A 52984-nucleotide genomic window follows, 5' to 3' on the forward strand; every position below is an offset into this window, starting at 1 on the left:
AGCCGGCAACGCCGTCACCTTCACCCCGCGCCGGTCGCTGCGCCCCGAACTCGGATCCACGCTCGGACCCGACCGGTTCCGTGCTCCGCCCTTGGTCATCGTGATCACTCCTCAGCAGCGTTGCGCCGCATCGGCGGACGCCGCCTTGCGCGGCACCCAGGTGCTTGGACGGTGACCGCCCGGATGTTCTGAACCCTCCGCGCCTCCGAGACACCTCCCCGGCGGTCCTCTGGGTGATCATGGGAGGGGTCACCCCCCACCCCCATGATCAAGTCAAGGGTTTCGGGGAAGTGTTTTGGAGATCTTTTGTGCCCTGACCAGTGCCTTCGCATCATGCGAAAGGGCATAACGTGCTGTGCGTCAGCGTGCGTTCCATCCGCCTGGCTGATGCTCTGCTGTCTCGGTGCTGTGACAGCTGTGGCACAGGCCGCGGCCATGCTGTGGGTCGTTGGGGTCTTGGCCTCGCAGTACCAACGTGCGTCGGTCTACTGGCCAGTGGTCTGCGTGCTTGGACCAGTCCTTGCTGCACAGTTGGCATACGGGGTGGAGGGCGAGTACACCCTGCCGGAACCGGGTGGTGTGGCCGGTGCCGTAGCCCCGCTGTCGTGCGGTACCCCTGCGTGCCTCTGCCTGCCGGATGCACTCCGGGCATCTGCCCTTGGCTACCAGCTCGGGGCATCCTGAGGTGGAGCAGGGCTTGAGTGCTCTGCGTGCCATGTGCCACCACCGTGCAGCATGTACTCGATTCAGTGCCCGTCGCGTCCTGCCCGTGGTCGGGCCTGGGCCACGGGCTCTACCGGGCTCTGTCCGGCAGCCCCGGGTCTACTGGGTCAGCAGGCGGGGCACTTCTCCTGCTCCTTCGGGTCGGACGGGCAGGTCTGTGTGCCGGTCATGGGGCAGTCGGGTTCGCCGTTGCGCGGGAGCAGCTTCTTGAGCACGCACACCGGCGTGGTGGCGTTGAAGTCGCGGCTGGCTTCGAGCACGGGCGCGGTCAACTGGATCTCCCTGGGGTATGAGAAACGCCCCGGTCGGAGGTGACCGGGGCGTAGGGCCAGCGCGGGCTGGCGAAGAGTGTCTCGGGGCGGGCATAGCTCACGCCCGCCCATAGCGTGACACACGTGTTGATCAGGGGCAATCACAGGTGCCGATCAGGGTTTCGTGTCGCGCTCGGGCCACGCCAGCTCGACGTTGACACCCCAGTTGATGCGCCCGTTCCCGCTCGCCCGGTACATGGCCGCGAGAGCCACCTTGCGTGGCGCTGCGGTCGCTTCGATAAGCACGTCGAGGGACCGTTGTCCTTCCGCGTGGGCGCGGGCGCAGGCGGTCACGACTTGGTCGTCGGTGATGTCGCCGCGCTTCACGGCCGCCACTCCTCGCGGTAGTCGGGGTGGTCGGCGTACGGCAGGGCGAGCTGCTTGAGGATCGAATCGCCGACGCGCGGATCAGGCTGCTCGCCGCGCGCTCGGGCTCGACTCCCGTGGCTCGTCTCGCCTTCGATCGCGTCTTCGAGATCGTTGGCGGCCTGCGCCAGCGTGATGATGCGGCGTTTGGCAGCGACGTCGGCCAACACGAAGTCCGGGTTGCCGAGTTCGATGTGACGGACCACGCCGCCGAGCCATTCGGCGTCCGGGGCCTGGGTCTGGTCGAGCCGGATCACCTCGTGGAAGTTCGGGCCGTCGGCGACGACTCGCGCCATCCAGCCACGGTCTGCGGTCTCCCACGGAGTTGGGTAGACGGCCTTCATGGCCGTGGCCGCTGCTTCCCGCTCATCCTCGCGGGCTCGCAGGAACGCGATCAGAGCATCCATCAGGTCTCCGTTCGTTCAGCAGGGGTCGGCAGTTCCGCGCCAGGCTCAGCGGTGTACCAGCGAAGGAAGGCCAGTACAGCCTTGCTGCGGTCGGTGCCGCTGGCCTCAGCGACGGCGCCGGCGTTCTTCCAGACGTCTTCAGGGAGCCAGACCCGGGCCATGACCAGCCCTTCAGCGCGTTTGTTCGGCATGAGCCAAGTGTAGCACACGGTGTCGCCACACCCAACGATTATTAATTCGGGTTTCCCTATTGCGGTGTGGCTACACCCGTGCTATAGTTCTTATATCAGCAAGAGAGAGGGAGAACAAAATGACCGAGCAGACCAAGACCACCGACACCGACTACCAGACCTACAAGAAGTGGCACACCGACCGGGGGATCGAGGGCCACATGACCGAGGAGCAGTGGACCGCCGCCGGAGAGCAGGACGACTGACCCACACCGCCCCCGGCTCCGGCCGGGGGCGGATCCCCTCCGCTGACTGCGACCTCCGGGTAGGCATCTCAGATAGATGCTGACCCTAACTAAGTTTCTGCTATCCGGACCCCGTTCTCCCTCCCGTCCAGATAGACCAGGATCTCCCGGAGGTCGTAGCCGCCGTCCCCGCGCGTGATGTGTCCACGCTGGACCCACTTCCGCAAGGTGGCGGGCTTCAGGCGGTAGCGGTCGTCGCCGCGCTTGTCGGCCTCCTGGTGGAGCAGGCGGACGACAAGCGCGGCCGGGACACGGTTCACTCCGGCCACGGTCCGGGTCGGTGCGTGTCCAGCGCCGCCACGGCCTCCTCATAGGTACCGGCCTCGCACGTGACCGTGGTGCACGAGCACACCGACCGCCACACCCCCGAACCTTCGGGGATCTCTTCGACGACCGAGGTGGTGGTGAGGGTGTTCGTGTTGTAGCAAGCGGGGTTCGTCATGCTGCTGTCTCCTCTGCGACTCCGAGTCGGACCAAATCCAGGCCGTCGTAGGTCCTCTTGCATTCCCCGCACCGCGCGGGCTTTCCCGGGCCTCCCCACCGGACACGGCCGTCGCAGGCCACGGTCAGACACTCCCCCAACGGCTTCTGCGGCCGGTCGCCGGACAGTTCGCGGGCCTGCCGGTGAAGCTCGGCGACGTCATCGAACAGCTCGGCGAAGTCCTCCCGCCCCGCGCACCACCACAGCAGCTTCCGGATGTAGTCCAGCGCCCCGCCGAACGACTTCGGCGGGAGTTCGCCGCGTTCCTCGGCGATCCACTTCGCGATCGTCACCGGCGCGCTGGGAAGCGAACGCACCCACGTGTCGCCATCGTCCGGGTGGAACGTGGACGCCTCACCGAACGTCGGCCGGGACCGCGGATCCAGCGCGGCGAGGACGTCGTCACGGCCCGGCGACCGGGAGCCGTAGCCCGGGGACATGCGGCCGGTCTGCCCGCGCGCCGGCTGAACCATGAGCGGCAGGAAGTCGACGGTGTACAGCTCCAGCTCACGCAGGAGCAGGGCGAGGCGGTTGCGGCAGTCGTCGCACCCGTACCGGGTGGCCTCACGCTTGCACACCAGGCACTGGATCGGGAAGTCGGTCACGGGGCCTCCTTGAGTCTGATGTGGATGTGGGCGCCGATGGCGTCGCAGTAGCGGCGGACGGTGGACATGCGCGGGTCGGTGAGGTCGCGTTCGAAGTGGGAGACGGCGGAGGGGACGACCTGCATGCGGTGGGCGACCTCCTGTGCGGAGAGTCCGGTGGAGACACGGAGCTTCGCGAGGTACCGGCCGATCCCGGACGGGGCGGTCATCCGAACCTCCGGTGGATAGCGGCGCGCAGCCAGCCGCGGCGGGGTGCTGTCCCGAGCTGGTGGACCAGCTCGACAAGGTCGTCGAGAGTGGCTGGCTCGGTCCGCGGCGGCTGGGACGCGGTCGCTGTGCCGGTGAGCTGCTCGTTGAGGACTTCGGCGATGACGACGTCGCGGTGGACGTCCACGTACGGGCGGGCCGGGAGTGGAGCTGGCGGGTCCTCGTTGAGGTCCATCGGGGCTTCGGTGTTTCCGAGCTGGGGTCCGATGGGGACGGACTCCAGTTGGGGTTTCGGGTGGTGCTCGGCGCGGAGCCGGAGGGTTTCGCGGTCGGGGTGCGGGGTGATGGGGCCGCCGTCGGCTTCGATCTTCGCGACCACATCGGACCAGCAGCCGGGCCGTTCGACGACCGGGTAGGCCGCGGCCGGGATCGGGTCGGAGGCGGGATTGGCGGTCATCTGGCCTCCTCGAGGATCGAACGAGCGAACGATTCAGCCTCGACGTACGGGAAGGGCTCACCGCTCTCCAGCCAGGAGGCTGCGTTTTCCAGCCAGGCAGCAAGTACTTCGGCCTTGTCGGGGCCCATGAGAGCAATCCAGGCAGCACGATCCAGCGCGGCGTCGTCGTCCTTGTCGTCCTGCTCCGAGCAGAGGGCGACCGTTCCGGTGGAGTCGACCACCTCCCACCAGTACCCGTCCTCGATGTACTCGGACTTCAGCTTCAGAAAGAGGCGGTTCGCCTTCCACGTGCTGCCGTCGCTCGCCTTCGCCGCCATCTTGTATCGGGGTTCCGGTGCCCACAGACACCAGAGAGGACGGGATAGGCGCTCCCTGAGGCTGCTGGGGGCCGGGATCCTGCTCGGATTCCGTCGTCGTGCGCAGCGAAGGTGACAGCACCTCGGTTAGCGGCCACGAAATGTCGAACTCCTCGTCGAGGTCCACCCACGGGCAGCCGTCCGCGTCCGATGTTGCGGTGACGCGGCCGCGCACCGTGGCGTAGCGCCACCGCCCCTGGCTGCCACAGATCAGGATGTCGCCGTCGCGGTCGTGCAGTTTCACGTCGGCTGCCGGTTCTTCGTCGCCCTTGTCCCACTTGCGGGGAGTACGAGACACGAGCGGGACCTCAGCGACGCCGATCGCGCCGGTGACGACACCTGTCGTGGCGTCGACGTTCCGGCCGTCGGCCAGATGGTGATAGCCGACCGTGTGGCCTGCTCCGAAGACGCAGTTCTTGCCGTCGTGGATGAACTTGCAGGTGTCGGTCATTGCTGCTTCTCCGTCTCTGTGGTGTCCCCCGACAGGTCGGCGTCGGCGATCGGACAGGGCAACTCGGCGTCGGCTGTCGAGCAGTAGCCGCACACGACCGGCTCCGCTTCGGAGAAGCAGACGTCCGGCTGGCAGGTGCACGACTCAGCATCAGGGGCCTGTGTGGTGGTCTCCGTAACCGGAGACCCAACGGCGAGAAGTTCGTCGACGATCGGCATCACGGCCCTGCTGACCATGAACTTCCAGAACGCTTCTTCGCTGTCCCACTCGTCCGGCATCGGAGCCGCGTCCGCATCGGCCAGGGCGTGCGCCAGCCGAATGCTCAACTCTTCGCGTCCCTGCTCGGTCAGTTGTCGTGCCTGTTCTGCTGCCTGTGTGGCAGCAGACGGAACCAGCGGCGTCCAAGCAGCCACCAGGTAGTCCGGCAGATCCTCCCCGGAACCCACTTTGACCCAGCCGAACTGGTCCGCCATCGCGACTGCCCACACGGCACCCATGAGGCCAATCCGCAACTCGGGGATCTTCTTTTCGGTCACTGCCCTGCCTCCTTGCTGCCCCATGCCTTTTCGATCTGCTCTTTCGTCATCTGCGGACCCCGCCACATCCCGTCCCGGAACTCCATCGCCGCGACGCCCGCCTTGTTCAGGACTTGCGCCGGATCCAGGCACCTCCCGTGCTTCCCCTCCGCCGACCGGTGGAGGTCGAACAGGGCCAGTCCGGAGAACGTGCGATGGCAGTTCGCGGCCGCGCAGTGGCACGCCAACTTGGCCGTCCATGTGGCTTCACAACCCGAGCAGGTGTTCCTGCGGTCCGCGCCCTTGTCGTCGGTCATGCCTGCTCCTGTCGCTTCACTGCTTCGATACGGGACGGGTGATAACCCGCGATCTCCCGGAACTCCCCCTGATGCACACCAGGACGTGTCACCCGCCGACCACACGGCCGCCCCACCCCCGCCTTGCACGGCTCATGCGGACACGCCACCCGACGCTCCCGATCCGACGGCGACGACTTCTGCGTCTCCTCCGCCGGAAGACGGCCGATCTGCGCGATCTGCGCCATGAACTCCGCCCGCCGTTCATCCGACGCCGGCGGCGCGGTCTCGATCTGCCGTTCCGCGGGCAACGGGGCATGACGTCGTTCGTTGCGGATCCGTTCGGTGATGTGCGCGGGCATCAGGAAGTTCGTGGACACCGCGTAGTGCTGGTGCACGGCCTCGACTGCTTCACCCAACGTCCAGCGGCCGATCTCGGAGGCTTCCTGCCAGGCGACGACGTTCAGTTCGCCGGGACGGCGGTTGTCGTAGCCCATGGCCGCGGCGAGGACCGCGCGGATTTCTTCTTCGGTCACGACCGGACACCCCACTCACACTTCGGCGCCAGGAACAGGTACACCTTCTGGCCGCACTGCTCGCAGGGTTCGACGGGGGACGCGACCTTGTAGCCGTTCTGCGCCCAGCAAACCGGGTCGATTTCCCAGCCCTTGGAGGTGGTGTCGAGGACGTGCTCGTCGAGCATGGCAGCGAGGCGATCGTCGGTGTCGGTCATGAGGCACCTCCAGGAAGCGCACGTAGCGGCGGTTGGGTGGGTTGGCGGCCCGCGGCGAGGAACTGCTCCGCGAAGGCGTCAGTCGGGCTCTGAGAGCGCGCCTGGCGGGTCGGGGCGTGGTCGGCGGCGTTGAGCATCCAGTTCCGCCATGTCGCGGGCCAGTCGCGTTTCACGGCCTTCTGCCCGGACGCGGCCTGCCAGTAGTTGATGAACTTCTCCGTCTCCCGACGTCCGTCCACATGCGGCACCTTGGCACGAGCCCACTCGACCATCTCCGGGGAGACGGTGAAGTCGTCGGGGATTCGCTGTCCGCGCTTGGCGCGGCTAGAAGAAGACGTAGTCTTCTTCTCTTCTTTTAAGGGAGTGGAGTGGAGTGGAGTGGAGGGGTGGGACACCCGTGGGACTGACGGTGGGACAGACGGTTGTGTCCCACCGGGACAATCGTCACTGACCTGCGACTGTTGAGATTTCGCAGCGTTGGACTCGCGCCACCTCTGCTTTCGCTCAGCCTCACTTCGACGACGTTTCTCGACCTCTTTTCGGGTCGGATTCCGTCCGTCTTTCTCCCAGTCGTGGAACTGGAAGCCGCCCTCGACCTCCTGCCACAGCCCCGCGGACACCAGCCGGCGCGCCTGCGATGGCGTGCCGTACAAGGTCGCGATCTCCGCGGGCACGAACCCGTCGGTGAGCTGCTTCGCGCACCACGACCCGGCGCGCGTCCACAACCCGACGGCCGCATTCCCTACCCGGATCGTCTTCGGGTGGTCGCTGAAGCCGTCATCGACGTTGAACCAGGGCATCAGGCGGTAACCCTTTCTCGTGCAGGGTGCGCCGCGTGAATCGGTCGTACCTGTGAAGCTAGGACGCCCGCCTCGGCAGCACCGACGCCGGCCTTGCGGAGGCGGCGGTATTCGTGCGGGTTCTGGTGCCAACGAAGGAGGTCTTCCGCCGCGCGGTCGTCGGGAACCATCGCGGCTAGAAGGATCACGAGCGCGCGAGCAGCGTCGAGCGGGTCGCCGTAGACCTGCTCGGCATCCGCGAGCATCGCTTCGATGTGCATCGACTCGTCGTTCCGGACTGCCTGGACGAGTTTTGCGGCGGACGGCACCAGCAGGTCGAGGTACTTGTCTCCGGTGATGCTCATGCCGAGTCCGCGAGTGTCGAGCGGACCGGGTTGTTCACGCCGGCACCGAACTGATTCCGCCACCGCTCCTTCTCGGAGCAGTCCGCCATGTTCCCGGCCTGAGTGGTGGCGAAGAGGTGGTCAGGACGAACGCACGGCGGGTTGTCGCAGTGGTGCGCCACGACCTCGGCAGCCGCGAGCTCGCCATAGACGAGCTCGAACGCAACCCTGTGGGTGTACCGCTTCTCGCCGTCGAAGAAGGTCTCGCCGTAGTCGTGGCGCATGGACCCGCGCCAGGGCCAACAGCCGTCGGGGTCCGAGAAGTCGACCTTCGACCAGAATCGTGTGGCGACGGGGGCGGCTTGGTTCTTGTTGCCGCGGCGGCGCTCGACGGGCGGGCGGTTGCTCGGGTCACCGTGGCGATACCAGTTGTTGTAGTGCTCCTGGCACCAGTCGCGCGCCTTCACGGGTGATCCGCATCCGGAGATCGTGCAGATTCGCTTGACGCTCATCGTGCGTCACCGCCGAGCAGGCCACGCTGGTATCCGATCGCGACAGCGTGCGCACGATCTCCCACTTCCAACTTCGCGAAGAGCCCCCGGGTGTGCGTCTTCACCGTGTTGTAGGTGATGAACAGCTCCGCCGCGATCTCGTTCGCGGATTTCCCCAGGGCGAGACGCTCAAGGATCTGCGTCTCCCGGAGCTTCAAAAACGGCTTCTCCGGTGCTGTCTCTACGGTTTCGGGCATGGACACGTCGTAGCGGCGGGCCCTGCTCGACGCCGGCGGAAGCTCCTCGATTACCGCGCCCGCGGCTTCGAGGGTTTCGCAGACTTGGGTCCAGGATCCTGCGCGGACGAGCATGGCGGCCTGGTAGAGCACGACCGGTGCGGCTTCGATGGGGTTCATGGCTCACCTCCTCGGGGTGTTGGGGGTGGTGCTGCCCGGACACAGGACCAAGCAGGCCCGGACAGCACCGGATCTCAGAAGGTTGGGAAGCCACCGTTGGCGCGGGCGTCGAGACGGCACACCTCGCACTTGCAGCCCTCGACGGTGTACTTCGTCCGGCCGTGCGGCCGCACTTTCACCGCGAGTTCGATGTCTCCGCCGTGGATCGGGCAGTCCTCCCCGGCGTCACACGTCCCGCAGCTCATTTGCCGCCGCCTTTGCCGTGCCTCTTCTCAGCTGGTCCAGGTGGCCGAACTCGATGTAGCCGTGGCGTCCGAACGCGGCCAGCTCGGCGGCCGGGACGTCGCACAGCAGCCAGATCGCCTGACCGCGCATCAACATCCCGAACGCGCCCACCGAGACGCCCTCGTTGATCTGGATCGTCGGGTAGATGAGGTGCCGGGCCCATTCGCGGAAGTCCTCCACCGTGGACAAGGTCAGGACGGGGACCTTCCCGAAGCGGAGGGAGACGGCGTTGTCGTCGATACCCCACGCCCGTGCATGCTCGACGATCGCCTGCATCTGGTCGAAGTGGTTCATGACAGGACTCCGGTGGTTTCGAGGAGGAAGAGGAAGAAGTCGAAGGCGAGCGGCACCAACGCGAGCGCGCCGATGAGCCCCGCGGCCGCGAGAACCAGAAGGTCGTCCATCACGTTGCCTTGAAGGACTTCAGAACCTGGAATCCAGGCGCGGCGAAGTGCTCGATCTCCGGGGCCCCACAGGACGAGCCATCCCAGTACACCTTCGGCGAGAAGATGCGGCGCTTGCAGTAGGTCTCGATGTCGCTGATGCCGTGCGTTTCGAGGGTCACGCGCTTCTTGGTGACGGTGTGCTCGAACTCGAACTTCCAGCGACCGTCCATTTCGGTCTCGTCCCAGGTGGCCAGCACGACGTCGAGGAGGCCGTCCTCGTGCATCTGCTTCAGCCAGCGTTCGGCCTCGGCCTTGGCGCCCTTGAAGGTGTTGGTCCAGCCCTCGCCGGTCTCCCCGATGTGCGAACCGGGGTTGATGAAGACGGTCACGCCGCACCTGCTTTCGGGTAGTCGAAGTCGCCGTCGTCGTCCGGCAACACCCAGCCGTGAAGCCAGTGCTTGAACGGCACCGTCGCCGGGTCCTGCGTGGACTTCACGGACCAGCCGTTCGCGTACGACTCGGCCGGGTTCGCGTGGATCCACCCATGGCATCCCGTGGTCCCAGATCCACAGACATCGATCCCGTGCGACGGCAGGTAAAGCCCACCCTGCGACCGGTTCTTGCGGTGCTGGAAGTTCGTTGCCCGGCCGAGGCACACGTCCTGGATGCGGACCTCGCAGTCACCTTCGCTGCGGAGCCGGACAATCCGGCGTGCCTGCTTCTCGTTCATGGCTTCCGCCCGCGCTGCATCGTCGTCGTCGGACGCAGGAAGGTGGCGAACGCCTTATATGTCTCGACGTCCGTCGCGGTGATGTCCCCGCCGCCGTTCCACTCGGCGAACTCATCCTGCAGCTTGGAGAAGTCGTCGTTTTCGCCGATCCAGCCGCGGTTCTTCGCCTCGGACCAGATCGAGTCCTTCAGCTCCCGCTCCGTGCGCTCCCGAGACTGCGCGGCCCGCTCGACGGTCGCGGCGTCCTGGTCGTCGTTCGCCGGCGCCACACCGGTGACCGCGCACAGCGCGTACCGGCGTGCATAGGTGATCGCCGACCCGATCTCCTGCGGCCGCGACGCGCTCGGTAGCGGGTACGCCCCTTCCAGGACTTCCCCCGACACGTGCCGTAGCTGGTACCGGAGCACGAACTTGCCGTCCTCGACCGTGGGGCGCGTCGTCCAGGCCAGGCCGACCTTCGACAGCAGCGGCAGCACGGCGGCGGAGATGTCCGCGAGGTCCGCGTACTTGTAGGTGTAGCTGCCCTTGTCGGACTTGACCGTGGCCTTCTGGTCCTTGCCGATCGACGGCAGTTCCGCTTGGAGCTGCGTCAGTGCCTTCGTGAGTGGGCTCTCCTCGGTCATGCGGTCACCTCCGGCCGGGCAGTGACCTTCTGGATCCAGGCGCGGTCCGCGTCGGTGACCGACTTCGAGTCGCGGTCGAGGTCGTGGCAGCAACAGCCGCACAGGTAGGTGTCGTAGCCACCGGAGAAGCCGGAGCAGGCGAAGTGGTAGCCGCTACCGCACGCTTGCGGGTTGATGTGGTGGCCGTGCGTGCCTGGGTGCCCGGGTCGAGTCGCCATCACGCCACCTCCCGAACGAGAGGTTCACCGATCAGCTTCTTCAGCTTCCCGGACTGCACGTTCGCGAGGTAGTTCGCTTTCGCGGTCAGGAACTTCTCGAACGTCTCCGGACCGGCCTCCGCCGGGATCAGGTCATAGGTTTCCGGCTGGATGTGCAGAATGAGCACCCGCTCCACCGGCGGCATCGGGATCTCCTCGCCGTCGACCACCATCGTCTCGGCGTACCGGTAGGCCGCGCACTGCAACGCGTGCTCCCCGTAGATCCGGTTCGACGTCTTGTAGTCCACGAGACACACCCCCAGACCAGGGATGTCCTGAATGGAATCGAGCCGCCCGGCGTAGTTGTGCTTCCGGGACGCCACGATCACCTCGTCGTAGATGGCGGTCGGGTTCCAGTCCTCCACATACCGCGCGTAGCCGCGCACGTACGGCTCCAGCTCCGCCGGAACCTCGACCTTCTCTCCCGCCAGGTACGGCTCGGCGAGGTTGTGCACATCCGTCCCCCGGATCGCGGCGGTGTCGCGCTTCTCGTCCGGTACACCGGCAAGCATCCTCAACGCGGGCTCGAACCCGAACGCCTCGACCGAGTCGGCGAGGGTGGAGATGTTGTTGAGCGCATGACTGGCGACGGTCCGCGCCGCCCACCGAGGGAGTGCGTCCTTCGGGATGCCTTTCAACGCGGTGGTGACGGAGGTGGCGTACCGGCCGTCGATCTTGTACCGGTGGTTCGTCTCGAAGAACTGGATCTTGCAGTCGGTCACGACGTCACCGCCGAGTCGTCCGGGATCGGGTTGTCCGAGAAGTACTTCACCTCGGCCAGCAACCGCGCTTCGCGCGCGGCCGCCGACTCCGGGATCTTCGTTCCCGTTGCCGCCTCGTAGTCCTCGGTACGGCACTGAAGACCGAACGTGTGAGCGCCCAGAGTGGCGGCGACAGTGCTGTACCGCACGCCCCTCGTGTCTGCGTCGCGGTGTTCGACCTCAACGCCAAACCTCGCCGCGAACACGTCCAACCGGGCAGCCTTGTCCCCGAATAAGTGCTCACGGAAGTGGTCGAGCCCGGTGAAGAACTCGGGGAATTCGTCCAGCTCGAGGTGCTCGTCGAAGAAGCACGCCAGCCTCATCAGCTTGCGGGAGATCTCGCTCATCGGTTGCCGCCCTTTACTTCCTGGTAGCTCGCGAACAAGCGGTCGGCGTGCGCCACAGTTCGCGGATCGTCGTTGAACCGGCTGTTCCGCCTCGCCCACTGGAAGGCGGCCATGCAGGCACGGCATCCCCCGTTGCGGCTGCAGTCCTCGTGCGGCAGCGCGTTGTAGCCGACGAGTGCGTGCCCACGAGGACACCTGGCGACTCCGCTCATCACTTGCCGTCCTTCGGGGTCGTACGCAGGTCCTCGACGTCCTGCCGGATCGCGGACACACCGGCCGCCACCATCACGACCGCGAGCAACGCGGCCCCCGTCCACAACACGATCTGCCCCATCACTTCCCTTTCCCGTACAGGTCGAGTCGCTCAGCGGCGTCACCGCGGTGGCACCACGTGGCGGGCTCGTCGCACGTGGCCATCGGCTGCTGAGGGGGGCGCCGCCACGGCACCCGGCCGCGCCGAGCAGCGCGGCACCGGCGGTGAACGCGACAATCCCGGCGAACCCGATCCGCTCCCCCAGCCGACGCGCGAACTTCGCGCCCTCCGACTTCGGCTTCTCCTTCGGCGCCGGCTTCGGCCGAGGCGCCTCCTCCTCGACGATGCGGTCCACCTGCTCGGCGGCCGCCCGGAGCTTCTTCACGATCCCCATCACGCCTCTGCTTTCGGATGCCAGACCTCGACGACGATCGGCGCGCGACCGGACGACTCGGACTGGAGTTCGGATAGGACACCGGGCGCGCAGCAGGCGCACGCGTTCGGAACGGTCTGCCGCGCGTTCGGCTGGTGCGGGTCCGGGAGCGGGTACAGGCGCACCGTCGCGTAGTGGCCGCGCATCTGGCAGTGGACACACAGCGACCGCTCGACCTTCGCGAACCGGCAGTCCGCGCCCATCGCGCCGAGCTGCGCGGCCAGCTCGAACGAGCTGTTCGCCATGGACTCCAGCCGCGGCAACGGCATCGTGTCCCCGGGCTCGATCACCCGGTGCATGCCGTGCACCGACGGCGTCGGTAAGCGCATCCCGCCCGGCACGGCCGCCGTTTCGGTGGCCCGCGCGTAGACGCGGTGCACGTTGTGCGGGTGCTCGGCGGGGTAGTCCTCGGACCCGGCGGGCATCGCGTGCCGCGGATCCGTGAGACACTTGCTGCTGATCATGAGAGCCCTTTCTCTCTGGTCATTTGCCCGCCTCGCGTGCCAGCACGAGGCGGGCGTTTCGTTGTCAGGCAGCGAGCAGCAGCGGTCCGCTGCCACCCATCCGCCGATGGAGCTCGTGCACGCCCTTGGCTGTGATCCGCACCTGCGTCGTCACCTGCTGCTCGCCGACGCCGGAGTTGAAGAAGTCCCGCGACCGCACCGCCAACCGGCCGTTGTCGATCTGCGCCTGGTACGGCTGCCCGGTGCGGTCGGTCCAGCCCAAGCCCTTCAAGGTCTTCGCCAACCGGTTCTGCCCGGTCGAGATCGACGGGTCCCGGTTCAAGATCTGCGCCGCTTCACGCAGCGAGTAGTCCCCCGCCGCGTCGGCCAGTTGCTCCCACGACTTCGCGACCGGCTCCAGCGCGCCGATGCGGGCGTCCTTCGCTTCGAGCTCCCGCGCCTGCTTCGCCGCGAGCTCCAGCGCGTCGGCGAACGTCTCCGGCACGGTGAGGTCGAACTTCCCCGTTTTGCGGATCGAGGGCAGCACCTCGTCGGTCACCCAGTCCTGGAACTGGTCCGCCAGGACGGTGCGGGCCCGCATCAGCAGCCGGTACAGCCCGCCCTCGGAGATGACGGTCGCGGCCTGCTCTCCCGAGGGTGTCGCGATTCGCGACACCCTCTTCTGGTGATCGCGGACGTGCTTCGCGACCGCGTCCCGGCTGTTGCTGTAGCCGAGGACGACGCACGCGTCACCGGCCACGAACCACGGTTCGCCGTCGACGATGACCACGCGCACCGCGGTGCCCTTGAAGTCGAACGGGATCAGTTCGGACACCTTGTCCGTCCTCTCGGGATAGAAGTTGGGAACCGGTGGACCGGGGAGTCATGGAGAAGGCACCCGGCCCACCGGCGGTTCAGGAAGCCGCCCGGTTCCGGTGCCGCTTCGCCGACCGCGACGTCGCACCGAACACCGACACATCCGCGCCCTCGGGATCGCTCGCGACGTTCCGGGTCTCGATCGCCTCCGCGATCGCATCCACGTGCTTCTCCGAGAAGCGCCGCTCACGACCGACCTGCAGGAACGGGAACCTGCCCTTCCGCATGCCCTCCCGGAGCCACCAGTCCGACTCGCCGCCGAACATCTCGGCGACCTCCGGAATCGAGTAGGTCTTCACTGCGCCCCCTTCGGCTTCGGCCGGGGAAGGACTCGCTCACCGGGCGGCGGCGGGCTCTTGGGGTTGGGCGGGGGTGTCCGTGGCTCAGGCCGCGGGCGAGGTCTGCTCACGCGGCTTTCGCCGGACGGGTGGGGCGCTCTTCAAACAGGTCTTGGAGCTCTACCTTGAGAACCTGCGCAGCCAGGGCGATTTTTTCGATCTTCATCGGCTGGCCGCCGCGCTCGGCGTTCCGGATCGTCACTGGTGACAGGCCGATCTGGTCTCCGAGCTGGTCTGGGGTGAGTCCCGCCGCCTGCCGCACCGTGCGGAACTTGGGGGTGAGGAAGTGGGCCATGCGGTTCACAGTAGTTCTGACTAGTTCTGACTGCAAGTCTCGAACAGGTCTCAGTGCGACACTAGACCTGGTAGTCGAAAGCAGTTACAGTTCTCAACATGCCCAGGGGAGATCAGGCAGAGGCCTCAACTGTTCCAAGTCAGGCAAGCCTTACCGAACGCGTCTTGCGTAAGCGCTCCGTCACGCGGGAGCATGGCTGCGTGGCAGTCGAAAGCAGGCGCGAGATCGGCGGTCGGATCCGAGAGCGCCGCAGAGATCTTGGTCTAACCCAGCAAGAACTGGGTGAGACCTCCGGCACCAGCGAGAGCAGCGTCAAGCGCCTCGAATGGGGCCAGCGCATCGACCGCACCAAGGAGAAGGACATCGCCCGCGCCCTCGGCTGGATCGACGGCAGCATCGACCTTCTCCACGCCGGCAAGGAGCCCATCCTTCGTTCCGAAGAGGCCGCGGCCGAGCGCGCCTGGGGCGAGTCCTTTGTCGACGACGTTCGGGCAATGTCCTATGAGGAGATGGCGCGCCGGGCGGCGTTCGTGGCGGCCGTGACCGAGGACCCTGCCGAGGGCGACAAGATCATGGAAGCGATGCTACGGATCCGGCGTGCCGCCAACCAGGAAGACCCTGGTCAGGATGCTGTTGGTAGCTGACTGACCACCCCGGGTGGAACGTTCGCAACGAGAGTGTCACATCTCCCGGTAGGTCCGAATAGTCCAGTAACGACGGCTAGATCGCCTACGAACGAATGTGCGATCGGGGTACCGCGCACTACCGCTGGGAGGCCACTTTGTCCGTCAAGCTGGACAACAACCCGACGCGCCGGTGGATCTGGGTCTCGATCGGATCCGCCGGCGCTTTCTCCGTCGCTACCTTGATCATCGTCCTGCGTACCGCCTCGCCTCAGGGCATGCCGTTGATGAACTTCATGCTCGCGACGAGCATCGTGGTGTGGATCGGCGCGATCGCCTACGTCACGGTGTGGTGGATCCGCCGGTACATCGCGAAGGCCGTCAAGCAGATGCGGAAGCAGCTCACCGACGACGTGATCACGGTGATGAACCTGAAGGACGTTGAGCGGTGGTCGAAGGCTGCGGATCAGGCAGTACGGCACCTGCAGGCGGTACCTGGAGATGCGACCGGCAGGAACTGATCGAACGCGAAGAGGCCCTCGGAGCGGACGCCGAGGGCCTCTTCGCTGCCTTCAGCAGGTCGGAACCGTGTCCCCCGTGGGGACGCCAACCACCCTCGTTGAACCAACACGAACCGACGCGAACCGCGCGTGACCTCGGTGAACGCCCTGCGCATAGTCCTCCACCTGGGTGAAAAACGGGTTCGAAACCCGTCGCTCACCCCATCACCCCAGTCTGTTCGGGGCCTTCGGCCCCTCCCAACGGGCTGGGGTTTCGCCTTTTTTCGGGGGCCGAGCCCCCGAACCCCCGCCGGAGGGCTGCGCCCCCGGACCCCCATCAGATCGGTGCCGTGAGGGACGATCGTGCCGGGTGCGGCCAGACCACATCGGCCAAGAAGTCACCGTGGCGCTGCGAGCCCGGCTACCCGAACTGCACCAAGGCCCAGTCTCAGAAGTACCTCGCCGAGCTCGAGTTCCAGAGATGCGTCCGTGATCCGGAGAAGATCTGGGGCACCGGCACGCAGAAGTGCCGCTACAAGACCAGCGGCGAGACGCAGTGGGAGTACCACTACGGCACCCTGCCGCCCGAAACGCCATGAGGGGTCCCGTTAGGACGGAATTCGCCCTAACGGGACCCCTCATGGCAACGGGTCAGTTCCGGTCGCCGCCGGTCTTCCAGTCGTCCCACGACATCTGCCACACCGACCAACCGTCGGTCGGCTCCAGCACCTGCGGGCCCGAGTTGGTGACCGTGATGATGTCACCCTTCTTCGAAGTGTCCATCAGCCACTTCGCGTTCTCGGTCGACAGGTTGATGCAGCCGTGGCTCACGTTGCGCTTGCCCTGTGAACCGACCGACCACGGCGCCGAGTGGTAGAAGATGCCGCTGTTCGACATCCGCACCGCGTACTTCACGAAGGTCCGGTAGCCGGCCTTACTGTCCGTCGGGACGCCGTACGTGCTGGAGTCCATCGTGTACCCGGTGTGCTCGCTCATCACCGTGTAGGTCCCGGCCGGGGTGCTGCTCGACGGCTTGCCCATCGAGATCGGCATCTGCTTGACCTCTTGGTCGTTCACCACGACCTTCATCTGGTGCGTGCCGCCGTCCGCGGTCGCGACCAGCTTGTCGCCGACGACGACCTTGGCGGGCTTGTCCTCGCGGCCGAAGGTGTTGTTGCCGAGGTTCTTGCCGTAGATCGCCGCGTTGACCGAGATCTTCGTCCCCGGCTTGAAGTATTCCTTGGGCCGCCACATCACGGTCTTCTCGCCGAACCAGTGGAACGCGCCCTCGGCCTGCGGCTCGGTGACGATCTTCAGCATCTTCTCGGTCGCCGCCTTGTCCGGCACGTTGCCGGTGAAGGTGAAGATCAACGGCAGGCCGACGCCGACCGTCTCCCCTTCGACCAGGTTGATCGAGACGCCGATCTGTCGGCCGGGCTTGGCCGTGGAGAACGTCGAGGTCGAGGTGACCGGCTTGCCGTCGGTGCCGGTCGCGGCCGCGGTGACGGTGTAGGTCTTGCCGTAGCCGAGCGGCTCCGCAGACTCCCAGCCCGAACCGTCTTCCTTCGGCTTGCCCGCGACGACCTTGCCGTCGGCACCGGTCAGCTTGACCTCGCCCACCTTGCCGTCGGCCACGGCCACCGTGACCGGCTCGCCGGGCGCCACGTTCGCCGCACCCTGCGCCGGGGTCAGCGTCACCACGGCCGGCTTCGGCTCCGGCGCGGGCGCGGCGCTCTGCTGCGAACCCCCAGGAGCACCACCCTGCGACGGCGATTCACCCGACGGTGTACTGCTGCACGCGGCCAGTGTGAACCCGGCCACCAAAGCCGCCACAGCCACCCGCGACCGCCCCGTCGCTCCCCAGACCCTCATGCACACCGCCCGTTTCGCGTGGTACCAACCCCTACGTCTGGCTATAGTCTGCCTGACCGGCCGCAACGCTCGCGGCCGGATGGCCGAATACGTCCCGGCCCGTCGTTAGGGGACCCCCCTGAAACGGGCCCCAGCAACCCTGTGTTAATGTTTTCCACGTCGCCGAGGGGAACACCAAAGCGGCGGAACAAGCAGGCGCCATTAGCTCAATTGGCAGAGCAGCTGGCTCTTAACCAGCGGGTTCGGGGTTCGAGTCCCTGATGGCGCACAGTAGTAAATCAAAGCCCACCAACGGTTTTAGCCCGGATTTCCGGGTGCCGTCGGTGGGCTTTGATCGTATGCGCAGTCGACGTGTCACCCCGGCTCAGCTACTGACCGCCACCAGCCGTGCCTGCGGCGCTGCCGGGGCGCCACCATCTTGTCGATCCTGGCGCCGCGCCCGGGTACCCGCTGTCGCATCCGCCGCCCGCTGAGACAGGGCAGGACACTGGTGTAGGCGTCGGCAGTGAGCACGATGCTGGAATGCCGAGAAGTGCCTGCACCACCCGTAGCGCGTTACCCGCCGCGAGCGGCAGTGGCCGCGCCGTGTCCGAGTTCCAGCTGAAGTACAAAGTCAAAACCGGATTCAACCAGGTCGCAAGCTCTCGCTGGGTGGACGCGCAGATCATAGGTGTGAAGCCCCATGCGCCCTGGCCGACAGATCAGCGGCGACTACGACACGGGCCGCAAACCCCAAGGTGACCAGGGCCTCAGCGATCGATGCGACGAGCAGGTCTGCGCGCACGCCGTCAGTGGTCCAGTAGAGCACGACCGACAACAATGCCGGGACCGCGAACATAAGCAGGTCCACGGCCAGCTGCATGCACTTGTCGAGTCGCCTCAGCGGATCGGAGCGGTGGACAGACTCCCAGGTGAGCGCTTGTTCCACGTGATGGGTAGACGTCACGAGCGAGGGTGCCAGATGCCGCACCAGATACCTGCCGATTGCCGAGATCTTCTGGTCGTTGACGAAGTACGTCCAGCCCAGGACCACGCACACCAGCGGCAGCAGCAGGAGCAGGTATGCACGCCCGGTCGCTTGGACCACCAAGGCCAGCGTCGCCGCCAGCGCGGCTAGTGCGGCATACATCAGCCGATCTCGCAGCACTATCCGCGATGTCTGCTCCGCTTTAAGAGCTTCGTATTCTGCCAACAGGACAGCTCTGGACGAGTCGTCCGGCACGGAATCATCGAGTTGAGTTCCGCTCATCAGCTGGTCGTCACTCCTTCGGTATCGATCCAAGGCATCTGCATGGCCCAAGGCGCATATGCCCCAAGCCCCCGTCACTCCGACCAGTTCCGCGACCACATGGCCCGACGGTCGTTCTCGAACTCGATCCAGTCACGTCCCTTATGAGCCACGGCTTCCAGTATCGGCAGCGCCGCGTCCATCCCGGAGGTCGCCGCGGCGAGTTGGTTCAGCTCTACCTCGTCATCTTCCGTGTCGTTTTCGACGTCGACGCGATCGCTGACTGCGAGGATCTCCCTACCGTCCAGCAGACGCAGCCGGAAGTCCCGGTTGCGCACCTTGTGTTCAGACTCTGCAGGTCGCTTGACCGTCTTCTCCCGGACGGTGAGCGATGCGGACGCGATGCGGTCGTAGCCAAAAACGTTCCAAGCCTCGTTCTTGACCTCTCCGGTGATGAAGTCGAGATATACACGCGAAGCCCGAACCCCATGCCGGGTCAGCAAGATGACCATGACCTGGTACGCGTCGTACCGAGGAGGGCCATGCGGCACTACTCCACGCCGGGAGTAGGGAGCTCGCTCGTTGAGGACTACATGCGAGACGAGGTCCCGTTCGGCGATATCGCCTCTGCGTAACGCCTCTGCCTTGATGTAGGCCTTGTCCAGAGCCAGCCAGCGGGCTATTTCGCTGTCGTCCGGGCGATCGGACAGCTCTGCTCGCCATCGCTCGTACTCGACCATTTCTTGTTCGAACAGCGCATCCGCGTCAGCCGACAGAAACCGAGTCGCGCTGCGGGCAGCGAAGAATTCGATCACTGCGGGCAACACGAACCAGCCCCCCGCCGCGATCGGCACGACCTGCCAACGCTGAGCGACGCCCAGCAGGCCCAACCCCACCACAGTCAACACGACGCCGGCGACCTGCCGGTTACGGGCGCTGCTCGAGGCAGCGGGTTCCGGCTGAAGCTGCGAGTCAAGGCCCGGCCATTGCTGAGCGACTCGGCGCGCATGCCAGTCGAAAAGCCACTTCGACCGTTTGACGGTCTGACCGTAGTCTTGGTCGTACCTGAGCCAGTCGTTGAACCTCCGCCTCAGGTACCAACGGCGTCCGGCCGCGTACTCGGGCCAGTCCGGGGCATCCGGCGGGCACGCGTCGCGGAAACACCGGTCGACGAGCTTGTCGACCTGGCTCGGCTCGGCCGGTTCGTCCGCGGGTCGCGCAGCGTCACGCCGAGAGGTGGCGTGCAGCGTGTGTCCGATGTGCTCAGTGCCGTAACGGATCGTCACGGCACTGCCGGCGACCAGCAGGACCAACCCGCCCCAGAAGAGGAAGCTCACCGGCCCGAAGAACAGTCCGACCAAGGACAGCCCCGCGACCGTGCCTCCGATGAACACCGGTCGGCGATCATCGACGTCCGTTGTGGACGTTCGGATCCGATACTTGACGGGTTTCACCGGATCGGGTTCGAAGAACTTCCAGGCCCTCCCTTCGCGATTTCGGGCGAAGCGCTCTGTACTGACCTGGTGTTTGCGCTCGGCATCGAGCTGCCGGTCCAGGGCACCGGTGAACAACATCGACAGATGCCGGCTGATCTCGTCCTGTCGGTCGGCCGGTAGATCACCAAAAGCTTTCACGGCACTGAAGGACTGGTCGCCGATAGCAGACCTGACCAGTTCGACGAGACCGCGGACAACGCGGTGCGCCCGGGACCATTCGTCTTCCGGTAGTGAGGCACAGAGCTTTCCCACGTCGCGGATTCTTCTGGCGAGGTCCGCGGTGAGATCTCCGAAGCTGCGCTCGCTGAGCACGGCGAGCACGTAATAGTAGATGCGGTCGGTCGACTGACGACCGTTGAAGACGAGCTCTCCGAACAGCTCTTCGGCACGACGCGGCAAACCGCCGGTGAGATACGCGAGTGCGACATCGTGCTTGCGCTCGGCGGAGTCCTCGTCGGAGACAGTGTAGATGGTCGCGTCGTGGAAGACGCTCTCCACGTTCTGCACACCGATCTGCTGGCCAACCTGAGCGTTGCCGGAAGCGACATTCTCGTTCTCGACACTGTCGATGATCGTGTCCCCGCTCATCGGAATCCCCGGACAGAGCCGAGGTTGACGCCTATCTGCTGGCCGACACGGGCGTTGTCTCGTGCCGCGTTCGTGTTGTGGACTGCCGGGAATTCGGGCGATGCCGGCTCGGCGGCTCTGGCGGTGCCCTCGTCAGGTTCGAGGGCAGTGATCAGCGCGATCGCGAACGCCGCCGCGTTGCGAGCCGCGAGCAGCTGTCCACCTTCGCGGTCCGCCGCAGCCTTGCGCCCGTCTGCGAAGTCGCTGATGCCGCGCACCGCTACAGCGCGGACCTGGTCACCGAGGTGAGCCGCGTGCGCGAAGCCGGAGCTCTCCATATCGACGGCTACGGCGTCGTTGTACGACTTGTGCAGCCTCTGGGCCAGTTCGGACCGGCGGGAGTTGAGGACGACGTCGCCCACCGCGATGGCTTCGAAGTGGACCACTGGAGCGCCACCCTCCACCTGGTCAGGCAGGAACGAGTGCCAAGAGTTACTACGCGGCAACCTCCGCGCCTCCTGGTCGAGACGGTGCGAGACAGACCAAGCCGAGGGGCGCACCAAGAACTCGTCATCCTCGCTGCGACCGCCCTGATAGGAGTAGATCTTGGTCGCCACGACCACGTCACCGATCACGAGCCAGTCGCGGAGCCCTCCCGCGACACCGACGAACACCATGGCCGCAGGAGAGAACTCGGCATTGGCACGCTCGGTGAGCGCAGCAGCGGTCGTGGTGCCCGCACCGGTCTCCACCACCGCGATGCGGTGTCCCTGATGACCCGCGACAGTTCCGACATCGAACACGGTCCCTGACCTGTGACGATGCGGGCGTACGTCCACAAGGTGCTCCAACACGGCTGCATGTTCCACGGGCAGCGCAGTCATGATCACATTCACTGGCTCTCACTCCAACACGGTCAGGGTGATTCATGAACGGACTCTCCACGAGGCGTCCGACGAGATCGACGTGGCGTGACAACGGCGCTGGACCGAAGTCTCACCACCACGCTTATTGTCAGAGTGACACGAACTGACGAGTAGAGCAAGCTCTAAACAGAGCCAATGGTCATCATGACAAAAACTACGTCATGCTCCGAAGCGTGACCGCATCATCGGGGGAACCAGTTCGGCCGCCCCGCCCGCGCGATAGAGGGCGGCAGGCCTGCCGGTAAGGGAAGATCGCTTGTCGCCGGTAGGCACGACAAAGCCGTCGGCATCGGTGACTTTGCGATGGAAGTTCGGCTTGTCCAGCACAACGCCCCACACGGCCTCGTAGACCTCGCGTAGGTCGGCGATGGTGAACTCATGACCACAGAAGGCCGTGGCGATGGTGCTGAACTGCAGAAGCGTACGTGCCAACTCCACCGCATCAGCCAGAATACGATCATGGTCGAAGGCCAGACCCACATCAACGGCCTCGGCGACCGGCAGCCACCGGGCGGCTCGTGCGTCTGAACCAGCGACCGGCACCGGCAGGTTCGGGGCGATAGCGAGGTAAGCGCTAGTTACCACCCGCGGACGCCGGGGATCCCGGTCAGGCGCGGAGTACACACCCACCTGCTGCAGCTTCAACGCTTCGGCATCGAGACCCGTCTCCTCGGCCAACTCACGCGCAGCGGTCTGCTCAAGTGACTCGTCACCACGCAGGAATCCGCCCGGCAACGCCATGCTTCCGCGGAACGGCTCATTCTTTCGCTCCACGAGCAAGACGCACAGCACACCGCCTCGAATGGTCAGGATGACCAGGTCGGCGGTAAGCGTTACTGTCTGCCGGGCGCGGCTCATGGGCGAAGACTACCCACCTGCCTCCCATCCCTTTCCCGGTCTCCGCAGTCGGACCAGCACCGCCGGCTCGACCGAAGGAACGGCGATGGCGGTGCGCCCACTGCGGCGTCGCCAACAGCGTGGTGACGGCCGAGAACGGAGTGGTCCGGGTCGACGCCTCCCTCGCCGGGCATGGCGCCGAGCAGGCAACTGCCCGCTGGAGGCGATTCATCGCCGTGACCAACCTGATGGGCTGGGCCATGGCTGCGAGTTACTCCCCTGACGGATGCCGCCGACGACCTGGTTCATCCGCTGCAGGACCGCGAACCTTGAGCCTCGACTACGCCAGTTTCCTCCGCCACACCGAAGCGGCCGCAGTGCACTACGGCCTCGCCCCCGATCCTCGCCGAAACCCGATCACGCGGTCATCTATTCCAACGCAAGAAGAACTCGGGTGAATTCGATTATTCAGCAGGAATAAGAATATTCACGTCCGCACTAAACCTCGCTCGATCAATCCAATCTGACTGACGTTCCGGGCCGCTCGCGACCGCCGCATACGGCCCGATCTTACTTAAATACCTTGGACACACAGGGATCTCCGCAGGCCATGGCCGCATGCAGCTGGTCTGAACGGACGCCGCCGAGATGCTACCCACAGCCAGCATGCCGCGATATCATCGGACATTCGGCTGGGCATTTACACCGAAGCCCAAGACCCGATCAGCACTTGACACTCACAGGCAGAACATGGACAAAACCTGGCCAAAAGTATGACAACCGACGACACGGGCAGGCCAGTCAGCGATCCTGAGTATCGCGATCTGTCTATCGACCTAGGCGCGTCGCCGAAGGGGCCCCGGTTGCAGCCGGCGGCCCCTTCAGTTTGTCACCCCCGTTTGACTCTACGTAGTCAGCCTTCCGATCATGAGCACTCTGCGCAAGACTCAAGCCGTCCACGTGGTTAGGGCTGCAACTCTCACCACATGTCGGTGGATGAACGCCTAGGTCGATGCAGAGAGGATTTCGCAGCTCAATGTCACCAGCACACAAGGATCGCCCCTGCACGCCCGATCCATTTCCCAGAGTTCCGGTACGTCGCCCCCGCGACGCGGTCGTCATCGTGATCTTGATTCAGGCCTTCACAGGGTTCTTGGTCACCCGTGGATACACACTCGAAATGGCTATCGCCGCTTCGGGCGCGACGTGCCTGGTCGCGGGGCAGCTCGGGAGAAGCTTCGGCAGGCACCAACACAGGCGGGCAGCTTGAGCGCGGCCGCGCGGGGGCCGCTCTTGGCGGTCTCTGAGTACAGCACAATGGGGACCAGTTCCCGCGCGGCCGCCCTCAGGTCAGACACTTTCGCCTACATGCAGAATCCGAAATGAACGTCACCGCGGCCGATCTGAGCGTCGAGCTCAAATTACTTCGCCGGGGCAGAGGCGTCGCCGCACCCCAGCTACGCGAACGCGCCGGGCCTGCCTTGCAAACCACCTTCCAGATCTCACAAGACGACAACACAGCGGAGGTCAGACGTAAAATCACAGAAGGATTGCTAACACTGAGCAGGACGTTGCCAAATGACCTACGTCTCGCGGTGTTGGCTGCCCTCGCAATGCACGAAGAGGCACGGCTCCCCTTTTACCAGGACCGTGTGAGATGGGTTGCCCGTGCCTTGGACCGCGACGACCGCACCGCCCGTCGCCGCATCGACGAGGGGATGGATCAACTTGCGGCGCTGGCGATGGGCGGCGTGCAGGCTCCAGAACCTGCACAACCAGGAAGACTTTGGCACACCGAGGAACTGCGAGTGACAGTCGCACTCGACCAACGGACACCCGAGGTATTCGAGTTCCGCCGGATCGTTGCCGACGCCGACAACACATCTGAGCTAGACCTGGCCTTGACGTTGGCCACACACAAGCGCGACAACTCCGCTGCGGACGATCTGAGGGTCGACGTGTTCTACGGCGGCGTGTTGACCGCCCATGCCATGGAATCGAGTGAACGGGTCGGACTCGGCCTACGACTCCCTAGACAACTCTCTCGCGGTGACCGGCATGAGTTTGCGCTACGATTCCGAACTCCTTTCAGGTACACACATTTCGTGTGCGTACCCCGGCATCCAGTCGATCTGTTCGACCTTCACATCCGTTTCGCCACTCCTGCGCCCGACCAGGTTCTACGACTTGAGCGAGTGTTCCAAGACGACGCCAGAGACACAGGAGTGACAGGGGTGCGACTGACGCCGGACGCCTCGGGTGAAGTGCACGTCGAGTTCCGCCACCTCACGCCGGGATTCGCCTACGGGGTCCGGTGGAGCACCACGAACTCCACCGGTGCCCAGACTCACTAGCAAATTTCGGGCGACCGGCAAGCCCCAGACCCGGCCGGGACCTCAGCGCCGGGCGAGGACGCGCTTTCCCAGCCAGCCGGCGTAGACGGCCAGTCCCGCGAAGCCGGCCTTCCGCGTGGGGCCGGCGGCGATCGCCAGGCCGATGGCGAGTTCGGTGGCGCCGTTGCGGTAGGTCCAGGTGCGGATGTCGTCGGCGAAGGCCATCTTCGTCACGGGTTCGAAGGCCGCCGGGGCGGCGAAGTGGGCGAGGCCGGTCGCGGCGATGCCGAGGCCGAGGAGCTTGGACATGGAGTGCCTTCCTTGTTCAGTCGAGGACGCCGGCGCGGCGCCAGAGCCGGCGGCTCGGGCCGCCGATGAGGCCGATCTCGGTGAAGTGTTCGACGGCCTTGGCGGCCCAGGCCGCCTTGGTCCGGCGCCAGTGCGGGTTCGCGGTGGCGACCTGGCGGGCTTCGCGGGGGTCGAGGCCGACGGAGGTGTATGCCTTGGGGTGCAACAACTCCGAAGTCGCGACGTAGGCCATCCCGGCGATCGCCCAGCGGATCAGTTCGCGGCCGATGCGGCCGTGGCGCGCCCAGGCCCGGCCCAGTTCGTCCTTGGCGAAGCTGATGTGACGGGCCTCTTCGATGACGTGGATACGCGAGATCATCCGGATCATCGGCTGCAGGCTGTCGTCGCGCATCATCTCGCGTTGCATGCCGTCGGCGAGTTCTTCGACGTAGATGGCGCCGGCGAACAGCAGCGCCGGGCCGCAGATCGCGCCGAACAGCTTGCCCGCGCGGTGCGCCGAGCGGCTCGGGCGCCGGACGACACCTCCGCTCTTCTCGATCGAGCGGGCGAACATGGTGCTGTGACGGCATTCGTCCGCGATCTCGGTGAGCGCGTACTGGGCGTTGTGGGTCGTCGGGTCGCTGTTGTAGACGTGGCGCACGAGGCCCTGCATGAGGATCAGCTCGAACCAGATACCCGACGCCGCCGCGGCCGCCGCTTCTTGACGGCTCAGCTCGGCTCGCTGGGTTTCGTCGAGACGTTCCCAGAGTTCCGTGCCGTACAGGGAACATCGCTCCGGTGCCTTGCCGAACGCCCCGTCGACCAGCGGTGCCTGCCAGTCGACGTCGACGTCCGGGTCGTAGGAGAGCCGCGCGGAGGAGCGCTGCAGGCGTTCGGCGACGCGTTCGCTTTCGGTGTTCGCGGTCATGACGACCTCCTCGGATCCGTGTGCTCGGGCAGGGGGCCGCCGCCGTCCGGGATGACCTGCCCGGAATCGCGGTAGGCCACCGCCTCGTGGAAACCATCGCGTTCGGCGAACTCGCGGAACCAGCGACCTTCGGGCGTGTGCCGGGTGATGCCGTCGAAGAGCGTCGCGAGGGTCTGGGTGCCGGAAAGGCCCATGTTGTCGTAGGCCTGGTTGATCATCAGTTTCTGCATCACCAGCTGGTTCGTCGGCACGCCCGCCATCCGGTCGGCCAGTTCCTCGACGGCCGCTTCGAGCCGTCCGGGTTCCACCGCCTCGAGCGCGAGTCCCCATTCGGCCGCGGTGGCGCCGTCGATGGTGTCGCCGGTGAGCAGCATCCGCTTCGCCCGCTGAGCGCCGACGCGGTAGACCCACATCGCGGTCGTCGGGCAGCCCCACACCCGTGCGGGTGGATAGCCGATGCGCGCGTCGGTCGCCATGATCAGCACGTCGCACGACAGCGCGATGTCGCTGCCGCCGGCGATCGCGTGGCCCTGCACCTGGCAGACGGTGGGTTTCAGCGATCGCCACAGGCTGAAGAAGTCGTCGGTGTTGCGCTTCATCACCCGGTAGTCCTTGACCGGATCCCAGACCGGGCCCTGGTTCCAGCGGCCTTCGGCGTCTTCCTCGGCGAACTGCTTGAGGTCGTATCCGGCGCAGAACGACCGGCCTTCGCCGCGCACCACGATCACCCGGACCGCGTCGTCCTCGTTCGCCAGCTCCACGGCCTGCCGGATCTCGCGTGGCATGACGTCGTTGATCGCGTTGAGCCGCTCGGGGCGGTTCAGGGTCAGGTAGGCCTTCCGGTCTTCGACGCGGTACGTGAGCGTCTCAAACGCCATCGGAACCGCCCAACGCACGGAGCGTGAAGGTCACCAGCTGCGGGATCGTGTCCGGCCCGCTTTCGCCCGCCAAGGGGCCGACCAGCATTTCCGCGCCCGCGCCGACCAGCGCGGCGGCCGTCGCTTCCGCGTCCTGTGGAGGCAGCAGCCCCCTCGTCACGCCGTCGGCGATGTTCCTGGCGATGACCTCGCGGAACGCGCGGCGGAACACCAGGCGCTCGGCCTCCACCACGGCGTCGACCGGTTCGGCCAGCAGCGCGTACGCCAGCCTCGGCGCCTTCAACGCCCGTCCGGCGAAGGTCTCGATCACGGCGACCACGCGCTCGCGGACGTCGCCTTGGGACGCGGCGGCCTCGACGGCGTCGACCTCCCGGGAGACCACCTCTCGGAAGACCTCGACGACCAGGTCGGCCTTGGACGGGAACTGCCGGTACACGCTGCCGGTGCCCACGCCCGCCCGCGCGGCGACCGCGGCCATGGAGCAGCCCGCGTAGCCGGTCTCGGCCAGCAGCGCGATGGCCGCGGCGAGGATCTCGCCTCGTTGCGAGTCCAGCCTGGCCTGCGTCTTCGGGGTCCGGCGGTACGGCATGGCAAGGAGTGAAGCACGGATTCCGCTCTTCAGTCCAGCTCTTCCCGGAACAGTTCGTGATCCACCGCGGTGGCCGTCACGAAACCCATGGCGGCCGCGGTCACCACGAACGTCATGCCCGGCGGGCACGATTCCCGCCGCGCCAGGTCACCCGCGGCGTAAACGCCCGGTACGCCGGTGAAGCCGACATCGTCGATCCGCACGGTGCCGTCGTCCTGCAGCACGCAGCCCAGTTTCCCGGCCAGCGGGCCGGCCTGCCGCGTGGTGGCGTGCACGAACACCGCCGCGCATTCCACCGGGTCGCCTTCGCGGAACGTGACCCGTTCGACCTCCCCCTCGGGCCCCTCCACACTTCGCACCGGCTCTCGGCGCACCCGGACGGCACGTCCGCCCAGGAGTGCCTCGTCTTCGCTCGAACACGACCGTGAACCCGCCGCATCCGCCTTCGACGGCGCGGACCCGGCCCTCGCGCAGGCGGACCGCCGGGTATTCCGCCAGTTGCTCGCGACCGGCGGCCCGTAACGCGTCCGGGTTCATCCCGTCGCAGGCCAAGAGCCCGTGCACCCCCGCGGCCGTCGAATTGCGGCCCGCGCCGCCGTCGATCACCAGCGCGCTGCGCCGGGACCGGCCGAGCACGAGCGCGGCGCTCAACCCGGCGGGTCCGGCACCGATGATCACCGCGTCATACCCGGTATCGCGCACGGCATGGCCTCTCTGTCCGGGAGTCGGGGCAGCACCCGCATACCCGGGCCGCCCGCCGGGAAACCTGCTCCCGGCGGGCGCCACGCGCTCAATTCCGGTCGATGGTGAACGTGCTCGTCGTGTTCCGGATGTCCTCGGCGTTGTCGCTCAGGGTGAGCCCGGTGAACGTCGCCGAGCCGACGGCCGGGCCCTGGCCCGGTTCCGGCAGTTCGTTGACCCAGATCCCGATCCCCGACTTGGCGTCGAACTCGTCACCGCTGCGGTGCGCGCCGGTGATCGACACGTTCGTCAGCACCGTGTCCTCGACCGGGTTCTCCGGACGGTTTCCGGTGTACTTGGTCTGGAACATGATGCCGCTGTAGGTCGGGTTCTGTATGTCCACATCGGACACCCGGATACCGCGGAACTCCTTGGAGGCGGAGAACATCCAGATCGCGGGGAACGTCTGCTGCCCCCAGAAATGGCCACCGGTGCGGACCAGTGACACGTTCTGGACGGTCGTCGGCTGTGGGCCGAATCCGAGGAACGGGTAGCCGAAGTCGAGCGAGCTGATCGTGATCCCCGAGTACGTCAGCGTGTCCGCGACGTAGAGGTTGCGGAAGGTGTTGCTGTGCCCGCCGTACACCGCCAGCCCGGCCGCGCGCCACGGAAGGAGCACGGTCAGGTTTTCGAACACGTTGTCGTACTGGTTGCCCGCGTTGAGATCCGTGGCGGCGAACAGCGCGAAACTGTCGTCACCGGTGGAGCGGGCCTCGTTGTTCGTGACCCGGTTTCCCGTGCTGCCGTTGGTGAAGTTGACCCCGTCGGCGAACATGTCGCGGATCCGCGAGTTCTTCACCGTCGTGTTGTCCACATTGGTCGCCCACAGCAGGCACATCTGGTGCTCCACCCAGATGTCGTCGATGGTCATGTTCGTGACGTTCGTGAAGTTGAAGACCTTGCCGGGACCGTCGATCCGGGAGGTGTAGTTCCCGAACACGGCGAACCCGCCGAACGTCGAACCGCTCGCGCTCGCCTGCGCGTCGAACCCGATGTCGGTGTTCTCCTGCCCGGCGGGCGCGGTGAACCTCGTGAACCACGGTCCGGCGCCGAGCACCGTGACCGGTTTGCCGTACACGGTGACCTTGCTCGTCATCGGGTACTGCCCCGGCGGCAGGAAGACACCGGTGAGGTTCGGGTCCTGGCGGACCTTGTCCAGCGCGGCCTGCACGTCCTGCTGGGTGAACCCGGCCGGGACGGCGTAGCGCGCCGGATCGGGATTCGCGGCCGCGGTGGCCAGCTCGAAGTTCACGAAGTCGATCGCGTAGTTCAAGCCGTTGCCGGCGTCCTTCTGCAGCCTGATCTTGTGCCCGGCGGGCACGGTCGTGCCGAGCAGCATGCTTGCCTCGTCGTAGATGTGGCGAGCGGGCCCGGCGCCCGGAGAGTTCTGCGGAGAGGCTTCAGGACCGTAGAGCCACGCGTGGCGTGAGGTCAGGTCGATGGCCTTCAGGAACGTGCCGTCGACGTAGACGTTCAACGTCGAGTTCTGGCCGCCGCCACCCGCGGCGTCCGGCATCGAGAACCGAGTCACCAAGGTGTTCGTGGCCGCGCGGGTGGTGAATTCGACCGAGGAGCCGGTCGAATTCAGTGTCACGGCCTTGCGGCCCGACGCCTCGCCCGCGAGATCGCCGATCTTCCGGTTCGGGCCGATCACGGACGCGCCGCCGGCGACCACGCCGTCTTCCGCCTCGTACAGGTCGTAGGGCATGTTCGCGCCGCGGCCGACGAACAGCGCTTGTGTACCGGTGTTGTTGCCCTGTTTGGCGGGCAGCTCGTTGGCGTCGTTCGCGACGACGGTCTTGACCGTGTACCGGCCGCTCCCGGCCGTCCAGGTGCCGACGTTCACCGGCGGTGCGGTGGCCCCGGCGGCGATCGCGCCGGTGTACGAGCCGGTGAGGGTCTTGACGACGGCGCCGTTCTGGTCGGTGATCGTCACCGTGACGCCGTGCGCGCCGCCCGCCGAGGCGACCGTGCCCTGGTTGCGCACTGTCGCGGAGAAGGTCACGGTGTCACCCGCCGTCGGGTTGTTCGGCGACCACGCGGTGGCCGCGACGAGGTCCGAGCTCTGCACCGGGCTGACGACGAGCGCCGTCGCACCGGTGTAGAAGTTGTTGCCCTCGTCCTGCTCAATGACGGCGTTGGCCTCGTCGACCTTCGCGGTGAGCTGGTGGCTTCCCGTCTCCCTGGTGCCGATGTCCGCCGACACCGTCGCCGACGCTCCGGCCGCGAGCGCGCCGAGCGGTGCCGTGCCGACCTTCGCCGTGCCCAGGTAGAGGTTCACGTTCGTCGCCCCCGAGGCCGCCGTTCCGGCGTTGCGGACGGTCGCCGACACGGTGATCGCGTCGGTCTCCACCGGGTTCTGCGGCGACCAGGACGCCCCCGACACCGTCAGATCCGGGTTCGGCGCGGGAACACCGAAGATCTGGAACTCCGCGGCCTGACCGCCGGGGGCACCGGAGTTGGCGGTGATCCGCAGGCGGACGTCGGCGGCGCGGCCCCCGGCCGGGATCGTGACGGTGTTGCCGCTCGCGGGAGTGAAGGTGTACGTCTGCGCGGGCACCAGCGTGGTGAACGCGGACGCGCCCTGGTCACGCCCTTCGACGGCGATCGTCTGCGTGCGCTGTGCCCAAGCGGGGTCCGGATTCAGCTTGACCACGATCCGGTCGAGATCGGCGTTGGACCCGAGCGCGACCGTGAGCAGGTTCGGGTACGCCGCGCCCTCCCAATAGGTGGTCACGGAGTCGTCGTTGGCGTTGGCCGCGACATAGCCGTGCTGCACCGAAGACGCCGTGATCGGCTTGCCCAGCGCGAGATTCGTTCCGGCGCGGGTACCGGTCCTCGTCACGGTGCCGCTGCTCGGCGACTGGTTGCCCGCCGCGTCGCGGGCGCGCACGGAATAAGCGACCGTCGCGCTCTCGGGCTGGTCGTCGGTGTAGGTCAGGACGTCCCCGGCAACGCTGCCGTGAAGCTGCCCGTTGGCGTACACGTCGTAGCCCGTGACTCCGGTGTTGTCGGTCGACGCCGACCACGTGAGCCGGATCTTGCCGCTCGACGGCTCGGTGTAGGCGAGGTTCCCCGGCGCCGACGGCGGCTGCGTGTCCCCGCCCGCGGGGCCGCGCACCTCGAACTCCGAGAGCTGGGCCGCGGGCCAGCCGGTGTTGGCGGTGATGTTCAGCCGCACGAACCGGGTGTTCCCGGTGACGTCGAGAGTGACCGTGTTGCCGGTCGCCGGGTCGAACCGGTGGCCCGCCGAAGGCACGAGGTCGCTGAAGCTCGTGCCGTTCGCGCTGCCCTGCACCGAGAAGGTCTGCGTGCGGGCTTCCCAGCCCGAGGGCAGTTTGAGCACGAGCCGGGCGATGTTAGTGGCCGCGCCGAGGTCGGCCTGGATCCACTGCGGGAACTGGTTGTTCGTGCTTTCCCAGTAGGTGGCCTGGTCGCCGTCGCCGACGTTCGGGACGGCGTAGCCGGCCAGCTGGCTGTCGGCTGTGTAGGTCGCGTCGGCGGCTTCGGCGGCGGCTGATGCCGGAGCGTCGTTCGCCGCGACGGCGGGTGGGGAGAGGAGGAGGGACAGGGCGGCGAACGCCACCGCGCACGTCAGAAGGCGCTTCGTTCTCATGACATTCCTCTGTTCCGGGAGGGGACTGAGCGGAATCTTCCTGACTCTTGTCATGTTCTTGCGCTGAAATGTTCAAGAATTACAGCCCACGGAGCGCTACAAGTCAACGGCCGGCCTTAAATCGCGTGACCGGCCGGAAACACGCTGCTAACGTCCGGCCCGACCAGGTGCTTTCCCGGAAAGAAGGAGAACGGCGTGCGCCGAGCTGTCGAGTCCCCGAGCCGTATGGACCTTTCGACAGCCCTGGAGCCGTTCATCCATGGAGTACCTGAACCTGGGCATCCTCGCCCATGTCGACGCCGGTAAGACGAGCCTGACGGAGCGCCTGCTCCACCACACCGGCGCCATCCGCACCCTCGGCCGCGTCGACGCCGGGAACACCCACACCGACACGATGGAGCTGGAACGCCGTCGCGGGATCACGATCCGCTCGGCCGTCGTGGCCTTCCGCGTCGGCGACCTGCGCGTCAACCTGATCGACACGCCCGGCCACCCGGACTTCATCGCCGAGGTCGAACGTGCGCTGCGCGTGCTCGACGGCGTCGTTCTGGTCGTTTCCGCCGTCGAGGGAGTGCAGGCACAGACCCGCGTGCTCATGCGCGCGCTCGCCCGCCTGCGGATCCCCGTGCTGATCTTCGTCAACAAGATCGACAGGGCGGGCGCCCGGTACGACGGCCTCCTCACCGATCTCGCCGAACGTCTCGATGTCGCCTGCGTGCCGATGTCCGAAGTCGACGGCATCGGCACGGCGAGCGCGAAGATCCGGCCGCTCTCCCCGTCGTCCGCGCCGGCCGAACGGCTGGCCGAGCACAGCGACACCTTCCTCACCGCGTATCTCGAAGACACGGTGACGGCCGAGGACTACCGCGCCGAGGTCGTCCGGCAGACCCGGCTCGGCGTCGTCTCCCCCGTCTTCTTCGGCTCCGCTCGCAGCGGCGAGGGGATCGTCGAGCTGACTTCCGGTATCCGCGAATTCCTTGCGGGAGCGGCGAAACCGGTGCCGGACGACCGGTTGCGCGCCACCGTGTTCAAGATCGAACGCGGCCGCGGGCACGAGAAGATCGCCTACGTCCGCGTGTTCTCCGGCGAGATCGGCGCGCGGGACCACGTCCGGTTCCATCGCCGGGGACTCACGAAGGAGGCGAAGGTCAGCGCGGTGCACGTCTTCGAACTCGGTGACGAGACCGTCGAGGGCCGGGCGCGAGCCGGCCAGATCGCCAAGGTCACCGGGCTCAAGGAGATCCGGATCGGCGACCTCATCGGCGTTCCCGACGGCGAGGGCGCCGCCACGCAGTTTCCGCCACCCGCCTTGGAAACCGTGGTCAGTCCCGCCCTGCCCGCCCAGACACCCGCGGTGTTCGCGGCCTTGCGGGAACTGGCGGAACAGGATCCGCTGATCACCGTCCGCCAGGACGACGAGACCCGCCGGATCTCGGTGCGGCTCTACGGCGAGGTGCAGAAGGAGATCATCGCGGAGACGCTCGCCGCCCAGCACGGCCTCGACGTCACGTTCAGCCTCACCCGGCCGGTCTACGTCGAGCGGCCGGTCGGCACCGGGCATTCGGTGTGGTTCATCACGGAGAAACGGAATCCGTACTTCGCGACGCTCGGGCTGCGGGTCGGCCCCGGCGCGCCCGGCTCCGGGCTGACCTTCGGCCTCGACGTCGAACTCGGCGCCCTCCCGCTCGCGTTCCACAAGGCCATCGAGGAGACCGTCGACGCGACGCTGCGGAGCGGCCCGTCCGGCCGGGAGGTGGTCGACTGCGTGGTGACCGTCACCCACACCGCTTACTTCAGCCCGGTCAGCGCGGCGGGCGACTTCCGCAAGATCACCCCGTTCGTGCTGGAAGAGGCGCTCCGGGAGGCGGGGACCGAGGTGCTCGAACCGGTCAGCCGGATCGAGGTGGAACTGCCCGCCGATGCGGTGACCACGACCCTTTCCCGGCTGGTCGAATGCGGTGGCACCGTCACCGGCTCGGTGACGCGGGGCGACCGGGCCGAGCTGACGGGTGTCCTGCCCACGGGAGAGGTCGCCCGGTTCGATCAGCGGCTGCCCGGGCTCACCCGCGGCGAAGGCCTGATGAGTGCCGAACCGGCGGGGCACCGGCCCCGGGTTAGCCCGAATCGGCCAATCCCCGGCTAGCCGGAACGAGTACGTTCTTGGTGGTCGGCGAAATCCGCCGTCCGAGGGAAAGGGCCACGATGGATCAGTTTCGCGACACCGCTTCGGCGTTGCGGGAGCTCACCGAGTCGATGCGGCTCGACGAGCCCCGCGACGAGTTGCTGGAACGGGTGGCGAAGAAGGTGGTCGGGCTGCTCCCGGGCGCGGACGCGGCCACGGTGACGCTGTACTCCGACAACGAACCGAGCACCGTCGCCACCACCGACGAGTCCCTGCTGGCCCTGGACAAGGCGCAGTACAGCGCGGACGAGGGTCCCTGTCTGAAAGCCGCCGAGAGCGGCTCGATCGTCCGGACCCTGCTGGACGACGACGCGGCCGCGCGCTGGCCGGACTTCACCGCCGCCGCCGAACAGCTCGGCGTCCGGACCGCGCTGGCCTGCCCGCTGTTCGTCCCTGACGAGTCCCACTTCAGGCGGCGCGACACCGAGCCGCTGTCCGGCGCGCTCAACGTCTGGAGCTTCGAGGAAAACGCCTTCGACCCGGTGGAAGCGGCCCTGGTCGCGATGTTCACCTCGGCGATCTCGGCGATCATCCTGACCGCGTCCCGCTGGGCCGCCGCCGAACGACAGGCGGAAACCCTGGTCGCCGCGCTGGAGACCAGGGACGCCATCGCCACCGCGAAGGGGATCGTGATGGCGCGTCTGGAGCTGAACGCCGAGGAAGCCTTCCGCTGGCTCACCGAGGCGTCACAGCACACGAACCGCAAGATCCGGGAGATCTCGGTGCTGATCGCGGAAGACCCGGGAGCGGTTTTCGGCCGTTAGGCCAGCGAAACCCGGCGGTTCTCGCGCGAGGACTCGAGGCCGGCTTCCGCGAGCCGGATGCCGCGCACGCCCGCCATGAAGTCGTAGGGGTGCGGCGCGTCCTCCACGACGTGGCGGACGAACTGCTCCCACTGTGCGCGGAAACCGTTGCCGAAGTCCTCGTTGTCCGGCACTTCCTGCCACTGCGAACGGTACGACCGCGTCTCGGCGAGGTCCGGGTTCCACACCGGCTTCGGCGTGGCCTCCCTCGGCTGGATGACGCATTTGTGCAGGCCCGCGACGGCGCTGCCCTTGGTGCCGTCGACCTGGAACTCGACCAGTTCGTCGCGGTGGACCCGCACGCACCAGGACGAGTTGAGCTGGGCGATGATCCCGCCTTCGAGCTCGAAGATCGCGTACGCGGAGTCGTCGGCCGTCGCGGTGTACCGGTCGCCCTTCTCGTCGACGCGCTCCGGGATGTGCGTGACGGCCTTCGCGGTCACGGCCTCGACGGCGCCGAAGAGGTTCTCCAGCACGTAGTTCCAGTGGCAGAACATGTCGACGACGATGCCGCCGCCGTCTTCGGCGCGGTAGTTCCAGCTGGGACGCTGCGCCGACTGCCAGTCGCCCTCGAAGACCCAGTAGCCGAACTCGCCGCGCACGGACAGCACCTGGCCGAAGAAGCCGCTGTCCATCAGGCGCTTCAGTTTGAGCAGGCCGGGCAGGTACAGCTTGTCGTGGACGACGCCGTTCTTGACCCCGGCCGCCTCGGCGTGCCGCGCCAGGGCGAGCGCGCCTTCGACCGACTCGGCCACCGGCTTCTCGGTGTAGATGTGCTTGCCCGCGTCGATGGCCCGGACGATCGACTTCTCTCGGACCGCGGTCAGCTGCGCGTCGAAGTACAGCGGGAGGTCGTCGTCGCCGAGCGCGGCGTCGAGGTCGGTGGTCCAGCGGGTCAGCCCGTGCCGGGTGGCGATCTCTTCGAGCTTGTCCGCGTTGCGCCCCACCAGGACCGGCTCCAGCTGGACCCGCGAACCGTCGGCCAGCTCGACCCCGCCGGCCTCCCTGATCGCCAGGACCGAGCGCACCAGGTGCTGCCGATAGCCCATCCGCCCGGTGACGCCGTTCATCACGACGCCGAGTTTCCGCGTGGTCATCCGTTCTCCTTTGAAAGCGCTTTCCTGCCCACATCCTGAAAGCGCTTTCTCGTACTGTCAAGACCGATGCGAGGAAAGTCCCTCCGGCTCAGGACGCCGGGTCGTAGGCGCGGACCGCGTCGAGGTACTCGGTGATGGCGTCCCGGTTGCGGAGCAGGCATTCGGCGCGCCGGGTCATCCGGTCGCGCTCGGCCTCCAGGGTGCCGAGCATCTCCGGGGTCGCGTCCGGGAAGTAGATCTGCCGGGGCTTGTCCAGACACGGCAGGATCTGCTTGATGATCCTGGTCGGCAGCCCGGCGTCGAGCAGGCCGCGGACCTGGATGACCCGGTCGACCGACGGCTCGGCGTAGTCGCGGTAGCCGTTGGGCAGCCGCTCCGAGACGATGAGACCCTGCTCCTCGTAGTACCGCAGCAGACGGCGCGACGTCCCCGTCCGCTCCGCCAGCTCCCCGATCCGCATGTGCGCCACCTCACCCCGGCCGACTTGACCTTCACATCTATGTGATGGTTCGAGCATACGGAGCATGACTGCGAAATTCCCACTCGGCGCCTTGCTCGCGCTGACCACGGCGGCGTTCGTCACCGTCCTCACCGAAGCCCTGCCCGCGGGGGTGCTGCCCGCGATGAGCGCCGGGCTCGGCGTCGGCGAAGCGGCGACCGGGCAGCTGGTGACGGTGTACGCGATCGGCACCGCGCTCACCGCGATACCCCTGTCCGCCGCGACCGCGGGCTGGCGCCGCAAACGCCTGCTCCTGACCGGAGTCGCCGGTTTCGCCGTCGCCAACACGGTCACGGCGCTGTCCACGAACTATCCCCTGACCCTCGGCGCGCGGTTCGTCGCCGGGATCGCGGCGGGCGTGGTCTGGGCCCTGCTGGCCGGTTACGCGCGGCGTCTGGCGCCGGAACCGGTGCAGGGCAAGGCGATCGCCGTCGTGATGACCGGCATCCCGCTCGCGCTCTCGCTCGGGATCCCCGCCGGCACCTTCCTGGGCGGCCTCTTCGGCTGGCAGGTCACGTTCTCGCTCATGTCATTGCTCGCGCTCGGCCTGCTCGCCTGGATCACGCTGGCCGTCCCCGATTTCCCCGGGCAGGACAAGGGCGGCAGGCTCCCGGTGCGCCGGACCCTCGCCGTGCCGGGCGTGGCCGCGGTCCTGTTCGTGACGCTGACGTTCGTGCTGGCGCACAACATCCTCTACACCTACATCGCCACCTTCCTCGACCACGTGTCGATGGGCGGCTCGGTCGATCGGATCCTGCTGGTGTTCGGGCTGGCTTCGATGGTCAGCATCTGGCTCGTCGGCCTCTTCATCGACCGGCGGCTGCGTCCGCTGACGGTCGCGGGCACCCTCCTCGTGGCCGCCGGAGCGACGATTTTGGCTCTGCTGGGCGAAAGCCCGGCGCTCGTCTACGTCGCGGTGACGTTGTGGGGGCTCGGCTGGGGCGGAATCCCGACGCTGTTGCAGACCGCAGCCGCGCAGGCGGGCGACAAGGGCGGCGCGGCGGACATCGCGCAGGCCATGCTGGTCACGCTGTGGAACGCGGCGATGGCGGGCGGCGGGATCGCCGGCGGTGTCCTCCTCGACGGCTTCGGCGCGGAGTCGTTCCCCTGGAGTGTCCTGGTGCTTCTCGTGCCGACGCTGGCCGTGGTGCTGGTGGCGCGGCGGCACGGGTTCACAGCGGCAGTTCCGGATGACTCCGGATCGCCTCGAGAACCAGGTCGACAGCGGCGCGAGGCGCGGACCCGCGCCTGATCGCGGCGGTGATGGACCGGTCGACCGGCGTCGCGAGCTCGCGGGTGGCGACGCGGTAGCGCCGGTCGACGGCGAGGCCGGGCAGGAGAGCGATCGAGAGCCCGGCCTCGACGTGCTGCAAGGTCATCATGTAGTTGCTGAACCGGGCGATCACGCGCGGCTCGAAACCGGCTTCGCGGCAGAGCCGGGTGGCGAGGTTCGCCATGTACGACTGGGGGATGTCGAACGCCCAGGGCTCGCTCGCGTAGGCGGCGAGGTCGGCAGGGCCACGGCCCGCCGCCGGATGGCCGGTCGGGACGACGAGCACGATCGGGTCGGTCGCGAGCGGCACGAGTTCGACATCGGGCCCCAGCGGCTGTTCGACGAAGTCCGTGGTGGTGATGATGACGTCGGCGTCACCGACGCGGAGCGCGGGCATGCTGACGTGCGGTTCGAGTTCGAGCAGTTCGATCTGCAGGCGCGGATGCGAGCGGGCCAGCCGGTTCACCGCGGGGACGGCGATGGTGTGGATCGAACTCTGGAAGGCGCCGAGGCGGACGAGCCCCGCCGGTCCCTCGCCGAGACCGCGCAACTCGGCCTCGACGGTGTCCATGTGGTCGAGGATCTCCCTCGCGCGGCGGGCCAGCATCCGCCCGGCCGGGGTCAGCCGGACGCGGCGGCCGGTGCGCTCCAGCAACTGTGTCCGCGTCTCGGCCTCCAGCACCGCGAGCTGCTGGGACACGCTGGACGCGCTCAGGTTGGCCGCTTTCGCGACCGCGCGGACGGTGCCGAGCGTGTCCAGCCTGCTCAGCAGGCTGAGCCTCCAGGGGTTGAGCATGGACCCATTGTTGTACGGATCGGCCGAACAGCACAGCCGGAATCGTGAGCTGGACGTGTCGCTCGGCGGCGACCTACCGTCGAGACATGGCTGCTCCGATCACCGACCTGTCCACCGCCGACCGTTTCTGGGCCGACGCCGACCGGCACCTCGTGCGCTACGCCGGGGCCGGCGACTTCACCCGCGAGATCATCGACCACGCCGCCGGGAGCTACCTGTTCACCGAGTCCGGGCGGCGGATCCTCGACTTCACCTCCGGGCAGATGAGCGCGATCCTCGGGCATTCGCATCCCGAGATCGTCGACACCGTCCGGCGGCAGATCGGCTCGCTCGACCACCTGTTCAGCGGGATGCTGAGCCGCCCCGTCGTCGACCTCGCGCGACGGCTGGCCGAGACTTTGCCGTCACCGCTGGAAAAGGCGCTGCTGCTGACCACCGGTGCGGAGTCGAACGAGGCCGCGATCCGGATGGCGAAGCTCGTGACCGGCAAACACGAGATCGTCTCGTTCGCCAGGTCGTGGCACGGGATGACGCAAGCGGCGGCGAACGCGACCTACAGCGCGGGCCGCAAGGGCTACGGGCCGACCGCGCCCGGCAACTTCGCCATTCCCGCGCCGAACGCCTATCGGCCGGATTTCCTCACCCCGGAAGGGGAACTGGACTGGAAGCGCCAGCTCGACTTCGGGTTCGAGATGATCGACGCCCAGTCCGTCGGCAGCCTCGCGGCGTGCATCGTCGAACCGATCCTCAGCTCGGGCGGGATCATCGAGCCGCCCGAGGGTTACTTCGCCGCCCTGCAAGAGAAATGCCGCGAACGCGGGATGCTGCTGATCCTCGACGAGGCGCAGACCGGCCTGTGCCGCACGGGAAACTGGTACGCCTTCGAACGCGACGGTGTCGTCCCCGACATCCTCACGCTGTCCAAGACGCTGGGCGCCGGTCTCCCGCTGGCGGCGGTGATCACGAGCGCCGAAATCGAGCAGGAAGCGCATGACCGCGGCTACCTGTTCTTCACCACGCACGTCGCGGACCCGCTGGTGGCGGCCGTCGGGAACACCGTCCTCGACGTCCTCACGCGCGACCGGCTCGACGAACGCGCCACCGAACTGGGCGCCTTCCTCCGCCGCGGCCTCGACGACCTCGCCGCCCGTCATCCCGTCGTCGGCGACATCCGCGGACGGGGCCTGCTGGTCGGCGTGGAACTCGTCGTGGACCGTGCCACGAAACACAGCTCCGACGAACTCGGCGCGCTGGTCACCCGGCGTTGCCTCGAACTGGGGCTGCACATGAACATCGTGCAGTTGCCGGGAATGGGCGGGGTCTTCCGGATCGCTCCCCCGCTGACCGCGACGGAGAACGAACTGGCGGAAGGGATCGCCGTACTCGATCAGGCCATCGGGGACGCGTCGGCCCGATTCGGCGGATGATTTCTCGTCACCTTCGTAACGTCTTCATATCCGTGCGGAAATTACGGTTTCACGATTCCCGCATCGGCGCTAACCGTGACCCGATGTTAGGCCGAATCGGTTAACCCGAAACAGCGTCTTCCCCCTCCTCGCCGGAATCCCTGCGGTCGCGCCATCGGCTGTCTATAGTCGACGCTCACTGTGGCGCGGTCGAATCGGGAGCCGCGCGGGGAGGGGGGTCGATGCCTGCCGGCATACCCCGCATATCCGGTCTCGGTTCGATCGCGGGTGGTTTGGTCGAGGAACTGCTCAGCCGCCCGAAAGGGCAAAGCCGGGCCTTGCCGGTCGTGGTCGCGCTCGGCGCGCGAGGGACTGGGAAGTCGGCATTGCTGGACGCGATCGCGAAACGCTGCGAGGAAATTCCGCACGCCTGTCTCGATTTCGAACGGCACGAACGGGAGAACATCCAGCCGCGCGAACTGCTCGCCCATCTCGCGTTCGACCTCGGCAGGCACCGCAAGCAGTTCGGCCGCCTGGCGTTTCCCCGGTTGTGGCTGTGCATGCTGGTGCTGAGCGCGCCCGTGGAACTGCGCGACCGCCGTGCCGCGCTGCGCAAGATCCGGGAACTGCTGGCGGAGAACCAGCCCCTGGAACAGAATCGGGAAACGATCGTCGACGTGATGCGGCTCGTCGGCGGGGTCGCTCCGGCGGGCGGGCTGAAGGGCTGGCCCGAAGCCACCGACCTGCTCTTGCGCGGACTCGGCTGGTACGGCAGGCGGCGGCTGGTCGGCAAGATCAAGGCGCTGCCCGCCAACACCGGCAACCACGAGGATTTCCTCATCGAAATCGCCAAGCACGCGCGGGGCGACGACGAGGACCGCGCCGCCGTCGACGGCATCTTCTGCGACGCCTTCCTCACCGATCTGCGCCAGGACTACCACGGCGTCAACCGGTCCCGCCGCACGCTCAACAGCGTCGTCCTCCTCGACAACGCGCACACTCCCGGCGGGCAGGCCTTCCTGCGGGCCCTGACCGACGCCCGGCATCGCTCCGGCGGAGAGCCCGACCCCCTGGTGGTGATCGCCACCAGCCGCCGGTGGAATCCGGATTGGAACGAGACCTGGTCGTTGCTGACCCCGCAGCGGGGCACGCCGTCGCGAAGACGACCGGCCGGCCATCGAACGGGCGGGCTGCGGACGCCGTCGCCCCGGCGACCGTCCGATGTGGAATCGGATCGGGCCGCGGGCCAGGATTCCCGGTGGTATCCGTGGTATCTCATCGAACTCGGCACGCTGTCCGAGGACGACGTGGTGGACATCGTCGCCCGCGGCGACATCCACCCGACCTCCAGATTGCCGCGCTTCCTGCACCGGCTCACCGACGGGCACCCCGGTGCCGTCGCCGCCGTCTTCGGCGCGTCGGCGGAACTCTACGATTCCCGCGACCCGGCCGCTCTCCGCACGGCCTTGCGGACCGTCGTCACCGCCGAGGACGGCACCGAGACGACCTTGCTCGCCGAGGCACAGGCCTCTCTGCTGCAGGACCTGCCGGCGCCGAGCAGGCAGGATCTCGTCACGGCCAGCGCCGCCCGCGACGTGGAAACGCTGTTCCACAAGAACATCGTCGAGCTGCGCAACGCCACGGAGGAAGGCGCGCTGTTCAAGGAGCTCGGCGATCTCCTGTGGTTGCGGGCGGAACCGGGAGACGGGCTCCGCTACGTCCTGCACCCCTGGCTTCGCCGGGTTCTGTTGCAGGAGCTGGCTTCACGCGGCGATGATCACCCACTGAACTGGACCCACGTGCACACGCGGTGCCGCGACTTCTACGAAGCACACGGCCAAAGCGTGGCGGCGCGCTATCACGATCTGGCACTGGAGAACGTCTCCGCGGTCGTCGCGCATCTGAGCGGGCCCTTCGCCGACGACCAAGCGGAGTTCGACGTGCCCGCCGCCGAGGCATGGCTGGCCGAACTGGATGTCATCACCGCGGCGCCCAACCGGCTGGACCCGGGTGTCGCCGCGTACGACCAGCTGGAAGCGCGCACCCGGAACGCCGACGGCGACCTGGAGGTCACCCTTTCCTGGCTGGTGGTCGCGTTGTGGATCGCGGCGGACCCGCTCGGCGACCCCGGCGAGACGCTGAACCAGACCATCAGGGGCGGTTTCCACCAGCTGGCGCACGGACGAGGACGGGGATCCATCCTGTTGCACGAGAGGGCGGAGAGATACCGATGACCGCACCGAGCGACCGGATCAGGCCACCACGGCCGACGTGGTCGAAGTGGCTGATGGCCGGTGGGGGTGTCCTTCTGCTCGTCGCCGCGCTCGTGGCCGTGTTCGTCGTCGTGCCGGCGATCGACAAGGCCGGGCGCAGCTGCGCCGACGGGGTGGAGCAGCGCGGCGAACACGCCGAGTGCGTCGGTGTCACGGACGGCGCCTACGCGTTCTCCCCGGACTTGGCCGGCGTGGAGGAACACATCCGCAAGGAGAACGCGTCGGTCACCGGCTCCGGCAAGCCCTACGTGACGATCGCGGTCCTGTTGCCGATGACCTTGGTCGAGAACGACATCCTGTCCGCCGAGTGGGTGCGGCATCAGCTCCAGGGCGCCTACATCGCCCAGCGCCGGGCGAACACCACCGGGTCCTGGGGCAGTCTCCCGCTGATCCGGTTGCTGCTGGCCAATCCCGGCAGCCGGCTGGCCCACTGGGAACCCGTGGTGGACGACCTCATCGGCCGCGTGGAACGCGAACGTCTCGTGGCGGTCACCGGCATCGGACTGAGCCTCGGCTCGGCACGCAGCGCCATCGAACGGTTGTCACAGCACAAGATCCCGCTCGTCGCCTCCCCCGTGGCGGCCGACGAGTTCTCCGAGATCCCCGGTTTCATGCGGGTGTCCCCGACGAGTTCCACCTACGGGATGGCCGCGGCAGGTTACGTCCGCCCGACCGCGCGCACCGCGACACTGGTGCAGGACGCCAACCCGGCCGACCTGTACCCGAAGACGCTCGCGTCGGCCTTCACCGCGAAATTCGCGGACGACACGCACCGGATGGTCGGGCGCACCGAGGTGTACGACTCCAGCCTGCCGGGGATCGAGAACACGTTCTTGCAGATGCTGCCGAACATCTGTGGCAACGAAGCGGAAGTGGTGTACTTCGCGGGCCGCGAAAACCATCTCGCCTCCTTCGTGGCGGGGCTGGCGCAACGCCCGTGCCTCGACCGGCCCATCACGGTGCTGACCGGTGATCTGGCGCTGGTCGGCCCGCCGAGCCCGGAAATGCGCAGGGGACTGGAAGCCAAGGTGACCGTGCTGGGTCCCGGCCTCGCCCATCCCCGCGCGTGGACCACCGAGCCCGGGGTGTTCAATCCCGCGGCGGTCGCGAGTTTCCAGGAAGACGGCTGCACCGAATGCTTCCGCGCGGTGTTCCCCAAGGAACGGCTGGACGACGGTATCGCCATCCTCTCCCACGACGCCGTCCTCACCGTGGTGTGGGCGATCCGCGGCATCCCGAGGACCGCGCCCGCGCAGGTGACCGCGCAGGACGTGCTCCAGGCCAAGAACCGCCTGCACGGCAAGCTGGCGGTCCCCGGCGCGAGCGGCATGATCTCGTTCGACGATCGGGGGGACCCGGTGAACAAGACCGTGCCGATCCTGCGGGTGAGGCTGGACGACACCCCCGAGTACGTCCAGCTCTCCACACCGGCAGGCTGAACCCCGGTGTCCACTCAGACCGGCGCGCTCTCCCGGCTGCGCGACAACAGGAACGCCGCGATCCCGGCGGGGAAGAACATGAGCACGCCGTAGATCCCGGCGGGCACGGCCATCGCCTTGTCACCGAGCACGGAAATCGCCACCGCGATGGCGAGGGTGGCGTTGTGGACGCCGATCTCCATGGCGGACGCGATCGACTGCCCGCGGTCCACCCGGAACAGTCGTGGCACGTAGTACCCGATCGCGAGGCTGAGCACGGAAAGCGCCAGCGCCACCGGCCCGAGCGTCCAGATGTTGTCCACCAGCGTCCGGAATTCCTGCGCGATCGCCGCCGCGATCACCAGGACGAGCACCACGGCGGAGCCGATCTTGACCGGTTTGCGCATCCGCTCGGCCCAATCGGTGAACCGGGCCCGCACCGCCATCCCGATCACGACGGGAATCAGCACGATCGCGAACACCTGCACGAACTTCGCGGGCTGGAGCCCGACCGAGGCACTGCCGTCGAGGAATTCGGCCATCGACAGGCCGACGACCAGCGGCAGGGTGAACACGGCCAGCACGGAGTTGATCGCCGTGAGTGTGACGTTGAGGGCGACGTCACCGCCGGCGAGGTGACTGAACAGGTTCGCCGAGGTCCCGCCGGGTGAGGCGACGAGCAGCATCATGCCGACCGCGAGCACGCCTCCGAGGCCGAACAACACGATCAGGCCGACGCAGATCACGGGCAGCACGATCATCTGGCACGCCAGCGCGATGACGGCGGCCTTCGGATACTTCAGCACCCGCGTGAAGTCGCCGACGGTCAGGGTCAGGCCCAGCCCGAACATGACGAGTGCCAGCGCTACCGGCAGGAGGATGGAAAACATCGCCGAACCCATCGAGGGGCCTCCGTCCGATATGCCCTTTTCAGATCGGCAATCGTGTCAAGCTGCGTGATCCGGGTCAAGGCACCGACACCCAGCCGTGACCCCGCCCGATCGGTGCCGTAAGAGTTCGGTAACCGCCCGAACCGGGCGATCCGGACGCTTCACGCGGTTGAATGTCCCCCATGAAACGCAAGCGGGTGCTCGCCGTGGTGGCGGTCGGAGTGGCGGTGGCCGCCGCCGCCGGCCTCTATTGGTTCCAGCCGTGGAAGCTCTGGGTGAACGAAACGGTCCAGGAGGCCGTGCCCGTCGTCGCCCAGCCCTCGGCTCAACCGACGGCTCAGACTTCCGGAAGTGCCACGCCCGCCCCGAAAGAGCCCTCGGTCGTGGCCACCGGCGCACTGATCAGCCACGAGCACACGACCAGTGGCGACGTCCGGATCCTGCGCGCGGCCGACGGATCACTGGTGCTGCGCCTGGAGAACCTCGACACGAGCAACGGGCCGGATCTGCGGGTCTGGCTCACCGACGCGCCGGTCATCCCCGGCAAGGGCGGCTGGTTCGTGTTCGACGACGGCGCGTACGTGAGCGCCGGGAAACTCAAGGGCAACAAGGGAAGCCAGAACTACACGTTGCCCGCGGGCACCGATCTGGCACGCTATTCGAGCGTGACCATCTGGTGCGAACGGTTCAGCGTCTCCTTCGGCGCGGCTGAGCTGACGAAGGTCTAGGCGAGCCGATCCACCGCGTACTCCATCTCCGCGCGGACGGCACGCAGATCGATGCCGCCGGGATCGATGATCGCCGCCACTGCGATCCCGCGCAGCTGCCCCACGAGTGCCGCCGCGTACGCGTCGGGATCGCGGACGCCGGTGATGGAGCCGTCCGCGATCCCGGCGGCGACGGTCTGCGCGATGGCGAAGCGGTACCGGCGGTCGGCCTCGGTCATCGCCGAGCGCACCGCCGGATCGCCGACGGTCGCGTCCGTCCAGAGCACCACGAACGCCCGGTTCAGCGGCGGCATGTCGGTGAGCAGCTCGAAGAAGATGTCCAGCAGCGCACGCAGCATGTCCATCGGGCTCGGGGCCAGCCCGCCGGTCCGGGTGGCGACGGCGGCGCTGAAGACGTCGGCGAACTTCTCCGCGGCGAACTCGACGAGCCGCTGGACCAGCGTCTCCTTCGAGCCGAACAGCTGGTAGACGACGCCGCTGGGATAGCCGGTCCTGGCGCAGATCATGCCGATCTTGAGCCGGGCGAAACCTGCCTCGCCGATGAGGCGGGCGGCGGTGTCGAGAATCCGTGTCCGTGCGATCTCCTGGTCACGCTGTACCTGGTGCTCCTCCGCAGACGAGTCCACGCCGCGATCCTCCCATGACTTCCGGTTCGCCACCGGTCGACGCGGCGTTACGATCCGGACATGAGGATCGCCTTCGCCGCCGACGACCGCAACGCCACCACGGACGCCGTCCAGGCGTATCTCGCCGAGGCGGGCCACGAGGTGTCCCGCCCCGCGACGTCGGACGTCTGGCCGGAGCTCGGCGCGGCGGTGGGCAGGGCGGTCGCGGCAGGCGAGGCCGACTTCGGCGTGGTGATGTGCTGGACCGGGACGGGGACGGCCATCGCGGCCAACAAGGTTCCCGGCGTCCGCGCGGCGCTGGCCTGGGACACCTGGATCGCCGCGGGCGCGCGCAAGTGGAACGACGCCAACGTGCTGGCACTGAGCCTCAAGCGCCTGGCCCCCGACGTGGCCGTCGAAATCACCGAGGTGTTCCTTTCCGGTGTCCTGCCCGACCCCGACGAATCCGCGAATATCGCCCGGCTCGGCGAAATGGACGAATTCCGTCGGTGACCGGCACCGAACCAGTGAACGGTTAACGCTGTCGAACGTATTAGGCCGTTCGCAGGAAAATCACCACTCTACGTAGTGATGCTTCCCATATTGGTCCAGACCACGTACCGTCTCCCGCAACAAAGCGTTCCCCCGTGGAGGTGGTCGATGAAGACGCATCCCCGCCTGCCCGGCTCCGGCCACGGCAACGCGATGTCGCTGATTTCCCTTTGACGAAATCATCTCCAAGATCATTTCCCTGCACCGGGTTGTAAGGAGTGAAATGTCGAGAAAAAGATGGCATCTGGTCGGCCTGTTCACGGCCGTGGCGGCGCTGGCGGTCGGTCTGGTGACCGTGCCGGCGAACGCGGCCGGTGGCGTCGGAGCCACTCTGACCAAGGGGTCGGACTGGGGCTCCGGCTGGGAAGGCAAGTACACGATCACCAACAACTCGGGATCGAGCCTGACCAACTGGACCCTCGAGTTCGATCTCGCGGCGGGCCACTCGATCGCTTCGCTGTGGGACGGCAGCTACACCGTCTCCGGCCAGCACGTGACCGTCAAGAACACCTGGAACGGCAACCTTTCCAACGGCGGTTCCACCAGCTTCGGCTTCAACGTCAAGTACTCCGGCGCTTACACCGCGCCCGCCAACTGCAAGATCAACGGCGGCTCGTGCGACCCGGGCGGCGGTAATCCGACCACGACGCCGACCACACCGACCACCACGACGTCGAATCCCCCGACGTCGACCAGCACGAGCAATCCGCCGACCACCACGACTTCGAACCCGAACCCGGGCGCGAAGAAGAACCTCGGCTACTTCGTGCAGTGGGGCGTCTACGGCCGCAACTACCACGTGAAGAACATTCACACTTCCGGTTCCGCGGCCAAGCTGACGCATATCAACTACGCGTTCGGCAACGTCACCAACGGTTCCTGCACCGCGAACGACGACACCTACGCCGACTACGACAAGTTCTACGACGCGGGGTCCAGTGTGGACGGTGTCGCGGACTCGTGGGACGCGGGTTCGCTGCGCGGTAACTTCAACCAGCTGCGCAAGCTGAAGAAGATGTACCCGGGCCTGAAGGTGCTGTGGTCGTTCGGCGGCTGGACCTGGTCCGGCGGCTTCGGCCAGGCGTCGAAGAACCCGGCCGCGTTCGCGGAATCCTGCTACAAGCTGATCAAGGACCCGCGGTGGGCCGACGTCTTCGACGGTATCGACATCGACTGGGAGTACCCGAACGCCTGTGGTCTGACCTGTGACACCAGCGGTCCCGCCGCGATCAAGAACGTCGCTCAGGCGCTGCGCACCAAGTTCGGCTCCTCGTTCCTGGTCACCGCCGCGATCACCGCGGACGCCAGCAGCGGCGGCAAGCTCGACGTCGCCGACTACGGCCCCGCGTCGGCGTACTTCGACTGGTACAACGTCATGACGTACGACTTCTTCGGCGCTTGGGCGGCGCAGGGTCCGACGGCCCCGCACTCGCCGCTGACCTCTTACCCCGGCATCCCGCAGCAGGGCTTCAACTCCGACGACGCCATCCAGAAGCTCAAGGCCAAGGGTGTCCCGGCGAGCAAACTGTTGCTGGGTATCGGTTTCTACGGCCGAGGCTGGACCGGCGTCACCCAGGACGCCCCGGGCGGCACCGCGACCGGCGCGGCGCCGGGCACCTACGAGGCGGGCATCGAGGACTACAAGATCCTCAAGAACAGCTGCCCGTCGACCGGCACGATCGCGGGCACCGCGTACGCGAAGTGCGGCAACAACTGGTGGAGCTACGACACTCCCGCGACCATCAACGGAAAGATGGGCTGGACCAAGAACCAGGGTCTCGGCGGCGCGTTCTTCTGGGAGCTCAGTGGTGACACCACCAACGGTGAACTCGTCACGGCCATGCGCAATGGCCTGAACTGAGAGGTTGACTGTGGCTAAGCGGACTTGGATCCAGGCCATCGGCCTGTCCGCCGCTGCCGCAACGGCCGGCGCGGTCCTCGTGATCGCGCCGGCCTCCGCGGCCGGCGGCGTCGGCGCCGCCTTCAGCAAGGGCTCCGATTGGGGCTCCGGCTGGGAGGGCAAGTACACGATCAGCAACAACTCCGGATCGAGCCTTCCGGCCTGGACGGTCGAATTCGACCTCCCCGCGGGACACTCGATCGCTTCACTGTGGGACGGCAGCTACTCGGTCTCCGGGCAGCACGTGACGGTGAAGAACACCTGGAACGGCAACCTTTCCAACGGCGGTTCCACCAGCTTCGGCTTCAACGTCAAGTACTCCGGGGGCTACGTCGCCCCGGCGAACTGCAAGATCAACGGCGGGTCCTGCGATCCGGGCGGCGGCGGTCCCACCACGACGCCGACCACGCCCACCAGCACGACCACGACCTCCCCGACGACGACCACGAGCACCCCGCCACCGCCCGGCGGCCGTGGCGCGCCGTATCTGTACATGGGCTGGGGCAGCCCGCCGAATCCGCAGACGGTGATGAACGCGACCGGGATCAAGTGGTTCACGATGGCGTTCATCCTGTCGTCCGGTGGCTGCAATCCCGCTTGGGACGGCAGTCGTCCGCTGCAGGGCGGCGTCGACGCGAACGCGATCGCGCAGATCAAGGCCGCGGGCGGGCAGATCGTGCCGTCCTTCGGCGGGTGGAGCGGCAACAAGCTCGGCCCGAACTGCTCGACGCCGGAAGCGCTCGCCGGGGCGTATCAGAAGGTGATCGACGCCTACGCGCTCAAGGCGATCGACATCGACATCGAGAACACCGACGAGTTCGAGAACGCGGTCGTGCAGGACCGCGTCCTGAACGCGCTGAAGATCGTGAAGGCGAACAACCCCGGTATCCAGACCATCCTCACCTTCGGCACGACGACCAGCGGCCCGAACTCCTGGGGCAACCGGCTCATCGACCAGTCGAAGGCACTGAACGCCGGGATCGACGTCTACACGATCATGCCGTTCGATTTCGGTGGTGGCGCGGATATGTACGGCAACACCATCAAGGCGGCGAACGGCTTGCGGGACAAGCTGAAGTCGACCTTCGGGTGGAACGACGCCACGGCGTACAGCCACCTCGGCATCAGCGGCATGAACGGTCTTTCGGACCAGCGGGAACTGACGAGTCTCGACACCTGGACGCGGATCACCGACTGGTCCAAGACCAACAAGATCGCCAGGCTCGCGTTCTGGTCGACCAACCGTGACCGGGGCTGCCCGAACGGCGGGGTCGCCGAGAACTGCAGTGGCATCGCGCAGAACGACTGGGACTTCACGCGGATCACCGCGGCTTTCTGACGTCCCCTTCGAACCGCGGGCCCGCACCGATGCTGCACGGTGCGGGCCCGCTCCTTTTCGCCCGCATTCAGAGGACTAATTGCGCGGTGCCGCGAGCCGGTCCGTGAAGGCCTCCTTCCCTACTTTGAGGGTAGGGAAGGAGGCCTTCACGACGTCGCGGTCACGCGGTGCCGGACGTGCCCACCCAGCGCGCCCGTAAGTACATGAAGGCCCCCTTCACTACGTCTAGCGCAGTGAAGGGGGCCTTCATGTACTTGGGGAACACCTCAGTGACCACAATGGTCACCGGAGCCTCGCGAGCCGGTCCGTGCGCACCCCATGCGCAGCGATCAGGGCAGGGCGTTCAGGAACGGTTCGTGCGCGTTCTGGAACTCCCATCCGTAGTACCGGTCCCAGTTGATCGACCACGTCATCAGGCCGCGCAACGCGGGCGAAGCGCCGCCGCGCAAGGAATACGACCCGCATCCGGAGTTCTTCACCAGGCAGTTCAGCGCCGAATGCACCGCCGCCGGCGCGGTGTGCCCGTTGCCCGCGCTCACCGCGGCGGGCAGGCCGAACGCGATCTGGTCCTCACGCAGCCCCGGGAACCGGAATCCGGTCGAGGACACCGTGAAGCCCGCCTTGATCATGTCGGTCATCGCGATGTGGAAGTCCGCGCCGCCCATGAAGTGGTACTGGTTGTCCAACCCCATCACCGGCCCGGAGTTGTAGTCCTGGACGTGCAGCACGGTCAGCGCGTCCCGCATCGCGTGGATCACCGGCAGGTACGAGCCCGTCCGGTTGTCCGCGCCGCCGAGGCCGCCGTAGTACTGGTATCCGGTCTGCACGAAGAACGTCTCCGGCGCCATCGTCAGGACGAATCCCGCACCGTAGCGGGCTTTCAGCGTCTTCAGCGCCGAGATGAGGTTGACGATCACCGGCGTGGTCGGGTTGCGGAAGTCGTTGTCGCCGGAATTGAGGTACAGCGAGTGTCCCTCGAAGTCGATGTCGAGGCCGTTCAGCCCGTACCGGTCGATGATCGCGGACACCGAGCTGACGAACGCGTCCCGCGCGGCGGTCGTGGTCAGCTGGACCTGGCCGTTCTGGCCGCCGATGGAGATCAGGACCTTCTTGCCCTGAGCCTGCTTCGCGCGGATCGCGGCGATGAAATCCGCGTCGCTTTCCACGGTCGGGCATTCCGCGACCGGGCACCGCGTGAAGCGGATGTCGCCCGAAGTTACCGAAGTCGGCTCACCGAAGGCCAGGTTGATGATGTCCCACGCCGCCGGCACGTCGGCCATCCGCGTGTAGCCGGAGCCGTTGGCGAAACTCGCGTGCAGGTAGCCGATCAGCGCGTGCTTCGGCAGGCCGGAGTCGACGCAGCCTGAGGTCGTGGCGCCCGCCTCCGTGGTCTTCGGCGACTCGCCCGCGCTGTTGTAGGCGGCCACCGAATAGCTGTGTGACGAACAGGCCGTCAGCCCCGAAATCGTCGCCGAAGTCCCGGTCACCGTCGCGACCACCTTGCCGGACTCGTACACGCGATAGCCGGTCACGGTCCCCGCCGAGGCGCCCCATGAGAGCGCGATCGACGAGTTCGTCACCGTGCCCACGGCCGGATTCCCCGGTGCGGGCGGCGCGCCGGGGGTGCCACCGCCGGGTCCGTCGAGGCTGATGTCGTCCGCGTAGTAGGTGCCCGACCCGTACCAGCCGTGGACGTACACCTCCGCCGTCGTCTGCGCGGCCGACGTCGTGAACGAAAGCGACAGCTGCGTGTAGGAGGTCGCGGCGGTCCAGGTCGACGGCCCGCCGGTGACCCCGAGGTACACCGGGTTCCCGTTCACCCAGGCGGACACCGCGTAGGTCGTGTTCGGCTGGACGGACACCGTCTGTGCGCATTTCCCGATCGTCGAGCCGGGCGTGACCGAAACGGCGTAACCGCCCGAACGGACCGGTGTGGTCACGGTCGCGCCCGCCGCGCAGGACCAGCCGGACGTCGAGCCCGCCTCGAAACCGGGATTGAGGAGCAGGTTGGCCGCGCTCGCGGTGCCACCGCCCGTGACCAGGCCGGTGAAGACGAGCACCAAAACGGCCAGAAATGACAAGGATCTGGAACGCCTCATCGCGATTCCTCCGTGGAAGGGCGGCCTGCCGCCGCGCTGGGCTAATTGTCTAGACCAATCTGGCGAAAGTCCATACCCCGGGCACACCAGGGCCGAAAGACCCGACTACTCCGGGCTGCTGTACCGGTGTGACGCGCGGGCGCGCTCCGTAACGTCGAAGGGGCCAAACAGGCCTGGGGGCTTGCGGGAGGTGGGGACGATGGGAACGCACAGGGGCGCGCCTGGAACGGCAGATCCGGCGTGATGACCGTGGCCGAAACCGTTCGCCCGACCTATCAGCCCCGCCCGGGAGAGCCGGACGGCGAACTGATCCGCGCGGCGATCAGCGGTGACCGGCGGGCCGTCGGGAGCCTCCTGGCGCTCCTCCGGCCGATCGTGTTCCGGTACTGCGCGGCCAGACTGGGCGTGGTGACCCGGGGAATCTCCAGCGCCGAGGACTGCGCCCAGGAGGTCCTGATGGCCGTACTCGTGGCCTTGCCCCGCTACAGCTACCAGGACGACAGCTTCCTGCCGTACGTCTTCGGGATCGCGGCGCACAAGGTGTCCGACGTCCGCCGGAACCTCGCCCGCGACCCGTCCGCGCCGGTGCCCGATCCGGAGCCCGAACCGGACGGACCGTGGAACCCGACGTTCGAAGAGGTCGAAAGGGCGGATCGCGGCCGCCGGTTGTCGCGGCTGTTCGAGGTGCTTTCGGCGAAACAACGCGACGTGCTGGTGCTGCGGGTGATCCACGGGTACAGCGCCGAAGAGACCGCCGGCGCGCTGGGCATGGCGAGCGCGGGCGCGGTCCGCGTCACCCAGCACCGAGCCCTCAACGAACTGCGCCGGGTGCTGCGCGAGAACCCCGATTTCGCCGGCGGGTTCGCGATCTTCTAGACGGTGGGCTTGCGGCGTTGCGTGGCGTAGACGGCGGCGGCGGTGCGGCGTTCGAAACCGAGCTTGTGCAGCAGGGACGACACGTAGTTCTTGACCGTCTTCTCCGCCAGGTACAGCTTTTCCGCGATCTGGCGGTTGGTCAGCCCGTCGGCGATGTGGTCGAGCACCCGTCGCTCCTGCGGGCTCAGCTGTTCGTACCGCGGGTCCGGGAGTGCGCTCTCCCCGCGCAGCCGGTTCATCACCGACGCCGTCAACGTGCTGTCCAGGAGCGATCCGCCCGCGGCGACCGTGCGGACGGCCTTGACGAGCGCGCCACCGGAGACCTGCTTGAGCATGTACCCGGCCGCGCCCGCCATGATCGCACCGAACAACGCGTCGTCGTCCGA

67 protein-coding genes and 1 tRNA gene (2 of these 68 running past the window's edge) are annotated in these 52984 nt (G+C 67.3%); 17 read left to right on the forward strand and 51 right to left on the reverse strand.

Annotated elements, in window-relative coordinates; translation table 11 throughout:
- The 5 genes from DMH01_RS03375 to DMH01_RS03395 all read right to left on the reverse strand — a co-directional run.
- Nucleotides 1-99 carry the beginning of a hypothetical protein gene (locus tag DMH01_RS03375; protein WP_125673639.1) on the reverse strand. 462 nt of this gene lie to the left of the window's left edge, so 99 of the gene's 561 nt are visible here — the first part of the coding sequence; the start codon lies at nucleotides 97-99; its stop codon lies beyond the left edge, outside the window.
- A gap of 731 nt (nucleotides 100-830) precedes the next feature.
- Nucleotides 831-995, reverse strand: coding sequence for a hypothetical protein (locus tag DMH01_RS42645; protein WP_158633186.1), 165 nt, complete (start codon nucleotides 993-995; stop codon nucleotides 831-833).
- Nucleotides 996-1148: 153 nt separating this feature from the next.
- Nucleotides 1149-1361, reverse strand: a complete 213-nt coding sequence (locus tag DMH01_RS03385) for a hypothetical protein (protein WP_125673641.1) — start codon at nucleotides 1359-1361, stop codon at nucleotides 1149-1151.
- Entirely contained in the window at nucleotides 1358-1807 is a 450-nt protein-coding gene (locus DMH01_RS03390) for a DUF6221 family protein (RefSeq protein WP_125673642.1), read from the reverse strand. Before DMH01_RS03390 ends, DMH01_RS03385 begins: the two co-directional genes overlap by 4 nt.
- Nucleotides 1807-1998, reverse strand: coding sequence for a hypothetical protein (locus DMH01_RS03395; RefSeq protein WP_125673643.1), 192 nt, complete (start codon nucleotides 1996-1998; stop codon nucleotides 1807-1809). Before DMH01_RS03395 ends, DMH01_RS03390 begins: the two co-directional genes overlap by 1 nt.
- A 119-nt stretch (nucleotides 1999-2117) precedes the next feature.
- On the opposite strand from DMH01_RS03395, the gene DMH01_RS43500 reads away from it, so the two are divergent.
- Entirely contained in the window at nucleotides 2118-2243 is a 126-nt protein-coding gene (locus DMH01_RS43500; RefSeq protein ID WP_255431993.1) for a hypothetical protein, read from the forward strand.
- Nucleotides 2244-2332: 89 nt separating this feature from the next.
- Here the strand turns inward: DMH01_RS43500 and DMH01_RS03400 are convergent, their stop codons facing one another.
- From DMH01_RS03400 to DMH01_RS03525, 28 genes are all read right to left on the reverse strand, one after another.
- Nucleotides 2333-2542, reverse strand: a complete 210-nt coding sequence (locus DMH01_RS03400) for a hypothetical protein (protein WP_125673644.1) — start codon at nucleotides 2540-2542, stop codon at nucleotides 2333-2335.
- A complete protein-coding gene (locus tag DMH01_RS03405; RefSeq protein ID WP_125673645.1) occupies nucleotides 2539-2724 on the reverse strand; it encodes a hypothetical protein in 186 nt (61 codons plus the stop codon). The genes DMH01_RS03400 and DMH01_RS03405 overlap by 4 nt, the downstream gene beginning before the upstream one ends.
- Nucleotides 2721-3368: a hypothetical protein gene (locus tag DMH01_RS03410; protein ID WP_125673646.1), complete on the reverse strand. Its 648-nt coding sequence runs from the start codon at nucleotides 3366-3368 to the stop codon at nucleotides 2721-2723. Before DMH01_RS03410 ends, DMH01_RS03405 begins: the two co-directional genes overlap by 4 nt.
- Nucleotides 3365-3577: a helix-turn-helix transcriptional regulator gene (locus DMH01_RS03415; protein WP_125673647.1), complete on the reverse strand. Its 213-nt coding sequence runs from the start codon at nucleotides 3575-3577 to the stop codon at nucleotides 3365-3367. Before DMH01_RS03415 ends, DMH01_RS03410 begins: the two co-directional genes overlap by 4 nt.
- Nucleotides 3574-4032, reverse strand: coding sequence for a hypothetical protein (locus DMH01_RS03420; protein ID WP_125673648.1), 459 nt, complete (start codon nucleotides 4030-4032; stop codon nucleotides 3574-3576). The genes DMH01_RS03415 and DMH01_RS03420 overlap by 4 nt, the downstream gene beginning before the upstream one ends.
- Nucleotides 4029-4349, reverse strand: coding sequence for a hypothetical protein (locus tag DMH01_RS03425; RefSeq protein WP_125673649.1), 321 nt, complete (start codon nucleotides 4347-4349; stop codon nucleotides 4029-4031). Before DMH01_RS03425 ends, DMH01_RS03420 begins: the two co-directional genes overlap by 4 nt.
- Before the next feature lie 486 nt (nucleotides 4350-4835).
- Nucleotides 4836-5375: a hypothetical protein gene (locus tag DMH01_RS03430; protein WP_125673650.1), complete on the reverse strand. Its 540-nt coding sequence runs from the start codon at nucleotides 5373-5375 to the stop codon at nucleotides 4836-4838.
- Nucleotides 5372-5671 carry a hypothetical protein gene (locus DMH01_RS03435; protein WP_125673651.1) on the reverse strand — a complete coding sequence of 100 codons (300 nt, stop codon included), beginning with the start codon at nucleotides 5669-5671 and terminating at the stop codon, nucleotides 5372-5374. Before DMH01_RS03435 ends, DMH01_RS03430 begins: the two co-directional genes overlap by 4 nt.
- On the reverse strand, nucleotides 5668-6186 hold the full coding sequence (locus tag DMH01_RS03440) for a hypothetical protein (protein WP_125673652.1): 519 nt from the start codon (nucleotides 6184-6186) through the stop codon (nucleotides 5668-5670). Before DMH01_RS03440 ends, DMH01_RS03435 begins: the two co-directional genes overlap by 4 nt.
- Nucleotides 6183-6383 (reverse strand): hypothetical protein, encoded by a 201-nt coding sequence (locus DMH01_RS03445; RefSeq protein WP_125673653.1) that lies wholly within the window; start codon nucleotides 6381-6383, stop codon nucleotides 6183-6185. Before DMH01_RS03445 ends, DMH01_RS03440 begins: the two co-directional genes overlap by 4 nt.
- A complete protein-coding gene (locus tag DMH01_RS03450; protein WP_125673654.1) occupies nucleotides 6380-7183 on the reverse strand; it encodes a hypothetical protein in 804 nt (267 codons plus the stop codon). Before DMH01_RS03450 ends, DMH01_RS03445 begins: the two co-directional genes overlap by 4 nt.
- Nucleotides 7183-7527 carry a hypothetical protein gene (locus DMH01_RS03455; RefSeq protein WP_125673655.1) on the reverse strand — a complete coding sequence of 115 codons (345 nt, stop codon included), beginning with the start codon at nucleotides 7525-7527 and terminating at the stop codon, nucleotides 7183-7185. The genes DMH01_RS03450 and DMH01_RS03455 overlap by 1 nt, the downstream gene beginning before the upstream one ends.
- Entirely contained in the window at nucleotides 7524-8018 is a 495-nt protein-coding gene (locus DMH01_RS03460) for an HNH endonuclease signature motif containing protein (protein WP_125673656.1), read from the reverse strand. Before DMH01_RS03460 ends, DMH01_RS03455 begins: the two co-directional genes overlap by 4 nt.
- A complete protein-coding gene (locus DMH01_RS43605; RefSeq protein WP_125673657.1) occupies nucleotides 8015-8413 on the reverse strand; it encodes a response regulator transcription factor in 399 nt (132 codons plus the stop codon). Before DMH01_RS43605 ends, DMH01_RS03460 begins: the two co-directional genes overlap by 4 nt.
- Before the next feature lie 74 nt (nucleotides 8414-8487).
- Nucleotides 8488-8658 carry a hypothetical protein gene (locus tag DMH01_RS42650; RefSeq protein ID WP_158633187.1) on the reverse strand — a complete coding sequence of 57 codons (171 nt, stop codon included), beginning with the start codon at nucleotides 8656-8658 and terminating at the stop codon, nucleotides 8488-8490.
- Entirely contained in the window at nucleotides 8639-8992 is a 354-nt protein-coding gene (locus DMH01_RS03470; protein ID WP_125673658.1) for a hypothetical protein, read from the reverse strand. The genes DMH01_RS42650 and DMH01_RS03470 overlap by 20 nt, the downstream gene beginning before the upstream one ends.
- A 109-nt stretch (nucleotides 8993-9101) precedes the next feature.
- Nucleotides 9102-9473: a hypothetical protein gene (locus DMH01_RS03475; RefSeq protein WP_125673659.1), complete on the reverse strand. Its 372-nt coding sequence runs from the start codon at nucleotides 9471-9473 to the stop codon at nucleotides 9102-9104.
- On the reverse strand, nucleotides 9470-9814 hold the full coding sequence (locus tag DMH01_RS03480; protein WP_125673660.1) for an HNH endonuclease: 345 nt from the start codon (nucleotides 9812-9814) through the stop codon (nucleotides 9470-9472). The genes DMH01_RS03475 and DMH01_RS03480 overlap by 4 nt, the downstream gene beginning before the upstream one ends.
- A complete protein-coding gene (locus tag DMH01_RS03485) occupies nucleotides 9811-10437 on the reverse strand; it encodes an ERF family protein (RefSeq protein WP_125673661.1) in 627 nt (208 codons plus the stop codon). The genes DMH01_RS03480 and DMH01_RS03485 overlap by 4 nt, the downstream gene beginning before the upstream one ends.
- Nucleotides 10434-10655 (reverse strand): hypothetical protein, encoded by a 222-nt coding sequence (locus DMH01_RS03490; RefSeq protein ID WP_125673662.1) that lies wholly within the window; start codon nucleotides 10653-10655, stop codon nucleotides 10434-10436. The genes DMH01_RS03485 and DMH01_RS03490 overlap by 4 nt, the downstream gene beginning before the upstream one ends.
- Nucleotides 10655-11416, reverse strand: coding sequence for a hypothetical protein (locus DMH01_RS03495; RefSeq protein ID WP_125673663.1), 762 nt, complete (start codon nucleotides 11414-11416; stop codon nucleotides 10655-10657). Before DMH01_RS03495 ends, DMH01_RS03490 begins: the two co-directional genes overlap by 1 nt.
- The gene (locus DMH01_RS03500) at nucleotides 11413-11802 is read right to left on the reverse strand and encodes a hypothetical protein (protein WP_125673664.1); all 390 of its coding nucleotides are present in this window, start codon (nucleotides 11800-11802) and stop codon (nucleotides 11413-11415) included. The genes DMH01_RS03495 and DMH01_RS03500 overlap by 4 nt, the downstream gene beginning before the upstream one ends.
- Complete coding sequence (locus DMH01_RS03505) at nucleotides 11799-12014, reverse strand: hypothetical protein (protein WP_125673665.1); 216 nt, start codon at nucleotides 12012-12014, stop codon at nucleotides 11799-11801. Before DMH01_RS03505 ends, DMH01_RS03500 begins: the two co-directional genes overlap by 4 nt.
- On the reverse strand, nucleotides 12014-12136 hold the full coding sequence (locus DMH01_RS43505) for a hypothetical protein (RefSeq protein WP_255431994.1): 123 nt from the start codon (nucleotides 12134-12136) through the stop codon (nucleotides 12014-12016). Before DMH01_RS43505 ends, DMH01_RS03505 begins: the two co-directional genes overlap by 1 nt.
- Before the next feature lie 312 nt (nucleotides 12137-12448).
- Nucleotides 12449-12952, reverse strand: a complete 504-nt coding sequence (locus DMH01_RS03510; RefSeq protein ID WP_125673666.1) for a hypothetical protein — start codon at nucleotides 12950-12952, stop codon at nucleotides 12449-12451.
- A gap of 64 nt (nucleotides 12953-13016) precedes the next feature.
- Nucleotides 13017-13766, reverse strand: a complete 750-nt coding sequence (locus DMH01_RS03515; protein ID WP_125673667.1) for a phage antirepressor — start codon at nucleotides 13764-13766, stop codon at nucleotides 13017-13019.
- Between the two features lie 79 nt (nucleotides 13767-13845).
- Nucleotides 13846-14106 carry a helix-turn-helix domain-containing protein gene (locus DMH01_RS03520; protein WP_125673668.1) on the reverse strand — a complete coding sequence of 87 codons (261 nt, stop codon included), beginning with the start codon at nucleotides 14104-14106 and terminating at the stop codon, nucleotides 13846-13848.
- A 106-nt stretch (nucleotides 14107-14212) separates the two neighbouring features.
- A complete protein-coding gene (locus DMH01_RS03525; RefSeq protein ID WP_125673669.1) occupies nucleotides 14213-14440 on the reverse strand; it encodes a helix-turn-helix transcriptional regulator in 228 nt (75 codons plus the stop codon).
- 200 nt (nucleotides 14441-14640) lie between these two features.
- Here DMH01_RS03525 and DMH01_RS03530 point away from each other — a divergent pair, with 200 nt between their 5' ends.
- The 3 genes from DMH01_RS03530 (at nucleotide 14641) to DMH01_RS03540 (ending at nucleotide 16162) form a co-directional block, all read left to right on the forward strand.
- Nucleotides 14641-15084 (forward strand): helix-turn-helix transcriptional regulator, encoded by a 444-nt coding sequence (locus DMH01_RS03530; protein WP_158633188.1) that lies wholly within the window; start codon nucleotides 14641-14643, stop codon nucleotides 15082-15084.
- Nucleotides 15085-15179: 95 nt separating this feature from the next.
- The gene (locus tag DMH01_RS03535; protein WP_125673671.1) at nucleotides 15180-15584 is read left to right on the forward strand and encodes a hypothetical protein; all 405 of its coding nucleotides are present in this window, start codon (nucleotides 15180-15182) and stop codon (nucleotides 15582-15584) included.
- Between the two features lie 329 nt (nucleotides 15585-15913).
- Nucleotides 15914-16162, forward strand: a complete 249-nt coding sequence (locus DMH01_RS03540) for a hypothetical protein (protein ID WP_125673672.1) — start codon at nucleotides 15914-15916, stop codon at nucleotides 16160-16162.
- Between the two features lie 52 nt (nucleotides 16163-16214).
- Here DMH01_RS03540 and DMH01_RS03545 read toward each other — a convergent pair whose 3' ends face one another.
- Nucleotides 16215-17435, reverse strand: coding sequence for an Ig-like domain-containing protein (locus DMH01_RS03545; RefSeq protein WP_199745352.1), 1221 nt, complete (start codon nucleotides 17433-17435; stop codon nucleotides 16215-16217).
- A gap of 195 nt (nucleotides 17436-17630) precedes the next feature.
- Here DMH01_RS03545 and DMH01_RS03550 point away from each other — a divergent pair.
- Nucleotides 17631-17703: transfer RNA gene (locus DMH01_RS03550), tRNA-Lys, on the forward strand.
- 396 nt (nucleotides 17704-18099) lie between these two features.
- On the opposite strand, the gene DMH01_RS03555 is transcribed toward DMH01_RS03550, so the two are convergent.
- The 4 genes from DMH01_RS03555 to DMH01_RS03570 form a co-directional block, all read right to left on the reverse strand.
- Nucleotides 18100-18684, reverse strand: coding sequence for a hypothetical protein (locus tag DMH01_RS03555; protein ID WP_125673673.1), 585 nt, complete (start codon nucleotides 18682-18684; stop codon nucleotides 18100-18102).
- A 74-nt stretch (nucleotides 18685-18758) separates the two neighbouring features.
- Complete coding sequence (locus tag DMH01_RS03560; protein ID WP_125673674.1) at nucleotides 18759-20747, reverse strand: hypothetical protein; 1989 nt, start codon at nucleotides 20745-20747, stop codon at nucleotides 18759-18761.
- On the reverse strand, nucleotides 20744-21610 hold the full coding sequence (locus tag DMH01_RS03565; RefSeq protein ID WP_233621385.1) for a 5'-methylthioadenosine/S-adenosylhomocysteine nucleosidase: 867 nt from the start codon (nucleotides 21608-21610) through the stop codon (nucleotides 20744-20746). The genes DMH01_RS03560 and DMH01_RS03565 overlap by 4 nt, the downstream gene beginning before the upstream one ends.
- Before the next feature lie 201 nt (nucleotides 21611-21811).
- Nucleotides 21812-22510: an NUDIX domain-containing protein gene (locus DMH01_RS03570; protein WP_125673676.1), complete on the reverse strand. Its 699-nt coding sequence runs from the start codon at nucleotides 22508-22510 to the stop codon at nucleotides 21812-21814.
- 1361 nt (nucleotides 22511-23871) lie between these two features.
- Here DMH01_RS03570 and DMH01_RS03580 point away from each other — a divergent pair.
- Nucleotides 23872-24843 (forward strand): hypothetical protein, encoded by a 972-nt coding sequence (locus tag DMH01_RS03580; RefSeq protein WP_125673677.1) that lies wholly within the window; start codon nucleotides 23872-23874, stop codon nucleotides 24841-24843.
- A 42-nt stretch (nucleotides 24844-24885) separates the two neighbouring features.
- Here DMH01_RS03580 and DMH01_RS03585 read toward each other — a convergent pair whose 3' ends face one another.
- The 6 genes from DMH01_RS03585 to DMH01_RS03610 form a co-directional block, all read right to left on the reverse strand.
- Nucleotides 24886-25131, reverse strand: a complete 246-nt coding sequence (locus DMH01_RS03585; RefSeq protein ID WP_125673678.1) for a hypothetical protein — start codon at nucleotides 25129-25131, stop codon at nucleotides 24886-24888.
- A gap of 16 nt (nucleotides 25132-25147) precedes the next feature.
- Nucleotides 25148-26038, reverse strand: a complete 891-nt coding sequence (locus DMH01_RS03590) for a diiron oxygenase (protein WP_125673679.1) — start codon at nucleotides 26036-26038, stop codon at nucleotides 25148-25150.
- On the reverse strand, nucleotides 26035-26916 hold the full coding sequence (locus tag DMH01_RS03595) for a crotonase/enoyl-CoA hydratase family protein (RefSeq protein ID WP_125673680.1): 882 nt from the start codon (nucleotides 26914-26916) through the stop codon (nucleotides 26035-26037). Before DMH01_RS03595 ends, DMH01_RS03590 begins: the two co-directional genes overlap by 4 nt.
- Complete coding sequence (locus tag DMH01_RS03600; protein ID WP_125673681.1) at nucleotides 26906-27505, reverse strand: TetR/AcrR family transcriptional regulator; 600 nt, start codon at nucleotides 27503-27505, stop codon at nucleotides 26906-26908. Before DMH01_RS03600 ends, DMH01_RS03595 begins: the two co-directional genes overlap by 11 nt.
- A 29-nt stretch (nucleotides 27506-27534) precedes the next feature.
- Nucleotides 27535-27879, reverse strand: a complete 345-nt coding sequence (locus DMH01_RS42925; protein ID WP_255431995.1) for an FAD-dependent oxidoreductase — start codon at nucleotides 27877-27879, stop codon at nucleotides 27535-27537.
- Between the two features lie 416 nt (nucleotides 27880-28295).
- Nucleotides 28296-31862, reverse strand: a complete 3567-nt coding sequence (locus tag DMH01_RS03610; protein WP_125673682.1) for a CARDB domain-containing protein — start codon at nucleotides 31860-31862, stop codon at nucleotides 28296-28298.
- 259 nt (nucleotides 31863-32121) lie between these two features.
- Between DMH01_RS03610 and DMH01_RS03615 the strand changes: the two genes are divergently transcribed.
- Both DMH01_RS03615 and DMH01_RS03620 read left to right on the forward strand, forming a co-directional pair.
- The gene (locus tag DMH01_RS03615) at nucleotides 32122-34005 is read left to right on the forward strand and encodes a translation factor GTPase family protein (protein WP_125673683.1); all 1884 of its coding nucleotides are present in this window, start codon (nucleotides 32122-32124) and stop codon (nucleotides 34003-34005) included.
- Between the two features lie 59 nt (nucleotides 34006-34064).
- Entirely contained in the window at nucleotides 34065-34808 is a 744-nt protein-coding gene (locus tag DMH01_RS03620; protein ID WP_125673684.1) for a GAF and ANTAR domain-containing protein, read from the forward strand.
- On the opposite strand, the gene DMH01_RS03625 is transcribed toward DMH01_RS03620, so the two are convergent.
- Nucleotides 34805-35944: a Gfo/Idh/MocA family protein gene (locus DMH01_RS03625; RefSeq protein ID WP_125673685.1), complete on the reverse strand. Its 1140-nt coding sequence runs from the start codon at nucleotides 35942-35944 to the stop codon at nucleotides 34805-34807. The two genes, DMH01_RS03620 and DMH01_RS03625, sit on opposite strands and share 4 nt — an antisense overlap.
- A gap of 88 nt (nucleotides 35945-36032) precedes the next feature.
- The gene (locus tag DMH01_RS03630) at nucleotides 36033-36404 is read right to left on the reverse strand and encodes a MerR family transcriptional regulator (RefSeq protein ID WP_034315350.1); all 372 of its coding nucleotides are present in this window, start codon (nucleotides 36402-36404) and stop codon (nucleotides 36033-36035) included.
- A gap of 64 nt (nucleotides 36405-36468) precedes the next feature.
- On the opposite strand from DMH01_RS03630, the gene DMH01_RS03635 reads away from it, so the two are divergent.
- Nucleotides 36469-37695 (forward strand): MFS transporter, encoded by a 1227-nt coding sequence (locus tag DMH01_RS03635; protein WP_125673686.1) that lies wholly within the window; start codon nucleotides 36469-36471, stop codon nucleotides 37693-37695.
- Here the strand turns inward: DMH01_RS03635 and DMH01_RS03640 are convergent.
- A complete protein-coding gene (locus DMH01_RS03640; RefSeq protein ID WP_125673687.1) occupies nucleotides 37616-38512 on the reverse strand; it encodes a LysR family transcriptional regulator in 897 nt (298 codons plus the stop codon). The two genes, DMH01_RS03635 and DMH01_RS03640, sit on opposite strands and share 80 nt — an antisense overlap.
- An 86-nt stretch (nucleotides 38513-38598) precedes the next feature.
- Here DMH01_RS03640 and DMH01_RS03645 point away from each other — a divergent pair, with 86 nt between their 5' ends.
- The 3 genes from DMH01_RS03645 to DMH01_RS03655 all read left to right on the forward strand — a co-directional run bounded on the left by DMH01_RS03645 (nucleotide 38599) and on the right by DMH01_RS03655 (nucleotide 43630).
- Entirely contained in the window at nucleotides 38599-39939 is a 1341-nt protein-coding gene (locus DMH01_RS03645; protein ID WP_125673688.1) for an aspartate aminotransferase family protein, read from the forward strand.
- 221 nt (nucleotides 39940-40160) lie between these two features.
- Complete coding sequence (locus tag DMH01_RS03650; RefSeq protein ID WP_125673689.1) at nucleotides 40161-42152, forward strand: hypothetical protein; 1992 nt, start codon at nucleotides 40161-40163, stop codon at nucleotides 42150-42152.
- Entirely contained in the window at nucleotides 42149-43630 is a 1482-nt protein-coding gene (locus DMH01_RS03655) for an ABC transporter substrate-binding protein (RefSeq protein WP_125673690.1), read from the forward strand. The genes DMH01_RS03650 and DMH01_RS03655 overlap by 4 nt, the downstream gene beginning before the upstream one ends.
- Nucleotides 43631-43644: 14 nt before the next feature.
- Here the strand turns inward: DMH01_RS03655 and DMH01_RS03660 are convergent, their stop codons facing one another.
- Nucleotides 43645-44511, reverse strand: a complete 867-nt coding sequence (locus DMH01_RS03660) for a bile acid:sodium symporter family protein (protein ID WP_125673691.1) — start codon at nucleotides 44509-44511, stop codon at nucleotides 43645-43647.
- A gap of 170 nt (nucleotides 44512-44681) precedes the next feature.
- On the opposite strand from DMH01_RS03660, the gene DMH01_RS03665 reads away from it, so the two are divergent.
- Nucleotides 44682-45227 carry a DM13 domain-containing protein gene (locus tag DMH01_RS03665; protein ID WP_125673692.1) on the forward strand — a complete coding sequence of 182 codons (546 nt, stop codon included), beginning with the start codon at nucleotides 44682-44684 and terminating at the stop codon, nucleotides 45225-45227.
- Here DMH01_RS03665 and DMH01_RS03670 read toward each other — a convergent pair.
- Entirely contained in the window at nucleotides 45224-45853 is a 630-nt protein-coding gene (locus DMH01_RS03670) for a TetR/AcrR family transcriptional regulator (RefSeq protein ID WP_125673693.1), read from the reverse strand. The two genes, DMH01_RS03665 and DMH01_RS03670, sit on opposite strands and share 4 nt — an antisense overlap.
- 60 nt (nucleotides 45854-45913) lie before the next feature.
- On the opposite strand from DMH01_RS03670, the gene DMH01_RS03675 reads away from it, so the two are divergent.
- From DMH01_RS03675 to DMH01_RS03685, 3 genes are all read left to right on the forward strand, one after another.
- Entirely contained in the window at nucleotides 45914-46345 is a 432-nt protein-coding gene (locus tag DMH01_RS03675; protein ID WP_125673694.1) for an RpiB/LacA/LacB family sugar-phosphate isomerase, read from the forward strand.
- Between the two features lie 262 nt (nucleotides 46346-46607).
- Nucleotides 46608-48245 (forward strand): glycosyl hydrolase family 18 protein, encoded by a 1638-nt coding sequence (locus tag DMH01_RS03680; protein WP_125673695.1) that lies wholly within the window; start codon nucleotides 46608-46610, stop codon nucleotides 48243-48245.
- Between the two features lie 37 nt (nucleotides 48246-48282).
- A complete protein-coding gene (locus DMH01_RS03685) occupies nucleotides 48283-49623 on the forward strand; it encodes a cellulose binding domain-containing protein (protein WP_370323350.1) in 1341 nt (446 codons plus the stop codon).
- Between the two features lie 329 nt (nucleotides 49624-49952).
- Here the strand turns inward: DMH01_RS03685 and DMH01_RS03690 are convergent, their stop codons facing one another.
- Nucleotides 49953-51722 carry a chitinase gene (locus DMH01_RS03690; RefSeq protein WP_125673696.1) on the reverse strand — a complete coding sequence of 590 codons (1770 nt, stop codon included), beginning with the start codon at nucleotides 51720-51722 and terminating at the stop codon, nucleotides 49953-49955.
- A gap of 243 nt (nucleotides 51723-51965) precedes the next feature.
- Between DMH01_RS03690 and DMH01_RS03695 the strand changes: the two genes are divergently transcribed.
- On the forward strand, nucleotides 51966-52598 hold the full coding sequence (locus DMH01_RS03695) for a sigma-70 family RNA polymerase sigma factor (RefSeq protein ID WP_125673697.1): 633 nt from the start codon (nucleotides 51966-51968) through the stop codon (nucleotides 52596-52598).
- On the opposite strand, the gene DMH01_RS03700 is transcribed toward DMH01_RS03695, so the two are convergent.
- Nucleotides 52595-52984, reverse strand: the 3' portion of a protein-coding gene (locus tag DMH01_RS03700) for a response regulator transcription factor (RefSeq protein ID WP_125673698.1). The gene runs 258 nt beyond the window's last position; 390 of the gene's 648 nt are visible here — the last part of the coding sequence; its start codon lies off the right edge, out of view — the gene reads right to left on this strand; it ends in the stop codon at nucleotides 52595-52597. The genes DMH01_RS03695 and DMH01_RS03700 overlap by 4 nt on opposite strands.

This window comes from Amycolatopsis sp. WAC 04182, from assembly GCF_003947465.1.
Taxonomy (GTDB): Bacteria; Actinomycetota; Actinomycetes; order Mycobacteriales; family Pseudonocardiaceae; genus Amycolatopsis.

Bases quoted from the DNA above. Each gene is read 5' to 3' on its own strand.
- DMH01_RS03390 (WP_125673642.1), bottom strand. From the start codon at position 1,807: ATGGATGCTCTGATCGCGTTCCTGCGAGCCCGCGAGGATGAGCGGGAA.
- DMH01_RS03395 (WP_125673643.1), bottom strand. From the start codon at position 1,998: ATGCCGAACAAACGCGCTGAAGGGCTGGTCATGGCCCGGGTCTGGCTC.
- DMH01_RS43500 (WP_255431993.1), top strand. From the start codon at position 2,118: ATGACCGAGCAGACCAAGACCACCGACACCGACTACCAGACCTACAAG.
- DMH01_RS03405 (WP_125673645.1), bottom strand. From the start codon at position 2,724: ATGACGAACCCCGCTTGCTACAACACGAACACCCTCACCACCACCTCG.
- DMH01_RS03415 (WP_125673647.1), bottom strand. From the start codon at position 3,577: ATGACCGCCCCGTCCGGGATCGGCCGGTACCTCGCGAAGCTCCGTGTC.
- DMH01_RS03420 (WP_125673648.1), bottom strand. From the start codon at position 4,032: ATGACCGCCAATCCCGCCTCCGACCCGATCCCGGCCGCGGCCTACCCG.
- DMH01_RS03425 (WP_125673649.1), bottom strand. From the start codon at position 4,349: ATGGCGGCGAAGGCGAGCGACGGCAGCACGTGGAAGGCGAACCGCCTC.
- DMH01_RS03435 (WP_125673651.1), bottom strand. From the start codon at position 5,671: ATGACCGACGACAAGGGCGCGGACCGCAGGAACACCTGCTCGGGTTGT.
- DMH01_RS03445 (WP_125673653.1), bottom strand. From the start codon at position 6,383: ATGACCGACACCGACGATCGCCTCGCTGCCATGCTCGACGAGCACGTC.
- DMH01_RS03450 (WP_125673654.1), bottom strand. From the start codon at position 7,183: ATGCCCTGGTTCAACGTCGATGACGGCTTCAGCGACCACCCGAAGACG.
- DMH01_RS03455 (WP_125673655.1), bottom strand. From the start codon at position 7,527: ATGAGCATCACCGGAGACAAGTACCTCGACCTGCTGGTGCCGTCCGCC.
- DMH01_RS03460 (WP_125673656.1), bottom strand. From the start codon at position 8,018: ATGAGCGTCAAGCGAATCTGCACGATCTCCGGATGCGGATCACCCGTG.
- DMH01_RS43605 (WP_125673657.1), bottom strand. From the start codon at position 8,413: ATGAACCCCATCGAAGCCGCACCGGTCGTGCTCTACCAGGCCGCCATG.
- DMH01_RS42650 (WP_158633187.1), bottom strand. From the start codon at position 8,658: ATGAGCTGCGGGACGTGTGACGCCGGGGAGGACTGCCCGATCCACGGC.
- DMH01_RS03470 (WP_125673658.1), bottom strand. From the start codon at position 8,992: ATGAACCACTTCGACCAGATGCAGGCGATCGTCGAGCATGCACGGGCG.
- DMH01_RS03480 (WP_125673660.1), bottom strand. From the start codon at position 9,814: ATGAACGAGAAGCAGGCACGCCGGATTGTCCGGCTCCGCAGCGAAGGT.
- DMH01_RS03485 (WP_125673661.1), bottom strand. From the start codon at position 10,437: ATGACCGAGGAGAGCCCACTCACGAAGGCACTGACGCAGCTCCAAGCG.
- DMH01_RS03490 (WP_125673662.1), bottom strand. From the start codon at position 10,655: ATGGCGACTCGACCCGGGCACCCAGGCACGCACGGCCACCACATCAAC.
- DMH01_RS03500 (WP_125673664.1), bottom strand. From the start codon at position 11,802: ATGAGCGAGATCTCCCGCAAGCTGATGAGGCTGGCGTGCTTCTTCGAC.
- DMH01_RS03505 (WP_125673665.1), bottom strand. From the start codon at position 12,014: ATGAGCGGAGTCGCCAGGTGTCCTCGTGGGCACGCACTCGTCGGCTAC.
- DMH01_RS43505 (WP_255431994.1), bottom strand. From the start codon at position 12,136: ATGGGGCAGATCGTGTTGTGGACGGGGGCCGCGTTGCTCGCGGTCGTG.
- DMH01_RS03510 (WP_125673666.1), bottom strand. From the start codon at position 12,952: ATGATCAGCAGCAAGTGTCTCACGGATCCGCGGCACGCGATGCCCGCC.
- DMH01_RS03525 (WP_125673669.1), bottom strand. From the start codon at position 14,440: ATGGCCCACTTCCTCACCCCCAAGTTCCGCACGGTGCGGCAGGCGGCG.
- DMH01_RS03535 (WP_125673671.1), top strand. From the start codon at position 15,180: ATGTGCGATCGGGGTACCGCGCACTACCGCTGGGAGGCCACTTTGTCC.
- DMH01_RS03545 (WP_199745352.1), bottom strand. From the start codon at position 17,435: ATGAGGGTCTGGGGAGCGACGGGGCGGTCGCGGGTGGCTGTGGCGGCT.
- DMH01_RS03555 (WP_125673673.1), bottom strand. From the start codon at position 18,684: ATGAGCGGAACTCAACTCGATGATTCCGTGCCGGACGACTCGTCCAGA.
- DMH01_RS03560 (WP_125673674.1), bottom strand. From the start codon at position 20,747: ATGAGCGGGGACACGATCATCGACAGTGTCGAGAACGAGAATGTCGCT.
- DMH01_RS03565 (WP_233621385.1), bottom strand. From the start codon at position 21,610: ATGACTGCGCTGCCCGTGGAACATGCAGCCGTGTTGGAGCACCTTGTG.
- DMH01_RS03570 (WP_125673676.1), bottom strand. From the start codon at position 22,510: ATGAGCCGCGCCCGGCAGACAGTAACGCTTACCGCCGACCTGGTCATC.
- DMH01_RS03580 (WP_125673677.1), top strand. From the start codon at position 23,872: ATGAACGTCACCGCGGCCGATCTGAGCGTCGAGCTCAAATTACTTCGC.
- DMH01_RS03585 (WP_125673678.1), bottom strand. From the start codon at position 25,131: ATGTCCAAGCTCCTCGGCCTCGGCATCGCCGCGACCGGCCTCGCCCAC.
- DMH01_RS03590 (WP_125673679.1), bottom strand. From the start codon at position 26,038: ATGACCGCGAACACCGAAAGCGAACGCGTCGCCGAACGCCTGCAGCGC.
- DMH01_RS03595 (WP_125673680.1), bottom strand. From the start codon at position 26,916: ATGGCGTTTGAGACGCTCACGTACCGCGTCGAAGACCGGAAGGCCTAC.
- DMH01_RS03600 (WP_125673681.1), bottom strand. From the start codon at position 27,505: ATGCCGTACCGCCGGACCCCGAAGACGCAGGCCAGGCTGGACTCGCAA.
- DMH01_RS03610 (WP_125673682.1), bottom strand. From the start codon at position 31,862: ATGAGAACGAAGCGCCTTCTGACGTGCGCGGTGGCGTTCGCCGCCCTG.
- DMH01_RS03615 (WP_125673683.1), top strand. From the start codon at position 32,122: ATGGAGTACCTGAACCTGGGCATCCTCGCCCATGTCGACGCCGGTAAG.
- DMH01_RS03620 (WP_125673684.1), top strand. From the start codon at position 34,065: ATGGATCAGTTTCGCGACACCGCTTCGGCGTTGCGGGAGCTCACCGAG.
- DMH01_RS03625 (WP_125673685.1), bottom strand. From the start codon at position 35,944: ATGACCACGCGGAAACTCGGCGTCGTGATGAACGGCGTCACCGGGCGG.
- DMH01_RS03630 (WP_034315350.1), bottom strand. From the start codon at position 36,404: ATGCGGATCGGGGAGCTGGCGGAGCGGACGGGGACGTCGCGCCGTCTG.
- DMH01_RS03635 (WP_125673686.1), top strand. From the start codon at position 36,469: ATGACTGCGAAATTCCCACTCGGCGCCTTGCTCGCGCTGACCACGGCG.
- DMH01_RS03640 (WP_125673687.1), bottom strand. From the start codon at position 38,512: ATGCTCAACCCCTGGAGGCTCAGCCTGCTGAGCAGGCTGGACACGCTC.
- DMH01_RS03645 (WP_125673688.1), top strand. From the start codon at position 38,599: ATGGCTGCTCCGATCACCGACCTGTCCACCGCCGACCGTTTCTGGGCC.
- DMH01_RS03650 (WP_125673689.1), top strand. From the start codon at position 40,161: ATGCCTGCCGGCATACCCCGCATATCCGGTCTCGGTTCGATCGCGGGT.
- DMH01_RS03655 (WP_125673690.1), top strand. From the start codon at position 42,149: ATGACCGCACCGAGCGACCGGATCAGGCCACCACGGCCGACGTGGTCG.
- DMH01_RS03660 (WP_125673691.1), bottom strand. From the start codon at position 44,511: ATGGGTTCGGCGATGTTTTCCATCCTCCTGCCGGTAGCGCTGGCACTC.
- DMH01_RS03665 (WP_125673692.1), top strand. From the start codon at position 44,682: ATGAAACGCAAGCGGGTGCTCGCCGTGGTGGCGGTCGGAGTGGCGGTG.
- DMH01_RS03675 (WP_125673694.1), top strand. From the start codon at position 45,914: ATGAGGATCGCCTTCGCCGCCGACGACCGCAACGCCACCACGGACGCC.
- DMH01_RS03680 (WP_125673695.1), top strand. From the start codon at position 46,608: ATGTCGAGAAAAAGATGGCATCTGGTCGGCCTGTTCACGGCCGTGGCG.
- DMH01_RS03690 (WP_125673696.1), bottom strand. From the start codon at position 51,722: ATGAGGCGTTCCAGATCCTTGTCATTTCTGGCCGTTTTGGTGCTCGTC.
- DMH01_RS03695 (WP_125673697.1), top strand. From the start codon at position 51,966: ATGACCGTGGCCGAAACCGTTCGCCCGACCTATCAGCCCCGCCCGGGA.